Origin of the sequence: Moorella glycerini (genome assembly GCF_009735625.1) — a bacterium.
GTDB classification, from domain to species: Bacteria; Bacillota; DSM-521; order Neomoorellales; family Neomoorellaceae; genus Neomoorella; species Neomoorella glycerini.
The window spans coordinates 2,706,515-2,762,337 of the sequence record NZ_CP046244.1; the positions used below are offsets into that span (position 1 = coordinate 2,706,515).

General features: G+C 51.9%; 61 protein-coding genes and 5 pseudogenes (2 of these 66 running past the window's edge). 43 read left to right on the forward strand and 23 right to left on the reverse strand.

Annotated elements, in window-relative coordinates:
• The 3 genes in view from MGLY_RS13430 to MGLY_RS13440 are tightly spaced (at most 23 nt apart) and all read left to right on the forward strand, a layout consistent with a single transcriptional unit that may run on beyond the window.
• A protein-coding gene (locus tag MGLY_RS13430) for a 4Fe-4S dicluster domain-containing protein (protein ID WP_156274605.1) crosses the window boundary here: on the forward strand, positions 1–604 show its 3' portion. It extends 305 nt beyond the left edge of the window; only the last 604 of its 909 coding nucleotides appear in the window; its start codon lies off the left edge, out of view; its stop codon occupies positions 602–604.
• A gap of 14 nt (positions 605–618) precedes the next feature.
• The gene (gene nrfD, locus MGLY_RS13435; protein ID WP_156274607.1) at positions 619–1,833 is read left to right on the forward strand and encodes an NrfD/PsrC family molybdoenzyme membrane anchor subunit; all 1,215 of its coding nucleotides are present in this window, start codon (positions 619–621) and stop codon (positions 1,831–1,833) included.
• A 23-nt stretch (positions 1,834–1,856) separates the two neighbouring features.
• On the forward strand, positions 1,857–5,015 hold the full coding sequence (locus tag MGLY_RS13440) for a molybdopterin-dependent oxidoreductase (protein ID WP_156274609.1): 3,159 nt from the start codon (positions 1,857–1,859) through the stop codon (positions 5,013–5,015).
• Between the two features lie 279 nt (positions 5,016–5,294).
• Here the strand turns inward: MGLY_RS13440 and MGLY_RS13445 are convergent, their stop codons facing one another.
• The 4 genes from MGLY_RS13445 to MGLY_RS13460 form a co-directional block, all read right to left on the reverse strand.
• A complete protein-coding gene (locus MGLY_RS13445; protein WP_422880108.1) occupies positions 5,295–6,977 on the reverse strand; it encodes an IS1634 family transposase in 1,683 nt (560 codons plus the stop codon).
• A 108-nt stretch (positions 6,978–7,085) separates the two neighbouring features.
• Positions 7,086–7,865, reverse strand: coding sequence for a DUF169 domain-containing protein (locus MGLY_RS13450; RefSeq protein ID WP_156276469.1), 780 nt, complete (start codon positions 7,863–7,865; stop codon positions 7,086–7,088).
• 14 nt (positions 7,866–7,879) lie between these two features.
• A complete protein-coding gene (locus MGLY_RS18865; RefSeq protein ID WP_156274611.1) occupies positions 7,880–8,230 on the reverse strand; it encodes an ArsR/SmtB family transcription factor in 351 nt (116 codons plus the stop codon).
• An 11-nt stretch (positions 8,231–8,241) separates the two neighbouring features.
• Positions 8,242–8,610 (reverse strand): putative zinc-binding protein, encoded by a 369-nt coding sequence (locus MGLY_RS13460; RefSeq protein WP_156274613.1) that lies wholly within the window; start codon positions 8,608–8,610, stop codon positions 8,242–8,244.
• A gap of 179 nt (positions 8,611–8,789) precedes the next feature.
• Here MGLY_RS13460 and MGLY_RS13465 point away from each other — a divergent pair, with 179 nt between their 5' ends.
• From MGLY_RS13465 to MGLY_RS13485, 5 genes are all read left to right on the forward strand, one after another.
• A complete protein-coding gene (locus MGLY_RS13465; protein WP_156274615.1) occupies positions 8,790–8,960 on the forward strand; it encodes a hypothetical protein in 171 nt (56 codons plus the stop codon).
• Between the two features lie 151 nt (positions 8,961–9,111).
• Positions 9,112–10,419, forward strand: coding sequence for a radical SAM protein (locus MGLY_RS13470; RefSeq protein ID WP_211661900.1), 1,308 nt, complete (start codon positions 9,112–9,114; stop codon positions 10,417–10,419).
• A gap of 60 nt (positions 10,420–10,479) precedes the next feature.
• Positions 10,480–11,877 carry a B12-binding domain-containing radical SAM protein gene (locus MGLY_RS13475; RefSeq protein ID WP_170291089.1) on the forward strand — a complete coding sequence of 466 codons (1,398 nt, stop codon included), beginning with the start codon at positions 10,480–10,482 and terminating at the stop codon, positions 11,875–11,877.
• A 138-nt stretch (positions 11,878–12,015) separates the two neighbouring features.
• Entirely contained in the window at positions 12,016–12,471 is a 456-nt protein-coding gene (gene arsC / locus MGLY_RS13480; protein ID WP_156274621.1) for an arsenate reductase (thioredoxin), read from the forward strand.
• A gap of 54 nt (positions 12,472–12,525) precedes the next feature.
• On the forward strand, positions 12,526–13,497 hold the full coding sequence (locus MGLY_RS13485) for a cation diffusion facilitator family transporter (protein ID WP_246187333.1): 972 nt from the start codon (positions 12,526–12,528) through the stop codon (positions 13,495–13,497).
• Positions 13,498–13,686: 189 nt separating this feature from the next.
• Here the strand turns inward: MGLY_RS13485 and MGLY_RS13490 are convergent, their stop codons facing one another.
• Positions 13,687–14,061 (reverse strand): carboxymuconolactone decarboxylase family protein, encoded by a 375-nt coding sequence (locus MGLY_RS13490; RefSeq protein ID WP_156274623.1) that lies wholly within the window; start codon positions 14,059–14,061, stop codon positions 13,687–13,689.
• Positions 14,062–14,478: 417 nt separating this feature from the next.
• Positions 14,479–15,756 (reverse strand): IS110 family RNA-guided transposase, encoded by a 1,278-nt coding sequence (locus MGLY_RS13495; protein WP_156273129.1) that lies wholly within the window; start codon positions 15,754–15,756, stop codon positions 14,479–14,481.
• Between the two features lie 446 nt (positions 15,757–16,202).
• On the opposite strand from MGLY_RS13495, the gene MGLY_RS13500 reads away from it, so the two are divergent.
• Positions 16,203–17,432: an IS110 family RNA-guided transposase gene (locus tag MGLY_RS13500; protein ID WP_156274625.1), complete on the forward strand. Its 1,230-nt coding sequence runs from the start codon at positions 16,203–16,205 to the stop codon at positions 17,430–17,432.
• 125 nt (positions 17,433–17,557) lie between these two features.
• Here the strand turns inward: MGLY_RS13500 and MGLY_RS13505 are convergent, their stop codons facing one another.
• Together MGLY_RS13505 and MGLY_RS13510 are read right to left on the reverse strand one after the other, a co-directional pair.
• A complete protein-coding gene (locus MGLY_RS13505; protein WP_156274627.1) occupies positions 17,558–18,031 on the reverse strand; it encodes a putative zinc-binding protein in 474 nt (157 codons plus the stop codon).
• Positions 18,032–18,058: 27 nt separating this feature from the next.
• Complete coding sequence (locus MGLY_RS13510) at positions 18,059–19,456, reverse strand: MFS transporter (RefSeq protein WP_246187334.1); 1,398 nt, start codon at positions 19,454–19,456, stop codon at positions 18,059–18,061.
• A 347-nt stretch (positions 19,457–19,803) separates the two neighbouring features.
• Between MGLY_RS13510 and MGLY_RS13515 the strand changes: the two genes are divergently transcribed.
• The 14 genes and pseudogenes from MGLY_RS13515 (at position 19,804) to MGLY_RS13580 (ending at position 30,020) form a co-directional block, all read left to right on the forward strand.
• The gene (locus tag MGLY_RS13515; protein WP_156272643.1) at positions 19,804–21,618 is read left to right on the forward strand and encodes an IS1634 family transposase; all 1,815 of its coding nucleotides are present in this window, start codon (positions 19,804–19,806) and stop codon (positions 21,616–21,618) included.
• Positions 21,619–21,849: 231 nt separating this feature from the next.
• Positions 21,850–22,808, forward strand: a pseudogene (locus tag MGLY_RS18870) (permease).
• A 222-nt stretch (positions 22,809–23,030) separates the two neighbouring features.
• Complete coding sequence (locus MGLY_RS13525) at positions 23,031–23,408, forward strand: hypothetical protein (protein ID WP_156274629.1); 378 nt, start codon at positions 23,031–23,033, stop codon at positions 23,406–23,408.
• On the forward strand, positions 23,401–23,688 hold the full coding sequence (locus tag MGLY_RS13530) for a 4Fe-4S dicluster domain-containing protein (RefSeq protein ID WP_156274631.1): 288 nt from the start codon (positions 23,401–23,403) through the stop codon (positions 23,686–23,688). Before MGLY_RS13525 ends, MGLY_RS13530 begins: the two co-directional genes overlap by 8 nt.
• 2 nt (positions 23,689–23,690) lie before the next feature.
• Positions 23,691–24,563 carry a putative zinc-binding protein gene (locus MGLY_RS13535; RefSeq protein ID WP_156274633.1) on the forward strand — a complete coding sequence of 291 codons (873 nt, stop codon included), beginning with the start codon at positions 23,691–23,693 and terminating at the stop codon, positions 24,561–24,563.
• The gene (locus tag MGLY_RS13540) at positions 24,550–24,969 is read left to right on the forward strand and encodes a putative zinc-binding protein (RefSeq protein ID WP_156274635.1); all 420 of its coding nucleotides are present in this window, start codon (positions 24,550–24,552) and stop codon (positions 24,967–24,969) included. The genes MGLY_RS13535 and MGLY_RS13540 overlap by 14 nt, the downstream gene beginning before the upstream one ends.
• A 26-nt stretch (positions 24,970–24,995) precedes the next feature.
• Positions 24,996–25,415, forward strand: coding sequence for a putative zinc-binding protein (locus MGLY_RS13545; protein WP_156274637.1), 420 nt, complete (start codon positions 24,996–24,998; stop codon positions 25,413–25,415).
• A 3-nt stretch (positions 25,416–25,418) separates the two neighbouring features.
• Positions 25,419–25,751 carry a hypothetical protein gene (locus MGLY_RS13550; RefSeq protein WP_156274639.1) on the forward strand — a complete coding sequence of 111 codons (333 nt, stop codon included), beginning with the start codon at positions 25,419–25,421 and terminating at the stop codon, positions 25,749–25,751.
• Positions 25,752–25,853: 102 nt separating this feature from the next.
• Positions 25,854–27,011 carry an aminotransferase class V-fold PLP-dependent enzyme gene (locus tag MGLY_RS13555; protein WP_156274641.1) on the forward strand — a complete coding sequence of 386 codons (1,158 nt, stop codon included), beginning with the start codon at positions 25,854–25,856 and terminating at the stop codon, positions 27,009–27,011.
• 131 nt (positions 27,012–27,142) lie between these two features.
• Positions 27,143–27,931, forward strand: a complete 789-nt coding sequence (locus MGLY_RS13560; RefSeq protein ID WP_156276475.1) for a sulfite exporter TauE/SafE family protein — start codon at positions 27,143–27,145, stop codon at positions 27,929–27,931.
• A gap of 94 nt (positions 27,932–28,025) precedes the next feature.
• A pseudogene (locus tag MGLY_RS18875) lies at positions 28,026–28,230 on the forward strand (hypothetical protein); the annotation flags it as partial.
• A 41-nt stretch (positions 28,231–28,271) separates the two neighbouring features.
• Positions 28,272–28,808: a flavodoxin family protein gene (locus tag MGLY_RS13570; protein ID WP_156274643.1), complete on the forward strand. Its 537-nt coding sequence runs from the start codon at positions 28,272–28,274 to the stop codon at positions 28,806–28,808.
• A 161-nt stretch (positions 28,809–28,969) separates the two neighbouring features.
• Positions 28,970–29,293, forward strand: coding sequence for an ArsR/SmtB family transcription factor (locus MGLY_RS13575; RefSeq protein ID WP_246187335.1), 324 nt, complete (start codon positions 28,970–28,972; stop codon positions 29,291–29,293).
• Between the two features lie 208 nt (positions 29,294–29,501).
• Positions 29,502–30,020: a (Fe-S)-binding protein gene (locus tag MGLY_RS13580; RefSeq protein WP_156274645.1), complete on the forward strand. Its 519-nt coding sequence runs from the start codon at positions 29,502–29,504 to the stop codon at positions 30,018–30,020.
• Here the strand turns inward: MGLY_RS13580 and MGLY_RS18880 are convergent.
• Genes MGLY_RS18880 through MGLY_RS13595 form a run of 3 tightly spaced genes read right to left on the reverse strand, consistent with a single transcriptional unit; the run spans position 30,017 to position 31,319 of the window.
• Entirely contained in the window at positions 30,017–30,238 is a 222-nt protein-coding gene (locus MGLY_RS18880) for a cupin domain-containing protein (protein WP_422880116.1), read from the reverse strand. The two genes, MGLY_RS13580 and MGLY_RS18880, sit on opposite strands and share 4 nt — an antisense overlap.
• Positions 30,239–30,297: 59 nt before the next feature.
• Positions 30,298–30,840 carry a permease gene (locus tag MGLY_RS13590; RefSeq protein WP_156271898.1) on the reverse strand — a complete coding sequence of 181 codons (543 nt, stop codon included), beginning with the start codon at positions 30,838–30,840 and terminating at the stop codon, positions 30,298–30,300.
• On the reverse strand, positions 30,837–31,319 hold the full coding sequence (locus MGLY_RS13595) for a permease (protein ID WP_156271896.1): 483 nt from the start codon (positions 31,317–31,319) through the stop codon (positions 30,837–30,839). Before MGLY_RS13595 ends, MGLY_RS13590 begins: the two co-directional genes overlap by 4 nt.
• A gap of 111 nt (positions 31,320–31,430) precedes the next feature.
• Here MGLY_RS13595 and MGLY_RS13600 point away from each other — a divergent pair, with 111 nt between their 5' ends.
• The gene (locus MGLY_RS13600; protein WP_156274649.1) at positions 31,431–31,838 is read left to right on the forward strand and encodes a PadR family transcriptional regulator; all 408 of its coding nucleotides are present in this window, start codon (positions 31,431–31,433) and stop codon (positions 31,836–31,838) included.
• On the opposite strand, the gene MGLY_RS13605 is transcribed toward MGLY_RS13600, so the two are convergent.
• Both MGLY_RS13605 and MGLY_RS13610 read right to left on the reverse strand, forming a co-directional pair.
• Positions 31,835–32,047 (reverse strand): DUF5320 domain-containing protein, encoded by a 213-nt coding sequence (locus MGLY_RS13605; RefSeq protein WP_156274651.1) that lies wholly within the window; start codon positions 32,045–32,047, stop codon positions 31,835–31,837. The two genes, MGLY_RS13600 and MGLY_RS13605, sit on opposite strands and share 4 nt — an antisense overlap.
• Before the next feature lie 106 nt (positions 32,048–32,153).
• Complete coding sequence (locus MGLY_RS13610) at positions 32,154–33,347, reverse strand: MFS transporter (RefSeq protein ID WP_156274653.1); 1,194 nt, start codon at positions 33,345–33,347, stop codon at positions 32,154–32,156.
• 231 nt (positions 33,348–33,578) lie between these two features.
• On the opposite strand from MGLY_RS13610, the gene MGLY_RS13615 reads away from it, so the two are divergent.
• Both MGLY_RS13615 and arsB read left to right on the forward strand, forming a co-directional pair.
• Positions 33,579–33,953, forward strand: a complete 375-nt coding sequence (locus tag MGLY_RS13615; RefSeq protein ID WP_156274655.1) for an ArsR/SmtB family transcription factor — start codon at positions 33,579–33,581, stop codon at positions 33,951–33,953.
• 200 nt (positions 33,954–34,153) lie between these two features.
• A complete protein-coding gene (gene arsB, locus MGLY_RS13620) occupies positions 34,154–35,227 on the forward strand; it encodes an ACR3 family arsenite efflux transporter (protein WP_156274657.1) in 1,074 nt (357 codons plus the stop codon).
• A gap of 793 nt (positions 35,228–36,020) precedes the next feature.
• Here the strand turns inward: arsB and MGLY_RS13625 are convergent.
• The gene (locus MGLY_RS13625; RefSeq protein ID WP_156271486.1) at positions 36,021–37,367 is read right to left on the reverse strand and encodes an IS1380 family transposase; all 1,347 of its coding nucleotides are present in this window, start codon (positions 37,365–37,367) and stop codon (positions 36,021–36,023) included.
• 119 nt (positions 37,368–37,486) lie between these two features.
• Positions 37,487–37,936, reverse strand: a pseudogene (locus MGLY_RS13630) (IS4 family transposase); the annotation flags it as partial.
• A gap of 50 nt (positions 37,937–37,986) precedes the next feature.
• Here MGLY_RS13630 and MGLY_RS13635 point away from each other — a divergent pair.
• Entirely contained in the window at positions 37,987–38,259 is a 273-nt protein-coding gene (locus MGLY_RS13635; protein WP_156274659.1) for a hypothetical protein, read from the forward strand.
• Between the two features lie 55 nt (positions 38,260–38,314).
• Here the strand turns inward: MGLY_RS13635 and MGLY_RS13640 are convergent, their stop codons facing one another.
• Both MGLY_RS13640 and MGLY_RS13645 read right to left on the reverse strand, forming a co-directional pair.
• The gene (locus MGLY_RS13640) at positions 38,315–38,551 is read right to left on the reverse strand and encodes a YlzJ-like family protein (protein ID WP_156274661.1); all 237 of its coding nucleotides are present in this window, start codon (positions 38,549–38,551) and stop codon (positions 38,315–38,317) included.
• 13 nt (positions 38,552–38,564) lie between these two features.
• Positions 38,565–38,930: pseudogene (locus tag MGLY_RS13645) on the reverse strand (ClpP family protease); the annotation flags it as partial.
• Between the two features lie 182 nt (positions 38,931–39,112).
• On the opposite strand from MGLY_RS13645, the gene MGLY_RS18885 reads away from it, so the two are divergent.
• Both MGLY_RS18885 and MGLY_RS13660 read left to right on the forward strand, forming a co-directional pair.
• On the forward strand, positions 39,113–39,481 hold the full coding sequence (locus MGLY_RS18885; protein ID WP_422880117.1) for a phage integrase N-terminal SAM-like domain-containing protein: 369 nt from the start codon (positions 39,113–39,115) through the stop codon (positions 39,479–39,481).
• Positions 39,445–39,954: pseudogene (locus MGLY_RS13660) on the forward strand (tyrosine-type recombinase/integrase). The gene MGLY_RS18885 and the pseudogene MGLY_RS13660 overlap by 37 nt, the downstream one beginning before the upstream one ends.
• 28 nt (positions 39,955–39,982) lie before the next feature.
• Here MGLY_RS13660 and MGLY_RS13665 read toward each other — a convergent pair.
• Entirely contained in the window at positions 39,983–40,297 is a 315-nt protein-coding gene (locus MGLY_RS13665) for a helix-turn-helix domain-containing protein (protein ID WP_246187336.1), read from the reverse strand.
• Positions 40,298–40,415: 118 nt separating this feature from the next.
• On the opposite strand from MGLY_RS13665, the gene MGLY_RS13670 reads away from it, so the two are divergent.
• The 3 genes from MGLY_RS13670 (at position 40,416) to MGLY_RS13680 (ending at position 41,870) form a co-directional block, all read left to right on the forward strand.
• Positions 40,416–40,619: a helix-turn-helix transcriptional regulator gene (locus MGLY_RS13670; RefSeq protein ID WP_156274671.1), complete on the forward strand. Its 204-nt coding sequence runs from the start codon at positions 40,416–40,418 to the stop codon at positions 40,617–40,619.
• A gap of 222 nt (positions 40,620–40,841) precedes the next feature.
• Entirely contained in the window at positions 40,842–41,042 is a 201-nt protein-coding gene (locus tag MGLY_RS13675; RefSeq protein WP_156274673.1) for a hypothetical protein, read from the forward strand.
• 84 nt (positions 41,043–41,126) lie between these two features.
• The gene (locus tag MGLY_RS13680; protein WP_156274675.1) at positions 41,127–41,870 is read left to right on the forward strand and encodes a hypothetical protein; all 744 of its coding nucleotides are present in this window, start codon (positions 41,127–41,129) and stop codon (positions 41,868–41,870) included.
• 379 nt (positions 41,871–42,249) lie between these two features.
• Here MGLY_RS13680 and MGLY_RS13685 read toward each other — a convergent pair whose 3' ends face one another.
• Positions 42,250–42,843, reverse strand: a complete 594-nt coding sequence (locus MGLY_RS13685; RefSeq protein ID WP_156274677.1) for a hypothetical protein — start codon at positions 42,841–42,843, stop codon at positions 42,250–42,252.
• Between the two features lie 137 nt (positions 42,844–42,980).
• Between MGLY_RS13685 and MGLY_RS13690 the strand changes: the two genes are divergently transcribed.
• The 9 genes from MGLY_RS13690 (at position 42,981) to MGLY_RS13730 (ending at position 52,695) form a co-directional block, all read left to right on the forward strand.
• Complete coding sequence (locus MGLY_RS13690) at positions 42,981–44,162, forward strand: hypothetical protein (protein WP_156274679.1); 1,182 nt, start codon at positions 42,981–42,983, stop codon at positions 44,160–44,162.
• Positions 44,163–44,347: 185 nt separating this feature from the next.
• Entirely contained in the window at positions 44,348–45,085 is a 738-nt protein-coding gene (locus tag MGLY_RS13695; protein WP_156274681.1) for a conjugal transfer protein, read from the forward strand.
• Between the two features lie 43 nt (positions 45,086–45,128).
• Positions 45,129–45,464: a hypothetical protein gene (locus MGLY_RS13700; RefSeq protein WP_156274683.1), complete on the forward strand. Its 336-nt coding sequence runs from the start codon at positions 45,129–45,131 to the stop codon at positions 45,462–45,464.
• 65 nt (positions 45,465–45,529) lie between these two features.
• Positions 45,530–45,916 (forward strand): TcpE family conjugal transfer membrane protein, encoded by a 387-nt coding sequence (locus tag MGLY_RS13705; protein ID WP_156274685.1) that lies wholly within the window; start codon positions 45,530–45,532, stop codon positions 45,914–45,916.
• Entirely contained in the window at positions 45,913–48,336 is a 2,424-nt protein-coding gene (locus MGLY_RS13710; RefSeq protein WP_156274687.1) for an ATP-binding protein, read from the forward strand. Before MGLY_RS13705 ends, MGLY_RS13710 begins: the two co-directional genes overlap by 4 nt.
• Complete coding sequence (locus tag MGLY_RS13715) at positions 48,329–49,576, forward strand: ATP-binding protein (RefSeq protein WP_156274689.1); 1,248 nt, start codon at positions 48,329–48,331, stop codon at positions 49,574–49,576. The genes MGLY_RS13710 and MGLY_RS13715 overlap by 8 nt, the downstream gene beginning before the upstream one ends.
• Position 49,577: 1 nt before the next feature.
• Positions 49,578–50,126, forward strand: a complete 549-nt coding sequence (locus MGLY_RS13720; RefSeq protein WP_156274691.1) for a metal-dependent hydrolase — start codon at positions 49,578–49,580, stop codon at positions 50,124–50,126.
• A 32-nt stretch (positions 50,127–50,158) separates the two neighbouring features.
• Positions 50,159–51,616: a hypothetical protein gene (locus MGLY_RS13725; RefSeq protein WP_156274693.1), complete on the forward strand. Its 1,458-nt coding sequence runs from the start codon at positions 50,159–50,161 to the stop codon at positions 51,614–51,616.
• A 14-nt stretch (positions 51,617–51,630) separates the two neighbouring features.
• Positions 51,631–52,695, forward strand: coding sequence for a hypothetical protein (locus MGLY_RS13730; protein WP_170291091.1), 1,065 nt, complete (start codon positions 51,631–51,633; stop codon positions 52,693–52,695).
• Between the two features lie 28 nt (positions 52,696–52,723).
• Here the strand turns inward: MGLY_RS13730 and MGLY_RS13735 are convergent, their stop codons facing one another.
• The 4 genes from MGLY_RS13735 to MGLY_RS13750 form a co-directional block, all read right to left on the reverse strand.
• Positions 52,724–53,149, reverse strand: a complete 426-nt coding sequence (locus tag MGLY_RS13735; protein ID WP_156274695.1) for a type II toxin-antitoxin system VapC family toxin — start codon at positions 53,147–53,149, stop codon at positions 52,724–52,726.
• Positions 53,149–53,409 carry a type II toxin-antitoxin system Phd/YefM family antitoxin gene (locus tag MGLY_RS13740; RefSeq protein ID WP_156274697.1) on the reverse strand — a complete coding sequence of 87 codons (261 nt, stop codon included), beginning with the start codon at positions 53,407–53,409 and terminating at the stop codon, positions 53,149–53,151. The genes MGLY_RS13735 and MGLY_RS13740 overlap by 1 nt, the downstream gene beginning before the upstream one ends.
• Positions 53,410–53,581: 172 nt before the next feature.
• Positions 53,582–53,851 carry a helix-turn-helix transcriptional regulator gene (locus MGLY_RS13745; protein WP_156274699.1) on the reverse strand — a complete coding sequence of 90 codons (270 nt, stop codon included), beginning with the start codon at positions 53,849–53,851 and terminating at the stop codon, positions 53,582–53,584.
• Positions 53,848–54,201, reverse strand: coding sequence for a type II toxin-antitoxin system RelE/ParE family toxin (locus MGLY_RS13750; RefSeq protein WP_246187337.1), 354 nt, complete (start codon positions 54,199–54,201; stop codon positions 53,848–53,850). Before MGLY_RS13750 ends, MGLY_RS13745 begins: the two co-directional genes overlap by 4 nt.
• Before the next feature lie 153 nt (positions 54,202–54,354).
• On the opposite strand from MGLY_RS13750, the gene MGLY_RS13755 reads away from it, so the two are divergent.
• Together MGLY_RS13755 and MGLY_RS13760 are read left to right on the forward strand one after the other, a co-directional pair.
• Positions 54,355–55,380: a peptidoglycan DD-metalloendopeptidase family protein gene (locus tag MGLY_RS13755; RefSeq protein WP_246187338.1), complete on the forward strand. Its 1,026-nt coding sequence runs from the start codon at positions 54,355–54,357 to the stop codon at positions 55,378–55,380.
• 14 nt (positions 55,381–55,394) lie between these two features.
• On the forward strand, positions 55,395–55,823 hold the 5' end (the start) of the coding sequence (locus MGLY_RS13760; protein WP_156274703.1) for a CpaE/TadZ family protein. It continues 1,308 nt past the right edge of the window; the window shows 429 of its 1,737 coding nt (coding positions 1–429); it begins with the start codon at positions 55,395–55,397; the stop codon falls past the right edge of the window.

Consider the following 55,823-nt stretch of genomic DNA (forward strand, 5'->3'; position numbering starts at 1 on the left):
CTGTGTCGGCTGCAGGGCCTGTACGGTAGCTTGCAAGGCCGAAAACCACTTGCCACCGGGGGTCGTCTACCGGCCGGTCATGGAGGAAGAAAGGGGTACCTACCCTGAAGTACAGCGCCAGTTCCTGCCCCGGCCCTGCATGCACTGCGAAAAACCACCCTGTGTTGCCGTCTGTCCGGTGAAAGCCACCTATAAACGGCCCGACGGTATTGTGGCCATCGATTATAACCGTTGCATAGGTTGCCGTTACTGCCTGGCGGCCTGCCCGTACGGCGCCCGTTCTTTTGACTCTGGGCGGTTCTATACCCAGGATACGCCGCTGCTAGAACCTTACGAAAGCGAACCGGCGCTGGAATATGGCAAGCAGTGGCCGCGCCAGAAGGGTCGTTCACCCATAGGTAACGCCCGTAAGTGCACCTTTTGCCTGCACCGGTTACAAACCGGCCAGCTACCGGCCTGTGTCACCACCTGCCTGGGCGGCGCGACCTGCTTTGGCGACCTCAACGACCCCCGGAGCATGGTCCGAGAGTGGCTGGCCAGGGAAGGCTTAATGCGTTTGAAAGAGGAACTTGGTACGGAACCCCAGGTTTATTACCTGACCTGACGGGAGGTGAAGTTATGAAAAAAATAAGTTGGATAATTACCATAGCAGCTTTGCTGGTCGGCGCCATCGGGGTCTACCACTATCTGGTTTTTGGTGAACAAGCGGCAGGTTATTCCAGCGCCGTCCCCTGGGGACTGGGAGTGGCTACCTATATGCTAGCTAGTGGTTTATCCGCTGGGGTCTACCTCATCACTAGCCTGGTTTACATTTGCAGCGTAAAAGAGCTGGAGCCGTTCAGGCGGGTGGGTCTTGTGGCGGCCCTGTCGGCTTTGCTCGCCGCCCTGGTCGCCATTGGCCTGGACCTGGGACACCTGGGACGGGCCTGGCGGGTCTTTATTAGCCCCAATCCCCACTCACCCATGGCCTGGATGGTCTGGTTGTATACTATTTATTTACTCCTCCTCATACTCCAGCTTTATTTCGACAGTCGCGGCGATTCATCACCAGCACCAGACGCAGGGACGACAGAGATACCTGGAGATAAGCGGCCGGGGCGTTACCTGGCTATCATCGGCGTGCTGGTAGCGCTGGCCTTCAGCGGCGGCCTGGGCGCTTTGCTGGGTGTGGTCCAGGCCAGGCCCTACTGGAGCAATCCTCTCTTACCGGTTATGTTTTTAGTTGCTGCCCTGGCTTCCGGTTCCGCCCTGCTTACCTTTATAGTTGGGGTGGTAAATCCCGGCCAGCATGCTGAGGAAACCGGCCGGGCCATCAACCTTCTGGCCCGGATTGTTGTCGGGCTCCTGGTTTTTTACCTCCTCTTTGAACTGGTGGAAATGCTGCTGGGCAGCTACTACCTTTCCCCCTCCCATGCTCTACCGTACCAGCTAATCCTGACCGGTCCTAACTGGTGGATCTTCTGGATCGTCCATCTGGTGGTGGGCGCCTTAATCCCGGTGCTTTTACTGGTGCGGAGCAATATCACTGCTAAGACCGCAGGTTGGGCTGGCTTCTTGATCACCTTGGGTTTCCTCGGGGTACGCTACAACATCGTCGTGCCAGGCTTACTGGCGCCGCCTTTCCCGGCCCTGCCGGCCGCCTACAGCGAACCTGGGCTGGTTTACACCTATGTACCCACCCAGAGCGAATGGCTGGTAGTACTTTTTGTCCTGGCCCTGGGTGCATTTATCTTTAAGCTGGGAATAGAGTACCTGCCGTTCAACCGTCGCCCGGACCGGGTGGTAACCCCGCCGGCCCGTCACGTGAAAACAGGTGCCGATCTGTCCCGTTAATACTCGTAGAGGAGGTGTATCCCATGAGCATTAAAATCGGACGGAGGGAGTTTTTAAAAACCTCAGCCTTGTTGGGTGGTGCAGCCTTGTTAGCGGCTGAGGCCCCTTCTATGGCAGGTCAGAAAGGGAGTGTAGCGGCCAGCCCGAAAGGAAACCAGGATGGCCAGTACGACCTAGCCCGGGCCGAGAATATGGTTTATGGTGTCTGCCTGCAGTGCAACACCCAATGCACGTTAAAGGGCAAACTGAGTAATGGTGTCCTGGTCAAGCTGGATGGTAACCCCTACAGCCCGGTCAATTATTACCCCCAGATACCTTACAATACCTCCCCCGAGGTAGCGGCCAAAATTGATGGCCGGCTTTGTCCCAAGGGCCAGGCCGGCGTCCAGACCCTGTATGACCCTTACCGGATTGTCAAAGTGCTCAAACGCAACGGCCCCCGGGGTTCCAATAGATGGAGAACCATTCCCTTTGATCAGGCCATTAAAGAGATTGTTAATGGCGGCAAGCTTTTTGCCGAAATCGGCGAGGACAGGATAGTACCAGGTTTTAAAGACGTTTTTGCCCTCAAAGATCCTGCAGTCTTCAAGGCGATGGCTGAAGATGCTGCCAGGGTGGCCAAGAAAGAGATGTCCCTGGCGGATTTCAAAACTAAACATGCCGCCAACCTGGATCTGTTACTTGATCCCGACCACCCGGATTTAGGCCCGAAAAATAACCAGTTTGTATTTATGGCCGGGCGTATTGAGCCGGGCCGCAGCGACTGGACCAAGCGCTTTGTCCTTAACAGCTTCGGTTCGGTTAACTGGTTCGAGCATACCACCATCTGCGAGCAGAGCCATCACGTGGCTTACAAGTGGGCTGCGGCCCAGTACAGCGACGGCAAGTGGACACCGGGCCCAACCCACATGAAGCCCGATTTTCGCTGGTCGCGATTTGTCATTTTCTGGGGTACCGGCGCCTTTGAGGCTAATTTCGGCCCCACGCCTATGGCCGAGCAGATTACCCGTTCCCTGGTAGAAAAGGGCCTGAAGATAGCCGTAGTGGACCCGCGTTTCTCCAAGACTGCCGCCCATGCCCACTGGTGGATACCTGTCAAGCCAGGCGGGGACCTGGCCCTGGCCCTGGCCATGATCCAGTGGATTATTGACAACAAGCGCTATGACAGCAAGGCCCTGGAAAACGCCAACCTGGCGGCTGCCGCTAAGGACGGGGAAAAGTCCTGGACCAATGCCACCTGGCTGGTCAAAATCGATCCGGACGGCCAGCCGGGAGCTTTTTTAAGAGCCAGTGAGGCCGGCCTGGCTGACGCCGAAAAGGGCAAGGATCTCTTTGTTGTATCTCGCAACGGCCAACTGGTAGCCGTTAATCCCGAGGACAAGGATAAACCCGTTGAAGGCGATCTCTTTGTTACCACCGAGGTTAATGGCATCAAAGTTAAATCGGCCCTAACAATCCTCAAGGAACAGGCCAGTTCCAGAAACCTGGAGGATCTGGCTGCCGAGGCCGGTATACCGGCCGACGCGATCGTTAATCTCGCCAGGGAATTTACCAGCTACGGCAAACAGGCCGCCATTGACTTCTACCGCGGGGCCGTCCAGCACACCAATGGCTATTACACCGCCCAGGCGATTATCATCCTTAACCTCCTCATCGGCAATATGGACTGGCGTGGCGGGCTGACTGCGGGCGGCGGTTCCTGGGCCGCCGGCGGGGGCAAACCGGGCCAGCCCTTTGATCTCGGCAAGATGCATACCGGGAAAATAACACCCTGGGGGATCAAGCTTACCCGTGAAGGCGCCTACTACGATCGCAGCACTTTGTTTAACGGCTTCCCGGCGGAAAGACCCTGGTTTCCCTTGACTTCCGATGTGTACCAGGAGATTATCCCGGCGGCCGGGGCAGGCTATCCTTATCCTATAAAAATCCTCTGGCTCCATATGGGTACCCCAGTCCTGGCGGCGCCGGCCGGAGCTGAACAGATTAAGATTTTATGCGATACTGAGCGCATACCGTTATTTATTGCCGACGATATTGTCATCGGCGAGACTTCTATGTATGCCGATTATATTTTCCCCGACCTCACTTATCTGGAACGCTGGGCCTTTCTGGGCGCCCCGCCTTCCACGACTACCAAAGTTACCAAGTTCCGCCAGCCCATCGCCGCTCCTATTCCCGAAACAGTCAAGGTTTTCGGGGAGGAGATGCCTGTTTCCGTCGAGGCGGTGATGCTGGCCATAGCGGAAGCTTTAGGGTTGCCGGGTTATGGAAAAGATGGTTTTGCACCCGGCTGGGACTTTAAAAGGCCGGAAGATTATTATCTCAAGGCGGCGGCCAACCTGGCCTACGGCGATAAGCCCGGCGAAGAAGTCCCCGACGCCGACGACCGTGAACTGGCAGTTTTTAAAGCGGCACGCCGCCATTTGCCGCCGGCCGTATTTAATGAAGCCGCCTGGCGGCGGGCGGTGGGCGAAGACCGCTGGCGCAAAACCGTTTATGTCCTCAACCGCGGCGGCCGCTTTGAAGATGCTGCTAATACCTCTGCAAGCAAATACGTCGAGCATCCCTTCGGCAAGCTGATGAATATTTATGTTGAACCCGTGGCGACAACGCGGGACAGCATTACAGGCAAGTTGTTTGCTGGTGTGCCGCAGCTAGAGCCTATCCGCAACAGCGACGGGACGCCGGTACAGGATGAAGATTATCCCCTCCATCTCATAACCTTTAAGGAGATTTTTGGCGGCCAGTCGCGTACGGCGGGCAACTACTGGGGACAAGTGGCCCTTTTACCGCAAAACTTTGTCTTAATGCACCGCTCTGACGGTGCCCGCCTGGGCCTGCGCGACGGCGACCGGGTAAAGCTTATCTCTCGAACCAACCCTGATGGTAAGCTGGACCTGGGCCCCGCCAGCGTTGAGGCGGTGCAGGGTAAAGTTAAACTTATCGAGGGGATCAGGCCCGGTGTCATTGCCGCTTCCTGGCACTATGGCCACTGGGCCTACGGCGCCCGGGACGTCGTTATCGACGGCCGAGTTGTCAAAGGCGACGCGCGGCGAAGAGGAGGTCTGTGTCCCAATCCTGTGATGCTCCTCGATACGCGGATGAAAACCACCTGCCTGACCGATCCCATCGGCGGCAGCGCTTCCTTCTATGATACGAAGGTTAAAGTGCAAAAAGTATAAAGACCTGGTACAGCAACTCTTGTTTATAGGCGGTAGGTTCGTCCACAAGTGGATCTTTCTCTAGGTAAACAAACGCCAGGGCCGGGAGAATAAAAATAACGGAGACGGGTGATGAGCCCTTCTCCGTTATTTTTATTCCTTGGGGAGATGTTACCGCAGGTCGATGCTTTTTAATTCCCGCAACCGCTGAAGCCCGAGTTCGACAGTTGCTAGGTGAATAATAAGCGCAACAGCTTGTTGCGCAAGGGTTTCAGGGATCGGCTTTTTGGGCGCGTGTTACTAGGGACCCTTTCTGGCCTTTGTTTCGACCGCGATTATTTGCGGCGGTTCCTTTATCCCAAGGGTCTTGAAGATATGCTGCTGTGGCGGGGTTGTTTCCGTCCTTTGGAGTACCCTGCCCTCAGGACCAACAAATTCGCCCAGGTGCATGCGTTCCAGGGTCTGGCGGATGTTCCGCCAGCTATCCTGCACTTTCGTTTCAGCTACCCGGATTAGGAGCAGTCCCAGCCAGCACAGGAGGACGTGAGCATGGATGCGGTCGCTCAGGCGATGATAGACCGGCCGCAGCTCTAAGGACTGCTTCATGGTGCGGAAGGCATCCTCTACCTCAAGCAGTTGCTTGTAGCCGAGGGCCACGTCTTCAGCACTTATGGTATCGTCCGAGGTTCTTAAAAGGTATTTGCCGTCCAGCTTCTCTTCAGCTTTCACCCTGGCCGCATCGATATAGGGTTGTCCCTTCTTGTCGGTCTTGAGATAGCGGCCATAAGTGGGATGGGCAATGAGCTGGCAGCAGGCTTTAGTATGGGGTTCGCCTTTGAGGTCCCCAATGGCCGCTAATTCTTCCTTGAGGCGGGCCAGGATTTTCTCCCGCTCCAGTCTGTCTTTTTCTGCTTCTTTAGGGTTACGTACCAGGATATATCGTACCCTTTTTTCGCCGTCGCCGACGATAACTTCTTTAACTTCAAGGTTATCCTTGACAGTTTTGTAACGGCCCGGCCGGGCAAGGGCCTCTGCCACCGTATCCTTGCCGCTGCGCATCTTTTCGCCGGCAATGTAGTGGCCGCCGGCGCGCTGGAGGTAACGAAGGTTGTCTTCCGAAGCAAAACCGCGGTCGACAACAGTAATGACCCGGCCCAGTTGCCAGCCCACCAGGTCCTTTTTGACTTGCTCGATTACCGCCATGTCGGCGGTGTTACCCGGCCAGACCCAGCAGCGTACCGGCAGGCCCTCCCTGGTGACAGCCAGGCCGATTACCACCTGGGGTAAATCCGGCCGGTGGTCCTTGGAGTTGCCTTTACGCCGAAGGTGCTGCTTATGGTCCTCCGGATTATCCTCCTCTTCCACTTCAAAGTAGGTGGAGGTGGTATCGAAGTACAGGAGATCGACTTCCAGGTTGAAGAGGTGGGCCACGGAGAAGAAGATATCCTTTTGCAGTTCTTCAGCAGCCTCCAGTAAGAAGTCCATGGCTCGGTAAAGGTTTTGCACCGGCACGTCCGGGAGGCCGGGAATGAAAACATCGTGGCTGACCCAATCCTCGGTCTTAAGTTTACTGGCCGGGTTCAAAGCCCGGTTGGCTACCATAGCGAAGATGGCTCGTTCTACCGGCGCCTGGAACTTACGTTTGGCCAGCAGCCCGGCTAAAACGCGGTTGATACCCAGCTGGTTCCAGAGCTCGTTTAACACCCAGGCGCCACCTATAGGCCGGCTGGAGACAAAAGTTAGGGGAGCGCTGCCGTTTAACTCTGCCTGGGTGCGTAAAGCCTCTTCCGGTCCCAAAAAACGCGTAATACTCTTTACCAGGCGGACCAGGGCTTCCCGGTCTACATCCTCTTCGCGGCCGAAGTTGAAGAGTACTTTGGCTTTCGGGTAGCCGGCCTTGGGGTCCCAGACGTTGTGGGCAAGCTGGATATAACGGACAACAGAGCCGTCCTTGTTTTTGCGGGAAATAGTTCTTATGTACATGTCTATATTATAGCGCATGTACTACATTACCATCAAGTTTTAATCCCGAAATCGTGTGCCTATGTGATTTTTGATTTTTGAGCTCTCCCAAGATCGGGAAACGTTGATTTATAAGGGTTCTTCATCTGAAAAGCAGTCATTTTTGCCTAGCAACTGTCGAACTCGGGTGAAGGAATGAAAGGCTTGCTTGGATCTGGCCCTAATCATCGGTTTGCAAGATAATTTCTCGAGATTTTCAACAATACCATTCAGTTGGCCAAAGGGTATTCCTAATAAATTTTCGCTGTCTTCAATGTTGGTCGCCTCCCGGCAACCGAAACAACCCAGGCTGCAATTTATTTTTCCTGTCACAAAGGGGATTACCGTTGCATCAACGCATGTTGCCTGGAATATTGCCGAGTTAAATTCTAGCCGTTCGCCGGTTTCATAGATAGAAGCCAGTGCCAGCCACATGAGATGCTCTGGCAAGGATTCCACTACCACGACATCCGGCTGGATTTCAATACTTGCCAGCGGGCTTAAAACAACGCCCCGGTATTCTCCCGGGTTCAGCCTGGTCATGCCGCCCATGGCATTCTTGCCTGCTTCTGGAGTCGCAAAAAGGCCCATGTTGTAAAGCATCTGGCCTGTTGCTAGTACTTCCGGCAAGGGCTTTAAGCCAAAGGCGGCTGCCGAGGCCGGGCAGGAGATATTTTCGGCCGTTATCAGTATCTTTTCACCGTTTCCCGCTCGCATCAATGCTTGGCAGTATCTGGTTTTGGTTTCCCCGTCATATTGATCTTTAAGGACCTGCTTATCCGCATCCTTGATAAATTTAACGCCTACCGGTTCCCTTTTGAGGTTTAAGATTTCTTTCATTTTCGAAGCCAATTCGGCAGGACCGGCCATCATGTTCCCTCCCTTTACAAATTTTTCCTCTCGCACAATCTTTTATTTTTTTCCATTTCCGAGAGCCTTTCCAGGTCCTTAAGGGCGGCGGGATACTCTTGAATATGGGAAATGATTTTTTCTAAAATCTCTTTGGATAACTGGTTGTCAATCCTTAGATGATAAAAAATCCACTGCCCTTGCCGCTCGTCCCTTACATATCCTAAATCCCGCAATTTGGCGAGGTGCCTAGAAACTTTGGGTTGAGAAACCTGTAATATATTGGATATTTCACAGACGCACAGCTCTTTGCGGTAAAGCAGCAGCAAAATTCTCAGCCTTGTTTCATCAGCCAAGATCTTGAATAACTCCTGTAAACGGTCCATAGCTCACTCTCTTAGCTTGCAAAATACTTTTCTATGCTATTTTTTACCTTTGCTTCCACTTCGTCCATACCTGTTTCATCGGCGAAGTTTTTGTTTTTAGCAATGCCGAAATCGCCGGTCAGGACAATTTCTTCATAATCAGTAATGCCTACTTTATCAAGGGCTTTAGAGGAACACTTCATGGGACAACCGTTTAAAGCAATAAAATGGTCATTGGCCTTGGCCATATCAATGATTGAAGGAATTGCCAGAGGAAGACCCAGGGAACATACCATGCTGATTTTTTCGTTGTCTACAAATTTGAGGGCTACTTTATGAGTCATATTTCCCACATTACAGGCGCCCTGACAGGGTAGAATACCTAATTTACGCGTAGCCATTTTTAATTCCCCCTAAAAAATATATATACGTATATCAGTATATAAGTATAATAAACTTTAGCTTAGGAATTGTCAAGTAGAAAGTGTAAATGAATTGATGTTGTTTATAATGTGCCTTTATAGGAAAATAATAATAAGCTACTTTATTATAGCGGAATTATAGCAAAGGAGCTGGTACCATGGGTAAAGTTTTGATTGCCCTCAACGAGGAAGAGCAGCTAATGCTGCAACGCATCTGCCTGGATAAAGATGCCGAAGAGGCCCTGGAATTCGTATTGCAGAAAATCGCCCCCAAGATACCCAAAAAAATTCCCTGCCTGGCGGGAGTGCTGATGCAACCCGAAAGGTAGGAGGGCGAGTTAGAAGGTTTTAATAAGAAGATGGCAGCAAAATCCCCTTGACTTTTAAAATCACCATAATATAATATAACCAAAAAATTAATTAGTTATCAACTTATGGAGGGAGGACAATGAAAACGGCTATTTCTTTTTTGGCGAGGCTTTGGTTAAGCAAGGGCTCAGTTACATTGAACGGGAACCGGAGAAAAACCTTGCCAAGCTGTTAAATTGGGCCGAGCACCTGGCGCCGCATCCGGTACATAAAGATCAGATTCGTAGGGCCAAAGATGTCTTAAGCGACCCGGAGAGCAACTGGCATCAATTAGTAATGCGGGTTTTTAAGGAGTTAAATCCCAGGGCGCGCCAGAAAGTGATCACCAATTTTTTATTAAATTCCTGGCTAATTGGTATTCCCAGGCAACGGGCTATATCGGAAAAAGAAGATTTTAATGTTCCTTATGCGATTCTTGTGGATCTTACTGCGCGGTGTAATCTGCGCTGCCGCGGCTGCTGGGCCGGGGATTATGAACAGGGTTATCAATTAGAACTGGATTTGGTTGAACGCTTGTTAAAAGAAGCCCAGGAGCTGGGGATCTACTTTTTGGTATTGTCTGGTGGCGAGCCGCTGGTGAGGACGAGCGATGTCCTGTATCTGGCCTCTACTTTCCCGGAAATGGTCTTTCATGTTTATACCAACGGGACTTTGATAAGTGAACAAATGGCTGATAATGTAGCGACCCTTGGCAACCTGACTTTTGCCATCAGTTTGGAGGGTTTTGAAGAACAGACAGATGAACGCCGCGGAAAAGGGGTATATAAAAAAGTAATGCGGGCTATGGACATCTTGCGGGAGCGGGGTATTCCCTTCGGCTTTTCCGCAACGTATACCCGCGAAAATACCGAAGCTATTGCCAGCGATGCCTTTGTTGATTTAATGATAGATAAGGGATGCTTATTTGGCTGGCTTTTTACGTATGTGCCGGTAGGACGCGATGCCGATCTGGAGTTGATGGCCACACCGTGGCAAAGGGCCTTAATGTTCTCCAGGGTCCAAACCTGGCGGCAAACAAAGCCGATAGCAGTTTTTGATTTCTGGAACGATGGCGCGCTTACCGGTGGTTGCATAGCCGGCGGGCGGCGCTATTTCCATATCAATGCTGCCGGTGAGGTTGAACCTTGCGCCTTTATTCACTACAGTACGGTTAATATTCGCGACGTATCCCTGCGCGAAGCCCTGCGCTCGCCGCTAATGCGGGCTTATCAGAAACGCCAGCCTTTTAATTCCAATATGTTGCGACCGTGCCCGTTAATTGATAACCCCCAGTCTCTGGCAGATATTATCGCGGAAACAGGGGCTATTAACACCCAGAGTCATGCTGTGAACGCAAAAGTTATGGCCGATTCCCTGATGGACTATGCTTCCGCCTGGGGAAAGCTTGCTGATGAATTGTGGGAAAAATATTCCGGGTAACAGTAAGCGGGCAAGCGACAATAGTTAAACCTGAAAACCGGGAAGGGCAGGATGGGAGCTATGAAGAAGTATAATATCTTGCTCATTCAACCGCGCCCGGGTAAAGGGCTGGGGTTTAAGGACCTGGCGGTTATTGAGCCTCTGGGCCTGGAGATGGTGGCTGCAGCTCTGGAAGGAGAAGGCCATCAGGTAGCCATTGTCGATTTATTTAATCCTGCCGATTTGCCTAAGGCGCTCCAGACTTATCAACCGCAGTTGTGCGGTATTAACTGCTCTTTTACCATCGACGTTTATCGTACCCTGGCCATTGCCCGGGCAATTAAAGATACAAATCCTGCAATTAAAATTTTTGTTGGCGGGCATCACGCCTCATTAAACCCTGCGGATTTCAAGGACCCGGCCATAGACTGCCTGGTAATCGGCGAGGGCGAAATAACTGCCGTGGAACTCGTTAATTGCTGGGCCAAAGAAGGCGATCTGACCCAGGTGGCCGGGCTGATTATCAACCATCATAATCGTCAGTTTGCCACTTGCGCCCGGCCCCTAATTGATGATCTGGATATCTTACCCCTTCCAGCGCGGCATTTAATAAAGCCTTATATAAATAAATATTTTTTAGGTTTGGCTAAACCGGTTAGCGCCGTTGAGACGGCGCGTGGCTGCCCTTTTCACTGCAATTTTTGCAGTGTGTGGCGTTTCTATCAAGGCAAATGCCGGCGTAAAAGCGTGGAACGTGCGGTTGAGGAAATAGCTGTTCTGCCCGCCCGCCGGGTTTTAATAACCGATGATAATTTTTTGGCTGACGTAAGACGAGCCATGGCTATTGGCACAAAATTAAAGGAACAGGGCGTGAAGAAAAATTATATCTTCCAGGCCCGGAGTGATACCATTGTCAACCACCCGGAAGTCATCGATTTATGGCAGGAAATTGGCTTGACTTCCGTCTTTATCGGTTTTGAAAAGATTACTGAAGAAGCCCTGCAGCAGGTAGAAAAGCATAATTCAGTACGTAATAACGAAAAGGCCCTGGCGATGCTCAAAAGCCGCGGGATTAATGTTATTGCCTCATTTATCGTTGACCCCGATTTTTCTGAACAAGATTTTGAGCAGTTACGGCAGTATATTATAGAAAAGCGCATTCAAACGCCCTCGTTTTCTATTTTGACCCCCCTGCCCGGTACCGAACTGTATGACCAGGTAAGCAATAAACTGGGCTTTACCAACTGGGAACAATTTGATCTCTTACATGCCGTTCTGCCCACCGGGTTGCCGCCGTCGATATTTTACCAGCAATTTGCCTCTCTTTATGCTACAGCCTACCACCGGTTTGATTTAGTAAGAAATAATGCCTGGGGGGCAATAAAGGCTATTTTAAGGCGAGACATTTCCATCAGTCACCTTATAAAAATATGGCGGTCTTTTCGCCGTTTCGCCAGGGCAGCATCTTACTGGCCATAGGGTTACGGGAGGATAAACTGGTCTAACCATGAGTAAATAGTAGTGGTATTAAAAGAGAAATATTATGGCTACCCAAAAACATGAGCGTAGACGGTGTCTTTTAGACATTGCCGGGTAGTTAGAGGAGGCATCATATTCATGCAAAAGAAGCCCGTTATTCTTTTTCTCTGTACCGGCAATTCTTGCCGCAGTCAGATGGCTGAAGGTTTCGCCCGGGCCCTGGGCGGGGACAAAGTGGAAGTTTATAGTGCAGGCATCGAGCCGGCCGGTCTGAACCCTCGCGCCGTGGCGGTTATGGCGGAAGCCGGCATCGATATTTCCCGGCAAGCCTCCGACCCCATCGATCCGGAAATCTTAAGCAAGGCTGACCTGATTGTCACCCTCTGCGGTGATGCCCGTGACAAATGTCCCGTGACCCCGTCGACCATTCGTCGCGAGCACTGGCCCCTCCGCGACCCTGCCAAGGCCGAAGGAGATGAGGAGGAAATAATGGCGGTTTTCCGTACCGTTCGGGACGAGATCCGGGAAAGGGTGACCCAGCTCCTGAAAGATATTTTTCGGTTGACAAGAAGTGATCTTAAAGATAGTATATAAGTAATAAAGAATAAAGTAATATAATCTTACGAAACAGGACGAGGTGGGTAAAAAGTGGAGAATCATGAGCATAACAATGATAGGCGTCTGCATCACCATGATCACCATCATCACCACAGCCATCTGGAAACAGGAACGGTAAACGGCCGGAACCTGGTGCTAACGATGCTGTTAAACCTGCTTATTACCGTTGTGGAAATAGTCGGAGGCTTACTGGCGGGAAGCCTTTCCCTGGTTTCCGATGCCCTGCACAACTTAAGTGATGCGGCGGCCGTGGCCATCAGCCTGGCGGCGTTACGTTTTTCCCGGCGGGGGGCAACGCTGGAAAAAACCTTCGGCTTTCAGCGTCTGGAGATTCTGGCCGCCCTGTTCAATTCCGCCGTGTTAATAGCGATTTCCCTTTTGCTTTTTAAGGAATCGGCAACCCGCTTACTACATCCCCAGGCTATCAATAGCTCATTGATGGTAGGTGTTGGGGTCGTCGGGTTATTAGCTAACACCCTGGCGGTCTTTCTCCTGCGGCGCGATGCCGGCCGGAGCCTGAATGTGCGGTCTTCTTACCTCCATTTATTCTCCGACGCTTTATCTTCAGTGGCTGTAGCAGCTGGCGGTATGGCGATCTATTTCTGGCATATCACCTGGATAGACCCCCTCTTGACAATATTAATCGGTCTGTATGTTTTGAAGGAAAGTTACGAAATTGTTTCTGATACAGTTCAAATTCTAATGGAAGGCACGCCAAAGGGCGTGAAGCTGGAGGAAATTTATAAGTCTGTCAAGAGCCTGCCGGGTATCCGCGACCTGCATCATGTCCATGTCTGGCAGCTCGGGGAGCGACAGATTAATTTCGAAGGCCACATCGACCTGGATAAGGATATATCTATCAGTGAATCGGAAAAGCTGCGCCGGGAAGTGGAAGCCACATTGCGTGACAAATTCGGCATCCAACACGTCATGCTCCAGATGGAATATGAAGGCTGTCCTGGGACGGGGCTTGTTCGTGATACCCGCAGTCAACTCATTTGAACTTGTAACCCTTGGAAAGCAAAATGTCCCGGGGTATACTTGCGACTGTCATGAGAAGTCTCCTCTAGCGGGTTGTACGATAATGTCTTCTAACGAGGATAGCAGGAAGAAGGGGTATTACGCCCCTTTTCCTTGTGTTTTTTATTGCTTGTAACCCTTTTTGGCAAAGTGTTAGGGCTTGTGTCAAGGTTATTTCTCCTGGGCAAGCATTTCCAGAGCGTTTACTGCGGTTGAAAAGATAGTAGAGGATGTAGTAAAGCGGGCGGTAATCAGGGCCTCGATTATTTCTTCTGCGGTTGCCCCCCGGGGGCGGGCAATTTTAGCCTGGGTTAAGGTACAGCTTTCAGATCCCATGGCTGCTGCTACAGCGACACTGATCAGGGCTTTATACTTTTCCAGGATAGCCTGTCCTGAGGCGGCAAACTGTTTGCTGCGGGCATGTTCAAAAACCATGTCCGGTCGCAGTTGCGCCAAAAATTTCATCGGCTTGGGCTCGCCGCCTATTTCCCGGGCCATGTTAGCCAGCAATTCCTCAATATTGAGATTATCCACGCCTTTGCTCATTTGTTTTCAGCCTCCATCTTTAGATTTTCTTTATTTAACTGTTTGCCTTGCCATCGTTAGCTATTTTCAGTATCCCCACCTCCTATCTCAATAATTTGCTTCTAGCTCGTTAAATCTCCTGCTCTCTTAGATTTTCATTTTTTATGATGAAGTCCAAAAGGGCAGACTAAGCCTCCATCATCGTCCACAACAACAAGACGATGGTTTAATCTTTAAGTCTTGGGCAGTTACCCTCACCACTTCTTGCCCTCGGCTACCCTATCATGTCTCCCGGGGTCTATGCCCTGTTTCATTCCTTCGTTCGGCCTTTTGAGGGCGGGTGGGTTGTGCCAGTACTTACAAGCAGGGTCTATGCCCTTATGGAGATGATATGGCTTCCCCCACCCAAGACTTTTTACCTTGTGTTTGGGTTTTTACTTAAGCTGCTTGCTGTAATTGGGCGCGGCGATAGTCGCCTAACACTTTGTCAGAGTCGTAGTTTTCTTTCTTCCTGGCCAGGCCGTACATCACCCGTAGCAATTTTACGGCTATGGCTATTAAGGCCTGCTTTTTCTTTAAGGGGTTTTCCCGCCTGGTCAGGAAGTAGTGGTACAACGCTTTAAATTCACGGTTCTTGGCTACTAGAGTTAGACTGGCTTGGTATAACAGGTTCCTTAATTCGGCTCGCCCGCGTTTGGATATTTTGCTTTGCCCGTTCTTCTGCCCGGAACTTTGTTCGCTTAAGTTCAGTCCGGCGAGTTTTTGGATTTGCTTCCAGTGCTCGTAATTTTGGGGATCGCCTATTTCGCCTAAAAAGCCGGCTACTGTTACCAGGCCTATACCGGGGATGCTTAATAAATTGCCTGCGATATCTATTCCTGCCAAAATATCGGCCATGGCTGCTTCTGTTTGCTCGATTTGCTTCTGGTAAAAGGCTATTTCGTCCAGGCAGGCGTTTAGCTTGTGTTGGGCTCCGGTTAATCCTTCGGTTACTCCTATGGACCCCTGGGCCGTCTGGTAGAGGGCCTGGGCTCTTTTCATCCCTACCCGGTGGTTACTGGCTTCTTTTAATGCAGTGGCTAATTCTTCGAGTTTATAGGCTAATATTAACCTGGGGAAGGGACAGTTCCTTAAGACCCATTGGGCTGCTTTGCCTAACAGGTTTTTGAATACTTGCCCCAGCTCGGGGAAGTATTCGTCCAGGATGGCCTGGAGTTGGTTTAAGGCGCTGTTTAGTTTCCGGCGTTGCTGCCGCCGGGTTACGGTCAGGTTCCTTAGTTCGGCATATTTTCCTTTGGGCAAAAGGCAGTGGAGGAAATTCCCGTCCTTGACTACTTTGGCTATTATCCCGGCGTCTTTTCGGTCGTTCTTGGTGGGGGAGTTATCTACTTCCTCTTTCCGCCTTTTGACGTGATAGGGATTGACTATCACTACTGTATAACCCTGCTCCTGGAGAAACCATGCTAAGGGTTTCCAGTAGTGGCCGGTGGGCTCCATGCCGATTACTACTTTTGTTGCCCTGGCTTTTTCTTTGGCTTCTTCCATTTTTGCCACTAGACGATAATAGCCTTCTTTGCTATTATGAAACTTGAAGGGTTTGACCACATCCAGTTCGATTTGGTTATAGATCCGTGCCCAGTGATTGTGCTTGGCTACGTCGATACCGACAATTATCACTTCTCCATGGACCAGTAATTTCTTTTGCACTTCATTCATTCGGTTTCTCGCCTCCTGGTGGGTTTGTTTGTTTTGGTCTATTATTTTTTTACCAGGAGGCTTTTTTATTGGCAACACCTACCTTAATTCATTACAGGAATGCTTGTATGATATGACCAACGGTTAAATTTCCAGTTGGTCATTTATTAGTGTTTGACCTTTGAGGTATATTTGAGGTATCCTCTGGGACAATCACGGTAGAACCGATGGCGGGGCAGTTCAGTTCCTCCTGCACTTCCTAAAGTGCTTGGTAAGACTGCTCCCCGGGCCTGGCGGCAACCGCTTACGCGCGGGTCGCACGCCCTTTAGAGGTTCTCCCTTCAGCAAGGAGCTGCGCACCAGTCTCTTAAGGGTCGGTGCTCATCAGCAAGGTTGCTGTTACGTCAGGTTCCTAGGGATACCCCAATTTTGGTTTGCTAAATCCCCGGGAAAGGAGGTGTTTTGCTATGGGAAAAACCCTTTTTGTCGGTATCGATATAGGGTCCGACACCAATGTGGTGCGCATCCTTGATGATACCGGCGAAGATGTCTGCGGTTTTAGCGTTTCTAACGACCTCCCCGGGGCTGAAAGGCTTGTGGAAAGGATTGTTGCTGAAGCTGAGTTACTTGATGCTGATAAGATTGAGATTGGCATGGAGGCCACTAACCTCTATTGGTGGCACCTTTCCCAGGCCCTGCATGAGGCTCCTGAACTCTCGGCATTTGCTGCGGAAATAGCGGTGATTAACCCCAAGGTGATTGACGGCTTTAAGCTTATCTACCCGGATATGGCTAAGACCGGCGCCTTGGATGCCCGGGTTATTGCTGATTGCTTGCGGTTTGGACGGGTACGTCCAACACCCCCTCCTGATATGACCTATGCTCCTTTGCAACGGCTTACCCGGTTTCGCTATCACCTGGTCAGTAACCTCACTCGTGAGAAGAATAGGGCCCTCAATCTGATATTCCTTAAGTTTTCTACCTACCAGAAGGAGTGTCCCTTCTCCAATTTGTTCGGGCAGGCCTCCCGGGCTGTCGTTGGCAACCTCACCCCTGATGAAATTGCTAATATGCCGGTGGAAGAACTGGTCGACATGATCCTTGAGCACGGTAATAACCGCTTGAAGGATGTCCCGGAGATGGCCAGAGTTATTAAACAGGCGGCCCGCAATTCCTACCGTTTAAACCCTAAAATGCGGGATGCTGTTGATGTTACCCTGGCCATGTCCCTGGAAACCATCCGCTTCTTTGAAACCCAGCAGAAGAAAATCGACCAAGTCAATGCTAAAGAAATAAAAGCCATTCCCCAAACATTAGATACTGTTCCTGGTATCGGGCCGGTTTACTCCGCCGGCATTGTAGCCGAAATTGGTGACATCTCCAGGTTTAAGAACCACAATGCCCTTGCTAAATTCGCGGGCCTGACCTGGCGGCAGCATCAGTCCAGCAAGTTTTCTGCCGAGGATATCCCCCTCGCCAGGTCCGGTAATTATTACTTACGGTACCACCTCATTGAGACGGCTAATTCCGTCCGGGTGCGGGAGCCGGAATATGCCGCGTTCTACCGTAAGAAATTTACCGAAGCCAGGCATCATCACCATAAACGTGCCCTGGTCTTGACTGCCCGCAAGCTTGTGCGCATGGTCTTCACGCTGCTGAGTGAGGGCCAAATCTACCGGCAAAGGAGGTTGGGTTAAACATTTCTTTTGCAACTGTCTTTTACTGTTCGTGCTGGTAATTATTGTTTTGCTTTGCCGGCTTGGTTCTTATTGCCTTTTTACATTTTGAGACATTAAAATTTCCAGTTCAAGGTCTTGACATTTTACCGCGGGTCATAATCACTAACTGCTGCCCGGCCAGTTTCGATTTTTTCCACCCGGGCAACAATGGTGTCGGCGACGTTGGTAATAGCGGCAGCGTCCTCCAGGATAAATGATTTGGGTACATTGCAGTCCCGGGTAACCACCAGGCTCTCCTCGACGTTAAACCCGGCCTTCTCCAGGGTACGCCGGGCACACTGCATGGGGCAACCGTCTACGGCCACGATACCTTTGGCTTCAGCCGCGGCGCGGCTGATATTCTTCAAACCGGCCGAGATACTGGCCAGGCACAGGAGGGCGGCCCGGTCATATCCCAGGCGCCGGGCAGCCTCGTTACTGCCCAGCACCGTACTCTGGCCCACATTTGAGGCACCGGCACAGTAAAAAACAGCTACCGGTGCTGGGCGTTCCACCACTTCAATGCCCTTTACCTTTTTATCCATATAGGGCAGGTACCAATTTTCATGTTGTGTCATGACTATCCCACCTTGCGTTAGTTTAGTTTATTTACCACGCCGGGAGGAAATAACGGCCCCGGCAAAACTTAAAACGGCTGCCAAGTAATAGACAAAGCCCATACTCTTGACAAACGCCAGGTTGTATTCAACGGACATGCTGGCCATTCGCGAGCTAAAGATGGCAACGGAAAAAGTAATACCGATAACCATACCTAAATTCTTGATTAACTGGCTGATACCCGTGGCGGCACCAAGCTTGTTCTTGGGTACACTACCCATAACGCAGCTATTGTTCGGGGATTGGAACATCCCCAGGGAGGCGCCCATAGCGGCGATATAAATGATTATCAAAGCTAAGGGCGTTTGCAGGCTGATGTTGGCCAGGGCAACCAGGGCCAGGCCGTTCAATACCAGCCCGGTGGTGGTCAAGAGGACATAACCGATTTTATCGGAAAGCCAGCCGCTGAAAGAGGCGGTAATGGCCATGGCCGCCGGGAAAGCCATCATTAAGAAACCGGCTTTCTGGGGAGTAAAGCCCAACACTTTCTGATAGAAAAAGGGTATCAAAACAGTCGGAGAGTACATGGTAATAAAAGATACCAGGGCGGTTATGATCGACGAGGTAAAGGTCCAGTTGTTAAAGAGCTGGAAATCGAGTATGGCATTGGCGCGGCGGCGTTCGTAAAAAATCAAAAACAGGCTGCTGGCTACAAAGAGGATAATGCTACAAAGAATTATGGGACTGGTCCATCCGTAAACATTGGCATTGGAAAAACCGTAAATGAAGGTTACAATGGCGATAATGACGGCCAGGGCCCCGATATAATCGAAGTTCAATCTTTCTTTTAAGCGCCTATCCCGGGGTATTGTTACCGCCGAGGCCAGGAAGCCGGCCAGGGCTACCAGGAAAGTTAAAAAGAAGACGGCCCGCCAGCCCATCCAGCCGATCACTAAACCTCCCAGGGGCGGCCCGGCTAGGCTGCCGATGGCCACTACAGTACCTAATAACCCCAGGTTTTTACCGCGCTCTTCTGGTGGGTAATTTTCTGTCGCTATCGCCATGCCGTTGGCCATGACCATCGACCCGCCCACAGCCTGTAAGACTCGGAAAAAAATGAGCATCCCGATACTGGCGGCAAAAGCGCAAAAGAGGGTGAAAATGGTGATGACAAAGTAACCGGCGTTATAAATACGGCGGCGGCCGTAAGCGTCGGCCATGGTGCCGAAGATCAAGAGCAGGGCAGACATAGTCAACAGGTAGACGGAGGTAACCCATTGGACGGTATTGATATTACTCTGAAAATAGCTGGCGATGGTCGGCAGCCCGACATTAATCACGCCGCCGTCAAAAGTGGAAATAAAGGCGCCGATGGCCACCGTGGCCAGGATCCATTTATTTTTAGCATAAGTCCTGGTTTCACCGCCCATAGCTCCGATGGACATTTGGCTCACCCCATTAGATATTAATTATATAAGTAGATTAGCATAAAAATATTAAAATGTAAAAGGTTAAATCCAGGTATGGTTGCTTGATTAAATCAATAACCAAAGTTTTTATGGCTATTTAAAGGCTCGGCTTTATATCTCTATTATTATCTCTGTATTTAATACCCAACTTTGACACTAAAACTTCTATTTCAAGGGCTTAAAGACCACCAAGACTAGTAATATCAACGATCTTTCTCTACCGAAGTCGGCAAAACGTAGTGAAAACAAATCTGCCTTAGAGTATTTTCACGCCGGGCATCTCTTGGTATAATAGTAATGACGATAACCGAGGTGATGCCCCTTTGTTCCCCCGTATTATCACTACCAGGCGCGGCGGCCATACCTACCATTATCTGGTCCTGGTAGAATCCTACCGGGAAAAAGGCAAGGTAAAACAGCGCCAGGTTGGGCATTTAGGCAACATCGACCAGTATTCCCAGGAAGAGATACAGCGGCTTATTAATAAACTGCGGGAATTCCTTAAGGAAGATGAGCTGGGCACTGTTAAGGACCTCCAGACCTTCGGCACCAAGCATTATGGTATCCCCTATGTGGTGAATTTTTTCTGGGAGCGACTGGACCTGGACGCCTTCTTTAAAAACTATCTCCAAAATCGTCAAGTAGAGATGGATGTGGCCTTATGCACCAAGATTATGATTTTAAACCGCCTCATCGCTCCTAAAAGCAAGCTTGGAGTATCCCAATGGTTAAGGCAAATTTACCTGCCGGAACTGGAAGAGAAACAGCCTGAGTTGCATCATTTTTACCGTACTCTTGACGTCCTGGAAGAAATGAAGGATTATCTGGAACGCCACTTGTACAACCGGCTTACGGATCTCTTGAGTTATCAGCTTAACCTGGTGTTTTACGACTTGACCAGCAGCTACTTTGAAGGTACCCATTGCCCCCTGGCCAGGTTCGGTTATTCCCGCGACCACCGGCCGGACTGCCGGCAAATTAATATTGGCCTCCTGGTGACTCCGGAAGGCATGCCTATTGCCCACCAGGTATTTGAAGGTAATATACCTGATAAAGTAACCGTGGCTGGCGCCATCGAACAACTTAAGCAAAAGTTTGCCATCAAGAGCTGTATTTTCGTGGGCGACCGGGGTATGCTGACCAGTCATAATTTAGAAGAACTCAAGGAGGCTAACTTCCGTTATATCCTGGGCTTTCATAAACGCGGCCGGGAAGTGAGCGATGAACTACTGGCCAGGTACCAAAACCTCGAAGAATACCAGCTAATAGACGGCGATAACCCCCTCTTTTATGTGGAAGTACCACCAGAGCAGGTACAGGCTCCCCCTAAAGAAAACTTGGTAGAGGGAGAAGAGGAAGAAAAGGAAAACTTCGAGCCTCCGGTTCGCTATATCCTTTGCCACAATCCTCTCAAAGCCCAAGAGGATTATGAATTTCGGGTCAAAGCGATAGAAGAAGCCAGGATAAAATTGCAAGAGCTGAAAGACAGGCTGGCCCGGGAAACCCCGCGGCGGGGGCGCAAGCCTACCACAAAAGGAGTCATGCTTAAAGCAGCTGCTATCCTTAACAAGAAGGGCCTTGCTCCAATTTTTGATATTACTTATGACGGCAAGTCTTTCAACTTTGAAATTAATGAGCCGGCTCTGGCTAAAGAGGCTTTGCGGGACGGCAAATTTTTAATCCAGACTAATGCTGACCTGCCAGCTGAGGAGGTAATTGCCGCCTATAAAAACCTGCTCCAGGTAGAAACCGCCTTTCGCCATATCAAGGACTTCATTCGCTTGAGGCCTATCTACCACTACAACGAAAGTCGGGTTAAGGGACACATCTTTATATGTGTGCTGGCTTATCTCTTTGAAAAATGGCTGGAGGTGATACATCGCCGATATATTGAAGATGAGATTTTTAAGGCGAAACAAATCCCTGATCCTGAAAGTCAAGAAAGAGAGTTACGCCGCTGGAAGGTTGCCCATAAAAGCGGCCGCCGTATCCTGGAATTATTAGAAGAGATAAAGGCTGTTGACCAGCAGTTTCTTGATAAGCGGATTTATAGTATCACCCAGCCCGGACAAAGCCAGAGTGAATTGTTAAAAATTTTGGGCCTTCCACTTCCACCTAAAATTTTAACCTTCAGGTAGCCACTAAGAGCCCCAGAAAGGGGTTGTAGTGACAATTGTCCCTATGGACCCCTTGATTTTTAAGGGGCGGTGTCAAAGTTGGGTTAATAATATTCTTTGACTTGTATACCGTGTTTTATTTTTCCTTGACAAAAAAGAGCTCAAGCCCTAAACTATATATGCTGATATACGAATATAAATTTAGAATGGCGCTCATGCAGGGATTAAATAAAGCGAAAGGGAGTAAGGAAGATGTTTAAACGGCTGGTAGATTTTCTAGTATACGATGGTTTGCACCTGGCACCAGGAACGCGCCTGGCAGAAGCCCTTAACTTTTTTATTTATGATACCGTTAAAAATTCTCTTTATGCTTGCGGTCATTATTTTTCTGGTATCCTTGTTACGCAGCTTTTTCCCGCCGGAAAAGACCAGGGCGATTTTAAACCGCAAGCATAAATTCTGGGGCAATATTCTGGCCGCCATACTGGGAATTGTAACACCTTTTTGTTCCTGCTCGGCAGTCCCGGTATTTATCGGCTTTGTAGAATCCGGGGTACCACTGGGGGGTTACTTTTTCCTTTTTGATTTCATCGCCGATGGTTAATGAGGTAGCCCTGGTAATGCTCTGGGGGATGTTCGGCTGGCGAATCGCCGCTCTTTACATTGGCAGCGGCCTCCTGGTGGCAATTGCCGGCGGGATTGTTATTGGCAAACTACACCTAGAAAATGAAGTGGAAAGCTATGTTTATCAGATCAAGTTCGGCGGTCTGGTAGCAACCCAGGAAAGGGAGTTGACGTGGGTTGATCGTTACCAGTATGCCCTAAATTATATGAAGGACATCTTATGCCGGGTATGGTTATATGTGGTCATTGGCATTGCCATTGGCGGCTTCATCCATGGTTATGCGCCGGAGGACCTGCTGGTACGCTATGCCGGACCTTCCAACCTGCTCGCCGTACCCATAGCGGTAGCTATTGGGGTACCCTTATAGTCCAACGCCGCCGGTACCATTCCCATTGTACAGGCATTAATGGAAAAGGGTATGGCCATGGGCACGGTCCTGGCCTTTATGATGTCAGTTACGGCCCTCTCCTTGCCGGAAATGATTATCCTGCGCAAGGTGCTGAAGCCTAAACTGATTGCCATCTTTGTCGGTATTATTGCCGTAGCCATCATGATGGTGGGTTACCTGTTTAATGCCATAATTTAGGTGCCATCCCGGTTGGCGGCCTGGAGATTTACCGTCTGCTTTATTGGTATTGTGCGCAAGTCCCCCTAATCCAAAGCATGAAGTAAAAGGGAAAGAGCGCCCAATATATTAGTATAATGGTATATAATAACCTTGACAAATAAGTAGAAAGTTATATAATAAACCTGTCAAAAGATAAACGGAACAAACTGCCAGAGAAACTAAAGGAAAGGAGAAACAAATATGCCTGAAAAAAAGCCAGGTTTAATCATGTGCGTCTGCACCGGCAAGTGCCCGGGGTTTGCCAAGATGGACATCTGGGACTTCATCAACCGGGTGCGGGTGGAGTTACCGGTGGAGTATGGTTTTATCCACCCCCAGTTATGCGAGGAGGATGGCGACCGCTTCCTGGCCGACTTCCTCAAGGCCCACCGCAAGGTCATGATTGCCGCTTGTGCCCCTAACATGCAGAATAAAATGTTCCGGGACGCCCTGGCGGCAGCCGGGATGGACTTAAAGACCGATTTTTACCCCCTGGACATCCGCGACCTGACCACCGAGGAAGCCTTCCAGAAAGTGGCCGGCGCCCTGGCGGATTGGGAGGCGCGGGCCAATGGCTGAAAACACCTTTATGGGCGTGCCGCGGGAAAAGATTACCTGGGCGCCGGTGATTGATTATACCAGGTGCAACTACTGCCTGGAGTGCGCTAAATTCTGTCCCCATAAGGTATATGAAATGCGGGAGGAAGAGCCCCGGCTTATCGTGGCTAATCCCACAAACTGCGTCGTCTTTTGCCGCGCCTGCGCCAAGACCTGCGGGCCGGATGCCATTTCCTTTCCCGAGAAATCCCAGGTCCTGGAAGCAATCAAGGCCCTGCGCCAGGACGAAGGGGGTAAATAGTTATGGCTGCAAAGTATGTTATCTTGCCCTGTAACGGCCTGGATAAAGAAGCCGGCTGCCTGGCCCGGGAACTGGCCCTGAAAATGGCGGCGGCCACCGGGAGCGAGATTATCTGCCCGGTGCTTTACCAGACGGCGCCGTCCCGTTATGCTCCTCTTCTCCGGGAAGGCAGCCTGGTGGTCATCGACGGCTGCGCCACCCGTTGCGCCAGCCGGATCGCCGCCAACAACGACCTGAAGATATATCGCAAGATAACCATGGCCGAAGAAGCTAAAAAGAGGGATTATAACCCCGGCCCGGACTGGCGGGTGGGGGCAGGGGCGGCGGCCTTCGTGGAGGATGTCTGGCGGTCCTGGCAGCCTGTACTCAGGGAACAGGAAGCCGGCCGGGCGCCGGGAGAAAACGCCGGCCTTTTTGCCGGCCCGCTGGAATACGCCATCCATCGCCACGATAAGTTTATCTTCCGGGTACCCCTGGAAGGCTTTTACTTCAACGAGAACGACTGCTGGGTCCAGGTCCAGGGGAACAGGGGCCGCGTAGGCATCAGCGACTACCTGCAGCAAAACCTTTCCGATATTACCTTTGTCACGCCCCCTGATCCGGGTACGGAAGTGGAGCAATTCGGCGAGATGGGTACCATCGAGTCGGCCAAAGCGGTTTATGAACTGGTTTCCCCGGTTACCGGCAGGGTGGTAGCCATTAATGAAGCCATCCTGGAGGCGCCGGAACTCATCAATGAAAACCCTTATGAAAAGGGCTGGATTGCCGAACTGGAACTGACCAACTTTGAGGCTGACCGCGAATTTTTATTGGACGGGCGGCGCTATCTGGAAGTTTTAAAGGAAAAGGTGGCTGATTTTAATGCCGGAAAATAACTCCCGCAAAGTTTACGTGATCCCCTGCAGCGGTATCGGCAAGATGTACGGCCTCCTGGGCCGGGAAGCAGTACTGAAGACTGTAAAAGAGCTGCGGCCCGATAAAGCGGCGACCATGTGCCTGGCCCTTCTGGTTTATGGCGACAATGAGGCCAGGAAGGAGATCGCCGGCGCCAGGTGCATTACCGTGGACGGCTGCCCGAAACTCTGCGCGGCCAAGAATGTCGAGCACGCCGGCGGCCGGGTGGTGGAAATGGTCCGCGCCGTGGACGCTTTCCGCAACCACCGGGGCGTTGATGCCGGGACGGCCGCCCACCTGACGGCGGCAGGGTGGCAGATCGCCGAGGAGCTGGCCGCCGACCTGGCCGCTAAAGTCGACCGCTGGTATGACGCCGGAGAAGAGTAATAAACGCGTGGTGGGGAGGAGAAAGCATGAGCGAAGAAGGAAAAATATCCATCGGCCTGATCTCCTGCAGCGGTGAGGCCTGCCCCGGGGGAACCATTTCCCGCCTGGCCACCCAGAAGGTGCTGCGGTCCATCAGGCCGGGCTATAATTTCGTAACCATTTGCCTGCCCCTGTTTATGGCCGGCGGCGAGGAAGAGCGCCATTTTGCCCGCCATTATCCCACTATTACTATTGACGGTTGTGAAAAGTGTTGCGCCCTCAAAGCTACGGAGGTCTTAAGCGGGCCGGTTAGCGGCAAGGTGGTGGTTACGGACCTCATTGCCGGCGAAAAGCTCGGTGAGGGGACGTTAGCCACCCGGGAGCTTACAGCAGAGCAAAAAGCCATGGTCGACCAGGTAGCGGCAGCTATCCTGGAGCAGGTCGATAAAATTAACCGGGAGGGGTAAACAATGGCTAAAGTTAAGGTGGAGATTTATGATTACCCGAGTAGCGGGGGCGGCTGCGGTTGCGGTTGTGGCGGCGGTGCGGCCATGACCCCGGCGGCGATTAAAAAGCAGGTCGGCGCGTTGCAGCAGCAGCTTGAGGAAAAGTTTGCCGGCCAGGCGGAGGCTGTTTACATCGACCTCCGGGCAGTACCCAAAGATCAGGTGCCGTCAGAGCTGCGGGCCCTCACCAACGGCCCTTACCCGGCGCCCCTGGTGGTGGTCGACGGCACGCCCCGCTATGCCGGTGATATCCCCTTTGAGGAGATAATAAAAGAAGTAGGAAATATTCTTGCTTAGTTGTCCGGGGCCGGACAGGGAGGATAGTAGGTTATCCTCCCTTTTTCAGATTGCGGAAAAAGTTAAGGCCGAATAAAAAGGCCCTGACAGGGGGTGTAAATAGTGGCCATTTACCTGGATAACGCGGCTACCACCTTTCCCAAGCCGCCGGCGGTCTGGCAGGCCATGGAGCAATTTATGAAAAATATAGGGGCCAGCGCCGGCCGGGGCGGCTACCGCCGCGCCCTGGCGGCGGAAGAGATAGTCTTCCAGTGCCGGCGGCTACTGGGGAAGTTATTTAACATTAATGACGCCACCCGCATCATTTTTACCGCTAATGCCACCGAGGCCATCAACCTGGTCCTCAAGGGCTGGTTGAACCCCGGTGATCATGTCATTACTACGGCTATGGAGCATAATGCCGTCTGGCGGTGTTTGAAAACCCTGGAGAAGGAGCGCGGGATAAGCATTACGGCAGTGCCCTGCCGGGAAGACGGTGAACTGTTAATGCCAGAGTTGGATGCGGCCTTCCGGGAGGAAACGCGCCTGCTGGCCTGCACCCACGCCTCCAATGTTACGGGAACGGTGATGCCGGTGGAGGCAATTACGGCCGCAGCTCACCGGCACGGGGTGCCTGTTCTGCTGGACGCCGCCCAGACAGCCGGGGTCTATCCCCTCGATGTCCGGGAACTGGATATCGATTTCCTGGCCTTTACCGGTCACAAAGGCCTGCTCGGCCCCATGGGTACCGGCGGCCTCTATATACGTCCCGGTTTCGACCTGCGTCCCCTGAAGGAAGGGGGTACCGGGTCGGTGTCCCGTTTGGAGTACATGCCGGAGAATTTGCCGGATCGCTTTGAGGCCGGGACGCTGAACGTTGTCGGCATCGCCGGCCTCAAAGCCGCTGTGGAATACATCCTCAACCAGGGGATCAGCCGTATCCGTTCCCACGAGGAGGTCCTGACGGCCAGGATGCTAACCGGGTTGGAAGAGATACCCGCCGTCACCGTCTATGGCCCCCGGGAAACGGCACATAAGGTGGGCGTGGTTTCCTTTAACCTTAAAGAACTGGCCCCGGAAGAGGTGGCCTACGCCCTGGACGAGGGCCACGAAATTATGGTCCGGGTGGGACTGCACTGCGCGCCCCTGGCCCATAAAACTATCGGCACCCTGGAGCGGGGAACGGTGCGGGCCAGCGTAAGTTATTTTAATACCGCGGAAGAGATAGATGCCTTTTTAACGGCGGTCAAGGAAATTGTAGAATTAACAGGCTGGCTTTAATGGCGGTTTCTAAAATGTAAGCCTTTTTATTAAGAGGATTAAGAGGCTAACTTGACATATGTTCATTAGTTGAATATAATATTCTTGAATAAGGAAATATAAAATATAAAACCATGAAAGGAAGGGTTAAAATGGTATATTTAATTTATCTAATTACTGGTATCCTGTCTGGAATAATGGGTGGTCTCCTGGGAACGGGAGGTTGCGCTCTGATGATGCCGGTTATTCGCTTCGGGTTTAATTTTGATCCGGCGATTGCAGTGGGAACCACTTTAACGGCTGTTGTTTTTACGGCGGCTTCTGGAGCGATTCAGCATATTAAGATGGGTAATGTAGAAGGAGAGACTGCCAAGATTACGGGTTATAGTGGCGTGCTGGGCGTAATAATAGGTTCGGTAGTCTTTAATTACGTAAAAAACTACGGCGATCTGATCGATCTGATTATAGGTATTGCTTTTATCATAGTTTCGTTAAGGATGCTTTATGAAGGTTTGCAGCGTCGACCGTCAAATAGTACCCAAAATTTACCATCGGCCCGGGAAATACCCGGTAGCCCCACCCAAAAAAGCATTTTGGGGTCAATCATCGGATTTTTAACAGGGATCATTGGCCTTGGCGGCGGTTATGCTTTAGTGCCGTCATACTTGTATCTATTTAAGGCGCCGATGAAATTAGCTATTGGTACTTCCATGGCTTCGTTTATCTGGATGGCCCTGGTAGGCGCTATTTTTAAACTGGCGGCGCATACAGTAAATATTCCGGTCGCCGTCGCGCTGGGTATCGGCGCTGTCATAGGGGCTATCTACGGAGCCAAACTGGTAGCCAGATTTAGCTCAAACACCTTAAAATTTCTTTTCGGCTTGTTGTTTTTATATGTGTCCCTTAAATATATTTTTATCTACTTTGGTATTCATATATAAACGGCACTAAATACGCCTCTGTAAATTAGTCGTTTTTTAGATAAAAACTTTTGCAGCATGATAACCCAGACAGCGTAGAAACCTCCGGCCCAGGCAAGTGGGCGACGGCCGATTGGTGGAGTCGATCCGTGCCCACTTTGATCTGCGGCCGGGGGCGATTATCTGCGACCTGGACTTGCATCTACGGCCACTTCGGCCGGCCCGACCCGGATTTCCCGTGGGAGCGCTTGGACAAGGTCGAGCCCTGCGGGCTGAAGCCGGGTTGTAGTAGCGAAACGGTATGTTTTGGGCCTCCATGACAGCTTAAATTCCATGATCTGAAGTGAGAGGTTGATATAAAATGCAATTGCTATATATATCTGGTAGCCCACGATCAAATAGTAATACAGAATATCTTTTACACATTATGCGTGAGATTACGGGCGGGAAAATAATAAAACTTGTAGATTATAAAATAAAACCTTGCCGAGCTTGCCAGGATTGCCGGGGGAAAGGTGAGTGTACAATTTCCGATGAAATGCAGGACTTAATTATTCCTGAACTTTTACAATGTGAAGGAATTGTCTTAGGAACTCCTGTTTATTTTAACAATGTCTCAGCGCAATTAAAAATGTTTATGGATCGAACCCATTGTCTCATCGGGTTGCTGAAAAATAAGATAGGTGGAGCCGTTGCAGTTGGGCGAAGATATGGGATAGAAGGCGCTATATCCGCGCTTAACGGCTTTTTTCTAAAACACGAAATGATTCCCGCAAATCGAGGGATATATGGTTTTGCTTTTCGGCAGGGTGAAATTGACAGCGATAAACAGGCGATTAAATCTGCGGAAGAACTTGCTCAACGTTTTATAGAATTACATCATTTGCTTCATAGATAAAGCATATGATTTTTGCCGGGGCCATAAAGGCAAAGCTGTTTAATCTTAAGATGCTGGTGAAATGTTTTACTAAAAATAATAGATTTGATATTTCCTGATAAATAGAGGCTAGGGCTTGAGATACTATTATAAGAATTTATAACTGGGAAGGGGGCATGTTTATGAAAGGCATTGATTTTATGAAGGCTGAGTTTTTTAAAGCCCTGGCCCATCCAACGAGAGTAAGAATAATAAATCTTTTGTTCTATGATGAGCGTTGCGTATGTGAATTAATGAATGAACTTGATTTGGAACAACCTAATGTTTCACAGCACCTGGCCATTTTACGCAAGCAAGATATCGTTGATACAACCAAAAAGGGCTTGCAGGTGTTTTATCGTATTGCTGATCCCCATATAATTACTTTAATGAAATTGGTCGAAGAAATTATTAGTGATAAACTCATTATTAATACTAGTCTAACGCAGAAGTCTAATAAAACATAGTAAATAACAATCACTTCCTAATCATGTCGGAGTGAACAACAAAAACATAACAAAACATAAGGAGACGTTTGTTAAAGGCTTTTTAAGCGATGCCTATAGATCGCATCGTTAAAAAACTTTGGAGACCGGATGGCTCTTAATTTTGCCAATAAACTATCTCTGTTGTACTAGGATTCAGGCAGCAATAGAGATATGGGAGGCAGCACCTGTGTTTCTGGAAAAGATAGACGTCACCAAAGTGGAGACCTGCCTGGCCGATGCGGAAAAGATCCGCCTGCAGGCGGTTTTGAGCCAGGACATTGAGGAGTTATTACCCTACCTCAATACCGTGATTAAGAATGCCGTATATAACCATTACGCTAAAAACCTGACCTTTATGAAAGAGTTTCGGCTCATAACCCTTTACCCCCGCAAGCTTACCATGGCCAAAGCGGTCAATATGACGGACGCCCTCCAGGTGCTGGACTGGCTCAAGGATTTAATCAACAATACCCACCGGCGGCAAAAGGAAATCCCTCCTTTATTCACCAAAAAGGAGAGGCCCACAGCGCTGCAAATATACAAATGGCTGCCCGGGACCAATTGCCGCCGGTGCGGCCAGTTGACCTGCCTGGCTTTTGCCGCCAGGTTGCTGGCCGGTGAAAACGCCCTGGCGGATTGCCCGCCCCTGGCAGAGCCGGAAAATAGTGAACGCTTCAACGCCCTGCAGGGGTTGCTGGAAGGTTAGTTGGCCTGATTTTTAGTTATTTGGATGCCCATAATTTTAACCCCTTGTTCCGTCTGCATTGATATAGTAGCGGGCACAGTTATCAGGCCCTGTCCTTCTTTCAGGATTGTTCTTTCCCCATTAACTTCTATTATGACTGTGCCCTTAATCACATAAAAGATTACATAATTATCCATCTGGCATGCCGGCATTGCTCCTCCGGGTTCGAGTTCGATTATCCTGGCTTTAAATTCAGTACCGCATGGTTTTCACTGTGTATTGGTAAAACCGGCTTTGTTTAAGGATTTGCCATCTGGCGCCGGTAGAATTCCGCTTTGTCTTCCGCTCCTATGAGGCGGTCGATAATATAAGCAATCGCCAGTATCCCGGGGATGTTGACCAGCCAGCGGGTCAGGGCAAACTTTATGCCCAGGGCAGACATTTCAAAGAGAAACATAGGGATTTTTAAAGTCGACCAGGAACAGAGGAAAATGATAATGTTGCTGTATTTGGTGCCTTTCTTCGCCATGACGGCGGCCACCGGGAAGGCGCCGTAAAGGGGCCCGGCGGCGGCTGCCCCCAGTACTATGCTTAGGACAATGCCCTTTAGCCCGGAACCCTCACCTAGATAGCGGATAATTGTTTCCCGCGGTACCCAGACATCTAGGAGGCCCAGGAGGAGAAAGATCGGCGGGATAATGGCGAGCATCTCGGCAAAGTTACCGGCGGTGTATTTAAAAATTGTCAAGCCGGTGCCGGGATGGAAGACGGTTATTACCACATCAAAGAGGATGATTAATAAAAAGTAGCGGTAAGTCTTGATTAAGTTAAGCAAGTTCACGCTCCCACCACCATCCCGATGATCATAGCCACGATAAAGGAAAAGACATAGCTCAAAGAATTACGGAGGATAGTTTCTTTTTTACCGAAATACCTGCTTTCCAGGGGAGCGGTGACGACGCCCACCATCATCAGGGTCGAAACAAAGACGGCCATCTGCATGATACCGGCGCCCCGGTCGAGCAAAGATTTGGCCAGGGGAAAGGCGACAAACCCGGGAATAAGGGTAACGGAGCCCACTATGGAGCTGGCCAGCATGCCCGGGAAGCCGCTGTTTTTGCCCACCAGGGCGGCAATGGTATGAGGTGACAGGTAAGTCAGCATGATCCCTATCAGGGCTAGGACGACAGCAAAGTCGGGTAAGATGTTGGTAAAGGCCTTCCAGCCTTTCATTAAAGCCAGCCTGGTTTTATGGCGGTCTTTCCCAAAAGAAATTAACAGCCCGCCCAGGGCCAGCAGGTAAAGAAGCAGGGTAAACATGGCCTCTCTCCTTTATGGGTTATAGCGTCTTGTTGACGAGATGGAATTATTGGTTTATTCTATTATTGTATATTAACACACATATGTAAATAGCAGATAGGGAGTGAATCCATGTGCGGTTATGAACCCGGCGGGCATCACAGTCGCTGCGATTGTCGCGGCGCCCGCATGGAAGGCTTTTTGCAGCCCTGCTTATTGTTGCTGCTCTATGAGAAATCCACCCACGGTTACGAGCTGATGGAAAGCATGAACCGCCTGGGGTTATGGGAGGGCGTTCCCGATGCCGGGGCCGTTTACCGCAACTTAAGGCGCCTGGAGGAAGAAGGCCTGGTACGGTCCCACTGGTCCACCGGCGGCCCGGGACCGGCCCGCCGCCGGTATGAGATAACCCCGGAAGGGATAGATTACCTCCATGACTGGGCGGTGACCATCCGGCGCAATAAAGCCGCCCTGGAAACCTTCTTGCGGCGTTACGAAGACATTTTTGGGCAGGACAAAGAGATGGAGAAGGGGAATTAAGCCCCTTCGCCCAGTTCCTTCAGCCTTTCCTCCACGGCTTTTACTTCGGCCTGCAGCTCCTTGAGGTACTCCTCCAGGCGGGCTTTTTTCTCCGCAGCAGTTAAAAAGTGGCGGTGGAAGCCTCCGTGGTGATGGCCATGGCAGCAACATCCCCACCGCGGGCCGCAATCATGTCCACGGTTATGACCGTAACCGGCATAGTTACACATTATTTCTTCCCCTCCTTTTTGATCTGCTTATATATGTTATCAACATATATAAGCTAACCACATCATACTGCTGATTAATGCTCATGTCAAGGGGTATCCCCGCCTTTTATGGCGTATCACCGGTTGGTTCCAGCCTGGCCGGGGCGGCTATGTTGAACCTCACCACCAGGGCCGCCAGGATAATTAACAGGAACAGGCACAGGGCATAAAGGGCAAAGAAACGGCTGAAATTAAAAGCATGGATGAGGCGGCCGCCGATGGCTGTACCAACACCGCCGCCGCCCATAAAAGCGAAGGCTACCAGGGACATGGCCGTACCCCTGGCCCGGGCGGCAAATTCCGTAGCGATGGTTAGCAGGGTAGAGTGGGCCAGCATGAAACCCAACCCCAGCAGGGCCACGCCCAGTATTAACATAAAAAGTTGCCAGCCATAGGTCCAGAAGAGGACGTCTGCTACAGCGGCCGCCAGCAGGCCCGCCAGCAATACCGGGCGCCGGCCCCACCGGGCAGCCAGCGGGCCACTGGCCCGTCCGGACAGGACGGCGGCAATACCAAAGGCCGTCATGATCAGGCCGATGACAAAGTTATTATAATGATAGGTCTGGGCAATATAGGCTCCCAGGTAAGAGAAAGATCCGACGATTAGAATACCCTCCAGCAGCACTACCAGGTAGACAGGCGCGCTGGTAGAGTTGCTCAAAAGGCGCAGGTAAGGGGCGAAGAACTGGCTTCTGGGGTTGCGTACCGAGGGTATCCGGCTACCGAGGGTATAAAGCAACAGGGTGGATACCAGGGCCAGGATGGCGTAGGCGGCAAAAACTCCCCGCCAGCTTAGGAAATAGGCGATGGTCCCGCCGATAGCCATGCTCAGCCCCTGGCCAAGGAAGGAAATTCCCATAAAGGTGCCAATGGCCGCTTGCCGTTCCTGAAGGGGGACCACGTCGCCGATGAGGGCCAGGGAGATGGGCATTACCGAGGCGGCGAAGATGCCGGTCAGGGCGCGGTACGCGGCCAAGCCGGTGAGGCTAAAGCCCAGGGCACTGAGGCCTGTTCCTACAGTGAACAGAGCCATGGCCAGGTTGACAACTTGACGCTTGCCGTAACGGTCGGCCAGGGGGCCAAAGATTAGCTGGAACAGGCCAAAGGGGATCATGTAGGCGGTAATCAGCAGGCCGGCCCGGACAGGTTCAATATTTAAAGAACGGGCGATAGCCGGCAGGATGGGTGAAACCACCCAGTTGTCGGCCATAACGGTAAATCCTGCCAGGCCGAGGATGAGGATAAGGGTGTTGCGCTTCATTTGCAAATAACCTCCTAAAAAACAATATAGGAATAAACGCATATATAACATAGCAAGCCCCAAGCAATTTGTCAAGAAAAAAGTTCGCTAAAAGTTAGTTTAAGCGAAAAAGGAAAAAAATATAGACCAACCGGCAAAACTTAAGGTGAGCTTTAAATATTAAATAGTATTGACAAAGCCCCTGAATTCCAATATTATATAATTAATGACTTATATAAGGAGGTGAAGGGGGTGACTTTAAAGGAGTGGGAAAAGTCCTTTAAAGCCCTGGGCCAGCATTTGCGACTGCGGATTATTGCCCTGCTGGCCGAACAGGAACTGTGCGTTTGCGAGCTGGAAGAGATCCTGGGCATCACCCAGCCGGCCATCTCCCAGCACCTGCGGGTCCTGAAAGAAGCTGACCTGGTCTGGGAAGAAAAAGTGAGCCAGTGGGTATTTTACCACCTTAATAAAGAAAAACTGGCCGCAGTCCTCCAGGGCTGGCTGGCCTATCTGGATGTACCCCTGGCGGATAAGAAGGAGTTTAGGGTTGATTACGAGAAGCTGCAGCAGCTCCTGGAAAACCCTAAAGTTGCCTGCCGCCCGCCCCGGAAGAGGGATAAGTAAAGACGGCAACGGTTAAGGTTGTGTATTACGAGGTGGTGACGCTGTTACTTGCTTTTACTAACCGGCTATACCCTGAGGCCAACTGCCTGGAAGGCACAACCAATCATGATAATAGGGTATTTTCCTACGAAGGGGCTATGCCATGACGGTACAACCAGTTATGCATAACAAAGAAAGGGTAAGAAGGAGGAATTCAATTAATGGCGCCAGCAAATAACTATCAGTCCGTGGCCAGGTTATCCCTGCTGGATCGCTTTTTGACCCTGTGGATCTTCCTGGCCATGGCCTTTGGCGTAGCTCTGGGTTATATCGTACCCGGGGTGGCGGAGGCCTTGAATAAAATGTCTGTGGGCACAACCTCCATCCCCATCGCCATCGGCCTGATCGTCATGATGTATCCGCCGCTGGCCAAGGTGAAGTATGAAGAACTGAGCAAGGTGTTCCACAATGGAAAAGTTATGGCCCTGTCCCTCGTCCAGAACTGGATTATCGGCCCCATCCTGATGTTTGTCCTGGCCATCATCTTTTTACACAATTACCCCGAATACATGGCCGGCCTCATTTTAATCGGCCTGGCGCGGTGCATTGCTATGGTCATTGTCTGGAACAGCCTGGCCCGGGGCGATGCCGAGTACGCCGCTGCCCTGGTAGCCCTGAACTCCATCTTCCAGGTTATCTTTTATTCAATTTACGCCTATATTTTCATCACCCTGCTGCCGGCGTGGCTGGGCTTTCAAGGAATGAAAGTCCACGTCTCCATCGGCGAGGTGGCCACCAGCGTAGCCATTTACCTGGGTATCCCCTTCCTGGCCGGCGTTATCACCCGCTTTACCCTCATGCCAGCTAGGGGCAAAGAATGGTACGAGAAAACCTTTGTCCCGAAAATCAGCCCCCTGGCTTTAATCGCCCTGTTGTTTACCATTGTTGTCATGTTTTCCCTGAAAGGGCAGTATATCGTCTCGTTACCCATGGATGTGGTCAGGGTAGCCGTTCCCCTGATCTGTTACTTTGTCCTCATGTTCTTGATTTCCTTTTTCCTCAGCATGCGCCTGGGGGTCAACTACGAGCAGACCACGACCCTTTCCTTTACGGCCGCCAGCAACAACTTTGAACTGGCCATCGCCGTAGCCGTTGCCGTCTTCGGCATCAACTCCGGCCAGGCATTCGCGGCGGTTATCGGGCCCTTGATTGAAGTGCCGGTGATGATCGGCCTGGTGAACGTGGCCTTAAGCTTCCAGCGGCGGTATTATGGAGCGGTACCGAGCAGGAAGTAAGCAGGAAAAAAGACGGGAAATGAACGGGAAGAGGGAGGCGGTAAGCATTCGCCTCCATTTTTACATATTGATTTGCAAGGGACCCGGGAGGTTTTTAAGCTAATTTCTGAAAAAGCAAGGATAGAATTTATAATATGTAAGAAAAAAGTGCAGGAATTTTAATGAATGGTGTTGAAGCTTTTTGCAGAAGTTTCAATACCATTCTTATTTATTGCAGGGTATGAGCATGAAAAGATTAATTGCTGGTGTGCTGTTAATATCTCTGTTAATTTCAGGTTGCCAGCAGAAAAAAGTTACCAGGATAAGCTTGACAGCTACTTCTGCTAATAATGACTAAGGGGTCATAGGTTACGTCATTAAGATAATCAGCTTCGCCAGCCAGAACTTGCCTTACTATTTCCCGATAGACACCTTCATGGTCCATCCGGCGCCGCCCCCGGGAACTGCGTTTAGGCTTTAGGTGCAGGGTTTGAACGAAGAAGGTAAAGGGTTCATACAGGTAGATACGGATTAAACGTTTAATGGTGAGCAGCGGTCCCCGGTAACCGGCTTTTAACTGGAGCCTGAATCCGTGATAATAACAACTGGGTAGAACTCGCACTAACAGTAAATGGTATTAACAGTTATATTTAACATCTGCTGATACATTGAATTGGGTCTAAAGTTGATTATGTGGACGAAGGCTATTTACTCTTACCTTGGGTCCCCTGGATAAGGGAATAACAAAGTAGACCTCTCGTCCTAAGAGGCTTGGAGCCTGCTTATACAGCTAACTGGAGCTAGAAGTTCTGTATTAAGCCAACGCTTTATATAGGTACCGGAAAGCTGGATACCACGGGCTGTGCTGCCCAAATCGTAATTTGACCTGCCGGGCGTGGTGAACCAGCCGGGACGCTATGGTAATCAGGTTTTGTATAACGGTACGCAGCCGCCGGCGTTGAGCTTTCTTATTGCGCAGCGGTACCTCCTTTAGCGGGAGGCTAAACTGCCCCAGAAGCCTTAGAATGTTGTAGGCGAAAACACCCAGGTGTAGCACCAGGTCATTGGTGGCAAACTTGCCGCTGGGCAGCCGTTCCAGGTCTAAATCGTTTTTGATTTCACTGTGGAATTGCTCACTGGTGCCGTGGTCGTGGTAGAGGGTAATGATATCCTCCACCGGGTCGGGTAAAGTGGTCCAGTAGGTTTCGACCTCAATTTCCGGGACCAGGAGAAGCTGGCCGTTTCGTAATATCGTCCGCTCGGTGACCTTATACACCAGACGGACAGGGGTGTCAGCACCCTCGATTTTCACCATCTGGTGCCCCCGATAGACGGTTTTTCCCTCCCGTTCTAGGGTGGCGGTACCATTTTCCTTGGCAATGGCCAGCCAGGCCTCCGGCGTTTCCTTGCGCAGGTTACGCTTAATGATAAAATCGGCTTTGATTTCCGGGTCCAAACAGACCTGGAGATTATCCTGGCTGTCATTACCGCCATCCATCCGTACTAAAAGTGGCAGCGAAGTGATAGCGCGAGCAAAGGTTAGAGCTTGTCGCAGGAACTCCGGCGTCCCTTTTTGGCAATGCTGTTTCCCGGCCCGCAGTTCGGTATGGACGCAGTAGCCTTCCCTACCGAGGTAGGCGAAGATAGGCGCATAACCGTCGTAGCCCTTATAGGTCCTGGAAACACCCTCTTTCTTGGAATTTGAATTATCAAAGGGAGTAACATCAATATCCAAAGGGACATATTGGCGCTTTAGTTCCCTGGAACCCAGGGTAACAGGAGTTACCGGTGCCTTAAGTTTCTTAAGGAACCTGGCCGTTTCCTCGAGGATAATCTCCTGGTAGGGTACACTATGAGCTATCATATCCAGGCGCTGGCGCAGGGTAGGGCTTGAAGGCACATCCTGAATACCCAGCGCCGCAGCGAAGAAGGGGTCATCCCGAAAAAGCTCAATATGGTCAAAATCACTGCGACCCTGGCAAAGCAGGCCCACGTAAGAGGTGATAACATCCCCGTGAGAAATATCCGGAGAAGAAACACCAGGTATCCGGGTCTTATTTAGCCTGAGTTTCAGAGCAGTATGATCAATGATTTCCCCCACCAGAGCCAGTCCGGCAACGGGGGTAAGGTGTTCATCAGACTGTTCAATGATGAATTTCATGGCCGCACCTCGCAGGTGAACATGGATTCGTTTGCCATCCAGCCTATTATACCTTATTTTTCGCGAGGTTTTGAGCCATATCCAGATATTTTGTTATTGGGTTGTCACGGATTCAGGTGGAGAATAACCATCAAACAGTAGGTTATTAGGGCTATAAAGAGCTGGTTTTCTACAGCTTCTTCGCTTTTGCCGTAAAAGTGTTTTACCTGGAGGTGTTGTTTGATCCACTTGAAGAAGAGTTCTATCTACCGGCGGTTACGGTAAATCTCGCTTAATTCTTCCGCCTTTAGCTCGAAATCATTGGTGACAATTACTACTGGTTGTCCCTGGGTATCTTCGGTTGTTATCAGCCTTAAGGGATGCTTCATTTTAGTAACGCCGTCCTTGCCCAGGTAAACCATCTGATCTTTTTTAACCTTGCTCTTAGAGTTTACCGCCAAGTCGGCAATCACTTCCACTATGGCATTACCCTTTAAGCGGCTGGCAAAGCGGATGCCTTCTTCACAGTACCTGTCAAACTTCTTATAGTCAACGTAGCCACGGTCAAAGACGTTTAAGGCATCTTTTTCCTCGTAAGCGTAAAATAGCCCCCACCTATCACCTAAGGTGGGGCTATTTTATGCTTACCTTTTTACGGCTTTTTTGTCCGAACTGCAAAGCCGTATCGAAGAATTACAAAACGGAAGAAAGGCCTGAGACTTACGGCTGGATAGTTGGCAGCCGCCGTCGTCTAGGCGGGGCTGGTGCACGGGTATTGAGGATAAACCATGACGGCCGGGATTATATCAGCGGCCGTACCGGCGGCCTGGTGCCCCTGGAGCACGCTACCGGGGCCGAGTCCATAGTGATGCTGGAAAGGCTGAGGGAAAAAGGCTTTACGCCGGGATTGTAGGCTATAGTTCCTTCCGGGTGGTACCTGGTCAGCTAAGGCAAGGGTTCCATAAAACCTATGCAAAGTTAATGACACGCCGGGGAGCAAATTCCAGGATTGCGCCCGGCTGGTAGGGACCGGCCAGGTAGTCGGCCGGGTTGGTGCTGATCAGGCGCACCACCCGGGCCTGGTTGAAACTTAAGGGTTCGATTTCCAGGGTCAGGTGACCGACCTTGATTTCCTGGCGGCGGGGGCAGAAATTCTCTGCCCCCTCCCAGATGAGCTCCCATGGCATGGGGCTGTAGATGTACATAATTATCGCCCTCTCAATGTAGTTTCCCCGGCCCGGGGATGCCTTCGGCAATGAGCTTCTTTAAATTCTGGACGGCCTGGGAAAGCCCGCCGACTTCATCAATCAAGCCCACCTTCACGGCATCCTTCCCCACCAGTATGGTACCGATATCCCGGGCCAGCTCACCTGTCTGTAACATCAGGCGGCGCAGTTCTTGCTCCGAAATATTAGCGTGCTCCACAATAAAACGGATGACCCGGTCCTGCATTTTGTCCAGGTATTCATAGGTCTGAGGGACGCCAATGACCAGGCCGGTGAGACGAATGGGGTGGATGGTCATGGTGGCCGTTTCGGCAATGAAAGAATGATTGGCTGCTACGGCAATGGGCACGCCGATGCTGTCAAAGTAGCGGCCAACAAAAAGAGAACAAAAGGTAAAATGAAAGACGCAAAACAACTACGCAAAATACCCCAAATGCGAACTAAAAGCCCCTTTCCATGCCAGGGAAGGGGCCTTTTTATGGGTGATAACGCATGAAAAACAGTTCGCAAAACGATTTTGCCGCATTTCATCTATGGCTGATGGAACAGGGTTGCACTCCCGGTACCGGGAAGGGTTACCTGCAAAACCTGCAGGATTTTGCCTCCTGGTTTGAGGGGACGAACGGCTTATTCTCCCCGGAAGCCGTTACCGGCCTTGACCTGCGCGATTACCAGCAACATTTGCTCGCTGTCAGGGGGTTGAAACCCGGGACCATCAACAGGCGCATGGCGGCGATCAGGAAGTGGATGGCCTGGGCGGTAGAAACCGGGGAGGTGAAGGAGCCGCTGAAATTTCCAAAGCCTGTTGTAGAGAGCAGGAAAAGGCGCCGAAGGCCCTCAGCCGGCGGGAACAGAACCGCCTGTTGCGGGCCGTGGAAAGGGGCGGGAAGCCGAGGGATGTGGCCCTGATAAGGTTGATGCTTAATTCAGGCTTGCGGGTCGGGGAGGTGGTGGCTCTCAAACTGGAGGATATCGAGATCGGGGAAAGGCACGGCAAGGTGGTGGTCCGGAGCGGCAAATGAATGAAACGCCGGGAGGTGCCCCTGGGGCCGGAAACCCGTGCTGCTGTTAAAGAATGGTTGGCGGTCCACCCTGGCGTCGAATGGCTGTTTCCTAGTAAAAATGGGGCCGTCATGACCAGCCGGGCCGTCCAAAAGATGCTAAAGAAATACGCCTACCAGGCCGGCCTGCCGCTGGAGTCCGTGCATCCCCACGTCCAGCGCCATAGTTGCGCCACCAATCTCCTTAACGCTGGCGTGGACCTGGTGAAGGTGGCCAGCATTCTTGGCCATGAAAGCCTGGATACGACGGCGGTCTACACCCGTCCTAAAGCGGCTGAACTGGAGGAGGCGATTGAGAAGGGGGAAACATTTATGCCCTGAATTTCCGGGGACAATTTAAATTCAACGGCTATTCACCTTTCATGCTCTTAATGAACTCTACCAGTTTTTTACGCTGAGATGGTGTGAGACTTTCAGCTTCCCTGAGTAGCTGACGAAGGTCAGGGGGAAGGGAAGGGGTTTCTTCTGCGAAGAATTCGGCCAAAGTGAGGCCAAGCCCCTTTACGATACGCTCCAAGACTTCAAAAGTAGGTTGACGTTTACCATTTTCTATTTCACTTATAGCAGATTGGGAAGCCCCGGATCTTTTAGCAAGCGCATTCATGCTTAAGTTTTGACGCTCTCTAAAAAACTTAATTCTTAACCCTATATCCAATATGTACACCTCAGTCTAGGCTATCTTAATTCAGATTGTACCATAGAAAATTTAATGATGATTATCCGATTACGTATTGACAATATATCCAAAATCAGATATATTTGAGAACGGTGAGGGAAGATCAATGAGTACATTATCTCAACGTTTAATTGAATTAAGGGGTAATCTTAGTCAAGCTGAGCTGGCAAGAAAAGCTGGAGTTCCGCAGTCTGCAATAAGTAATATAGAAAACGGTAAACGAATTCCCCGCATTGATACACTCCAAAAAATAGCCCTGGCCCTAGGTGTTAGAACTTCCGATCTTCTCGACGAAGATAACGCGAGCTAGCGGTACATAAGGGGGGTTCAAAATGGCCAAACGGCAACCGCAAGAATGGCCGCGAGATATAGAGTATATCCCAATATTTGACCCGGATATGACCCGCATGGTCAAGGCCCTACAAATTCTTCTGGATTACAATCCAGAGGAAAAAACCAAGACCATCAATCAGGAGAACACGATTAAGGATATATGTTTTTTAAGTGCAGAAGATAGGGGGGTAACTTCTAAATGCCAATGTACCTTCTCAAGGTTACAGCAAAACGGGAAAAAGAAAAGCCGGTTACCATAAACAGGGAAATTATTGGAGAACTACCCCCCGATCCGAACTACTGGGATGCGGCAGTCAATTTCCTGCTAAAACGCATGGAAGCCGATGGATGGCTACCCCAGCCGGACCACAAATCCTTAAAAAGAACTGTCGCCAGTTAATTCAGAGGTATTGTGTTTATATTCGTCATTTGTGTTCCATATCCTTCCAAGATAAAAACAGAAGCATCAGGGAGAGGATAAAAAGTGCCGGAGCAACCTTATATAGCCGTAGTATGCCCATCAGAAGATAAAACCGACAGAAAAAACCGGACACCAGACGCGGAACGGAAGTGGCGCAAGCGTCATGGGTTGCCTCCAGTAAAAGGGCAGGGTAAACGTGGCCCCGGCAAGGCTCCCAGGGTAGATCGGCAGGAGGTTGCCCGGGCGGTTGCCAGGGTGATAGTAGGTAACCCAATAGCCCCGGCGACTATCCTAGCTCAATTAGCAGGCCTGATCAGGGAAGATGCAGATGAAAAGGAACGTGAAGCTGTAGTTGCAAGAGTAAGGCGAGCCCTGCAAGACCTGCAGCAAATGCCGGGCCTGGCCGGGGATGAAAAACTGGCTGAAGCTGTCCGGCAGGCATTTATGAAGCGTGAAGAAGAAAAGGAAAGGCGGCGACAGGAACTGGAGCAAAAGACATCTATGGCTCGTGCTTCTAAATACGACCTCGATATCAAATGGCTAATGGAGCAGCAGGCGATACATGCCGCCGAGATGTCTAAAAAGATGAGGGTAGCGGGTATGGACCTGCTGAAATGGGCAGGGAGTGCGTATGAATTAAACTTAAATCGCAATAAGTACATATGTACCCTAGAGCCCACCAGCTGGCCGGCAGACTTGCCGTTAATGATATCAACACTGGGTAATATACCCGTTGCCAGCGGGTTCAAGAAAGGCAAAGGCGGCGGCAAAAAAGCTGTAGGATTTCCCACTCAAACTGAACTCTAGCATTTGCTAGAGTTATTCTTTTAGGGGTGACATGAATGGATCCAGCTTTATTAGTTATAAGATGGGCGGGAGGCTTATGAGGTTTAAAGCTGTGATAAATTTATTAAAACACATTTGGGATTTTCCACCACCTGGGATGTATTATAAAAATGATTCTAAGAGGGATTTGGGGCTGCGATATGCTTCCAGGTTTATTCTTACTTCGATTACAGGTACGATGCTTGGCGCGTTTGTGGCTTGGCTTCCCGGGTTGGGTACAACCAATCGTTTTTTAGTCGGCTGTATAGTCCTTCTAACTTGGGTTTCTATATATTTCATTTATTGGTTATGGGAAAATGACCAACGCGATGGAGATTAATATACTTTGGAAGAAGGGGAGCTATAAGTTTTCAGTTTTTTTAATGGTTACTGGATCTACAATTTTAATCTCCATAGGTTTAGGAATAGGGCTTGGTGTTATTAGCTCATCCAAGATCACCTGGATTAGAAGTACTGCGCTCACAATGGCAGGAAGGATAACAAATAGCATAAGGAAAACAAAAGGGAGGCGGCTGGAAAAGACCTTAAATAGCAGCGCAACCTGTATTTCTCCGCCGAGAAAATAGATTAGAGATACCGATACCCACATCCAAGAAAAACCATATAGGATGATATCGTTAATTGTCCGATAATGCCATCCAGGGGGGAGAGTCACGTTAATCTGGTACCGGTCCAGGAAAATTCCCACTAATTCTAGCATCCAGCAGCAGAGGGTGAGAATACCTCCTATCATACCGTATATGGCTGTAGCGAGAGTAATAACTTTTAGTATATTAAGGGCAACGGGAATTGAACCCTGAATGGGGGCCAAAGCTGCTGTGAACGAATCTGGATCGAAGTGCCTGGTAATTATAAGAACCATTATAACCAATAAAATTCTGGGGGGATATTTAAGGAGATTAAAGATCTCCTTTAAAATCGAGCCTATATCCATCTGTCAGGTCTCCTTTCCATGTAACCTGCAACCGGCTTTTATTGAGGAGGTTTGTAGCAGGGGTTTTCTTTTGTATATTCGTTTTTTATATCTATTTTCCCTTTCTCGTTACCCTAATGTCCAAGGAGGTTTTCCTTATGCGTAAACCCATGCTACTCGTTCCGTTATTACTTGCGCTCCTTATCACCGGAGTTCCCATATTTCCGGCCGCCGCCCAACCCTATCAAGACCCAAACGGCGTCTACTACAAGCAGGCCCGCGTTTTTGGCAAGGTAGTAACTTTCGACCCCCAGCGCAACCTGGCCGTCATCTTCGGCTCCATCTACGTCTACGAGCCCAACAGCGGCTGGCAGCTGGTGGACTCCCGCAAGTTTCACCTGGTGGCGCCGGTCAACTATCAGATCGGCGACGGCCTGGCCGGAGCCATCAATAAAACGGTAGCCGTAGAAGGGCCGTACCAGGCCTGGCCGGGGCAAAAAGAGGAGGTGATCGAGGCCCACAAAGTCGAGATTACCGATTACCCGATAGAAACGCCCCCCTGGTACGCCTTCGGCAAGACCGTCACCACCGATCACATCGTCAAATTCAACCTCAGCCAGGCAACCGACCTAGTGGATGTCCTGGCCGGCCTGCGGGAGGCAGCTGGCATCCCCCAGGATAGGAGGTTGGCCCCCGGAGAAGTAGCCAAGATAGCTGGCGCGATCACCAGCCCAACCGACGACGCCGGCCGCAGCCTGGCAACTAGAATGCAGGCTGAACTGGCCAAAGCCTGGAACGACAAATGGGTGGTCACTAAAGACAACGCCGCCGCTAACGACCTGCGGGCCGGGGTAGGGGGGTGGCAGTTCTATGAGGGGCTTCTCGGTTATAACAACTCCTATATCGAAAAAGCCCCCCTTGTCCGCAATAACCTGGACTCCTTTATGGAGGTTATCCATCCCGGCAGCGGCACTCCTGAAGAAGAGGGACCGGCCGCCATGTACGCCCTGGTGCAGGCCGAAAGAGATAAATACGGCAAGATAATAAAAGTTACGGTTTCCGGTGCTCTTATGGACACCGTGCCGGGTTTGCTGCAGGCAATAGCCGATCCATCCAGCGCACATATAGAAACCTGGCGCCTGGAAGGCTGGACCGAAAAAGAAGCGGCAGAAATGGACGGCCGCTACTGCTGGCTTTCCGGTAGCCGGGTCCTGGTCCGGGATGAAAAGGGCAACCTGAAAGACCAATATTTCAGCTTGCGTAACTATCTAACCCGTGAAGGGTTTAACAACACCCTGGACATCACCAGGGATGTGATCGGGGAAGGGGGTGTTTTCTAACGGAAAGGAAGCTGTTATACCGCTGGCTGGCCGGAGGCCTCTTCTGGCTGCTGCTGTTCGGCGGCGCCTTTTTATCGATCCGTAGCGCCAACATCGTCCGCCTGGCCGCCGGCAAGATTGCTGCTAACGCCATTACCCGCAATCAAGAACAGGCCATCAATAGCGCCCGGGAAGTCGCCCGGGCGCTGGCCGTAGAATGGGCCACTTGGAACGGCAGTCCTGACGATTACAACCGCCGCCTGGGAGCCTTCTTTAAAAACGCCGGCAGTTTTACCCTCCCGGACGGCATCCAGGAGGTGGTTTCCGCCTCAGTCGTATCGGTAACCGGCCGAGAGCCGCAGTACCGGGTGCAGGTCCTGCTGCACCTGCGCCGGCTGGTGCCGGTCACCCCGGCCGAAGCCCAGGCCGATGCCCCGGTCAACGTCCCTGTAACCCAGGAAGACCTCTTGCGGTGGAAGCAGGGCGGGACGTGGGACCAGCAGAAAGCGATCCCGGTCTGGAGGGATTACCTGCTCAAGGTAGAAGTGCCGGTGCAGGTAAAAGAAAACCAAGCCCAAGCCGCCGGCCTCCCGGTGATTATCGCCAACAATCAGGGGGAAGGGGTGATTAAAGAACCTGGGTATAACGAAAGCGCCTCCCAACCATTTATAACCTTCATCAACCAGTTCCTAAACCTCTATTATACCGGAGGGTCCCTGGTAAACTTCCTGGCGCCGGGCGCCTCGGTAACCGCCGTTGGCGGCTGGAAGCTGGAGAGTGTCGAAGAAGTGCTTGTAGACAACAGCGCCAATCCCGCCAGGGCCTGCGTCCGGGCAACGATATCCGCGCCCGGAGCCGGGCGCCTAGTGCAAAGAATTTTTCTTAAAATCAAGATAGAAAGGGGGAGCTATCTGGTAGAGGACCTGAGCGCCCAGCCGCAGTGACGCGGCCTTAATAATTTTACTTCCCAAAAGGAGTTGATGGACCTTGCGTTTCAACCGCTATTTTCCCTTTCTAGTGCGCTTGGGACCCGCGCTTCTAGCTACTTTGGTTTTCGCCGGCGTCGTCCTGGCCCCGTCTATCGCTTACGCCTACGACCTCAAGGCCGGTGCCCAGAGTATTCTGGATTTGGCCAAGATATTGGTCATGATCGGTGTCCTTGTAGGTGCTATGTGGGCTTTCTTTAAAAATCAAGTAGCGGCTATGATAGTCATAATTGTTATCGGCGCAGTTTTAATCGCAATAACTACGCCGGGGGTTATGGATAGTATTGGCAAAGCAGTTGTCGCGTTATTTGGCGGCAGTACCAGCTCATCACCCTGAACTAACTTATTGAGGATAAGGCAGCCTTTACGCGGGCTGCCTCTTTTTTTGAGGTGGCTGCTATTATGGAGAAACAAGAAACACGCCTTTTCAAAAGTTATAAGTCGCTATTCCACATCAGGTTCAAGATCCATAACATCGGCGACCGCACCCTGCCGCGGGGGCTATCCCTGGAAACCCTGGCCATGTTCGCGGTACTCTACTTGCCTCTCTGGCCTTTGGGCCGCCTGCTGTACCCGGCCCACCCCTGGATCGGGGCGATAATCGCCGCCGGGGCGGCGGCCGGGTTGCTATCCCAGTCCGATCCCCAGGGCAAGTTCTTGCCCCTGTTTATCCTGGGCCTGGTTGAATACGTGGCCAGGCCCAAAACCACCGACTACTCCGGCCGGGCCATCGCCCGCCGCCGGCGCCAACGCCTGGAGTGGGAAGTAATGGAGGTAGACGACAAGTGAAATTCCCTCTCATCGCCTTTAAGAACAACATCGTCTTCAACAACCAGGGCGAAGCATACGCCGTCTACCGCCTCAAAGGCGAGGCCTACAACCACCTGCCCTTGGCGGAAAGGCAAATAGTTATCAAACGCCTGGAAGAGGTCTTTTACGGCTATGAGGGTAAGGGCCAGATCCTCCTGCTCTGCGAGGAATTGCGTCTGGACGAAGGCGGTTATTTGGCAGCTGCCGGCGTTTCTTACGATCTTCCCCGGGAAGTGGCCCTGGAGGCCTCCCGCCACGCCCGGTCCGTGCGCCAGGCTTTAAGCTACGGCGCCCGCCGCCGGCGCCGTTACCTGGTCTTGCAGCTGCGCCTGGAACCCCAGCTGGATGATATCAAAACCCTGCTGGCTGAAGCCCGCGACCTGGCCGTGGGGACTTTCCTGCGGTCGGAAAAGTGGTTGCTCTCGCCCCGGCGCCTGCAGGAGGCCCTGGAAGCGGAAAAAGAATTATACCACCGCATCCGGAACATCACCGCCGGCCGCGCCGATTTCGGCGATCTGGATTTCATCATCCGCCGCAACACACGGCGGGTAGGGATTCTCTCGCCGCCCCTGCCGTCCCGCAACGCCGGCCGCTTCACCCCGGCCCTGATCAGCGCCTTCAGCGACGGCTGCCTTTTGGAAGAACACCCAAGTTACATCGCCATCACCGAAGGCAGTGACGAAACCCATTACCAGGTTTTCATCACCTTTCCCGATCTGCCCAAAAGCATACCGGAGATAGGAGCCGAATGGCTGGCCAGCCTAGATATCAACGAAGCGGCCATTGATGCCGTGGTCCATTTCCGGATTACCCGGCCCTTCAAGGCTAAAAAGGCAACAGAAAGCCGGAGGCGCTTTCTGAGAGGCCAGATTGAAGAAGCTTTACGGGGCCGGGATGAACCAAGCTTAGACGAAGAATACGGCCTGACCGAGGGACGCTTCCTGGAAAGCAAAATCCAGGCCGGCCAGCCCTTAGCGGCCATAGCCGTCACCCTGGCCGTGGCCGGTAAAGACCTGAAAGAAGTCCGGGCCACTGCGGCAAAGACGATAGAAAGGCACACCTCTTCCGGCTACCGCGCCGTCCGGCCGGTAGGCGACCAGATCAAGTGCCTGTACTCCTTCCTGCCCGGCGCCCCGCCGGCCGCGTCGTTAATCGAGTGCGACCCCGGCTTCATCGCCGCCGCCGGTCCCCATATCTCTTTGGAAACGGGCGACGGTAAGGGTTTTTTCCTGGGTTGGTCAGGAGCCGCCCCGGTCTGGTGGCGGCCTGGCTACGCCGCCCGGGAATTGGGCCGTTCCAACGCCGTCTTTATCACCGGCGGACTGGGCGGGGGTAAGAGTATGACCATCAAGACCATGGGCTATTTCATCCGCCTAGCCGGCGGCGTGTTGTTCGTCATCGACCCCAAAAAGAACGAATATCGAGCATACGAGCGCCTGTTTCCTATCAAGCGTATAGACCTTTCTCCTGGCGGCGACCGGGAATTGAACCCCTTCATGCTGGCTGCCGACGAGCGCCGCGCCAAGGGGATTGCCCTGGACTTTTTAAGCATTGCTTTAAACCTTCGTGACGACAACGACGTGCGCCGGGTGGCCGTATCCCAGGCGGTGGAGAGAGTAGCTACCAGGCCGCCGGCCGAGCGCAACCTCCAGGCCTGCCTGGAAGAATTGAACCGGATGGCCAGGGAGAAGGCCCATCCCCAGGTTGCCCGGGAGGCCGGCCAGTGCGCCCTGCTTTTAGAATCCCTCCGGGACGGTTCCCTGGGCCACCTGGTATTCGGCAAGGAAAAGGAAAACGAGATCGCCCCGGTCACGGTGGTCAGCCTTCAGGGCCTGCCTCTGCCACGCACCGCCCAGAACCTCCTGGCCGGCCGGATTACCGAAAGCGAGCGCCAGGGCTTAGGTATGCTCTACCTGGCGGCGGCCATGGCCAGGGAGGTGGCCTTCTCCCTACCGGCACATATCATAAAAGGTCAGATTTTTGATGAGGTTTGGATGCTGGCCGGCATCTCTGAAGGCGCCCGCCTGCTGGACGAACTGATCCGCATGGGGGCCAGAAGCTATAACGCCATCCCCATCCTGGCCACCCAGAACGCCAGCGACGTGGCCGGCATTCAGACGATTAAAAACAACGTCAGCTACGTACTATGCTTCCGGGCGCAGGATAAAAGCGAGATACGTAGTAATATAGAGCTGTTGGGCGCCGATGTAGAAGAAGAGGAAGGGAAGAAAGGGGCCGGCCTGGCCAATCTCTTCCGTTCCCTGGAGAGCGGCTGGTGCCTCATGAAGGACGCCCTGGGCCGTATCGGCCAGGTATACATCGACCCCCGGCCGGAATACCTCTTGCAGGTGTTCGATACCACGCCAGGCAAGGAAGGGGAGGTAACAAAAAGTGGTTGAGCTTAAGGGTATTATCCTCGATTTCCGCCAGGCGGTGGCGGCCCAGAACTTAAGCAGGGTCGCCTTTGACGCCGCCCTGACGGTGGGCGTCCTCGTCCTCCTGGCCGAGGTGGCGGCCAATTACAAAAAGCGCCAGTACATAAAAAACGCCCTGGTCAGCCTCATCGCCTTTATCATTACCTACGCCTTTATCCGCTATTTCCCAGCCAGGGGCTCCGAATTCGAGCTGTTGACCATGCTCCTGGGGCTCTGGTACGCAGCCCAGGTTATCTACCGTTTCGCCAGCCGCGCCTTAAAGATATACAGCGAAGCCTTTAGCGGCGGCTGGCACGCCTTCAGGCAGGCGATAAATGGTAAGAGAGCCTACCAGCATAGTTACCGGCAGACTTACCAGGCTTACCAGGAAGCCAGCCAGGGCAACAACCAGGAAAAAGAAGCTTCCACCGCAGGACCACCACCTGGGGTGGAATACCTGCCGCCCCGGCGCCCGGACCCCAGGGCCTTCGACGGCCTCATCGGTCTGGATAAAGCAGTTGACGCCATTAAAACGGCCCTGGAACTACCATTAAAACAGCCGGAAAAGATCCGGGAGTACAACCTGGAATTGCCGCGGGGAATCCTGCTCTACGGCCCTCCCGGCACCGGCAAAACGAGTTTCGCCCGGGCGGCGGCCAGGTACTTCGGCTGCTCCTTCTACGCCGTTAACGCCTCTTCTCTTATCGGGCGTTACGTCGGCACCAGCGAGGCCAATTTGCGCAACCTCTTCGCCCACGCCCGCCGTCACCGGCCTGCCGTGATCTTTTTCGACGAGATCGACGCCATCGGCCGCCGCCGCGACGACAGCAACTTGAACCGCGCCTCGGACATCCTTCTGCAGCTTCTCCTGGGTGAACTAGACGGTTTTGCCAGCCGGGAAGGGATCTTCATCATTGCCGCCACCAACCGCACCGACGTGCTGGATGAGGCCCTGATGCGGCCGGGACGCCTGGACCAGAAAATCGAGCTGCCCCTGCCTGGCGCCCGCGCCCGGCGGCAGCTCTTTGAGGTTTACCTCCGGAACAGGCCCACCGAATTAAACGAAGCCGACTACCAGACTGTGGTGGCCAGGACGGAAGGAGCTTCCGCCGCTGATATCAAGGCCATCTGCGACATGGCCGCCCTGGCGGCCTCCCGCGTCCGGGCCAGGATCGACTGCGCTTACCTGATGGAAGCCATCGACGAATTAAGGGGGAAGGGTTAAAATGCGGGGCAGCACGCACCTCTTCAGCGGCTTGGCGGCGTTTTCCCTGCTCGGCATGAATTTGCCAGGGCTGGGACTGGCCGCCCTGGGAGCCTTGCTTCCGGATATAGACCAGCCGGGTAGTATGATAAGCCGCAAGGTTACCGGAGTTCCCTTTGGCCGGATAGGTCGGGGGTTAGTAGGGATTACGATACTGGGAGTCTGGCATCAGACCAGGCTTTCTTTGTTGCTACCGGTAGGGATCACCTTTGTGGCGCTGGCGTTTCTTCCCCACCGGGGGATAACGCATTCACTGTTGGGCCTGGTGTTGGCCTGGCTAGCGGTAAAGGGGCTGGGCTGGCCGGAGGCGCCTTTTCTTACTGGCTACGGCATCCACCTGGCGGAAGACTTGTTGACACCTTCTGGTATACCTCTGCTTTACCCCTGGCAGGAGCGTATGCGCGTACCGTTAGTGGAAACGGGAGGAATATTGGATAGGGTTCTCGGCCTGGCAGCCATGGCAATCTTCTTGATAGCTGCATGGAAATATGTACCGGTTTTATTACATTGACTTCCTTTCGAAAGGAGGCGCAGAACCTCTAAATGGCTAAACATCTTGAAAAATTGTGCATGGTACTTTTAACCCTTTTACTTGCCTTCAATGTTTTGATGCCCGCCGCTCTGGCGGGCATCGGCGATCAACCGGCCAAAGATTGGAACCTCCAGGGCGACATCGAAGCCGAAAAGGCAATTGAAGGACAGATGTTCAATATCGCCAGCATCACCTTTCTGAACCCGGCTACGACGGCTACGGCCGTCACCGCAGTCGGACCTTTCGGGCTCCTGACCGTAGGCGCCGGGGCGGCCGCTGCCGGCCTGGCAGAAATCGCCAGGCCCGAAAACGCCATCTGGGAGAACTGGCCCCTGGGCAGATACGTTTTTTACCACTACGCACCGGATAAATACCTGGGCATGGTGCCGACCGCCCAGTATGCCACCAGCGCCATCGGCGACATGATCGCCAATTTAATATTTTCTCTGAGTAAATCTATAACTCGAACTTCCATCAACGTCATGGTGCTGGCTTTTCACACCGATATCGTCAGCGGCATGATCCCGTGGGTGTCCCGGGGTGTGGCCGATATCTTCACTAACCCCCAGAACCAGCTGGCGCCGGTTTTGCTCATATTAGGCATGAGCCTGCTACTGATTTACAGCGTCTTTAAGCTCTTACGCGGCCAGGCCGTTTCCGTTCTGGGGGCGCTCTTAATTGCCCTTTTAGGCGTAGGGGGCGTTTTCTTTTTTACCGCCAACGCCGAAAAACTGATCGGCGACTTCACCCGGTTCACCGATAGCACCGCCGGCCTGTTCCTGGGCACCATCAGCAGCTATACCGTTAAGGGCCAGAATGTAAACATCAGCAATCCAATCGACCGGGGCCTGGTGGTCGCCGGGCAAACGGCCTGGAATACAATCATCACCCGGCCCTGGGCTGTAACCATGTTCGGCACGGCCGACGAAAGCAAGCTCAAGCTCACCCAGGATGAATACGACAAAATGGATAAAAGTTCCTTCCCGGCCGAAAGCCTGGCCAAGATCCAGCCGGGTATGCGCATCGACACCTTGTTCCTGGGCTGTGGCGGCGACGCCCGGGACGCCGTGGCCGATATACTGGGTCGGCCGAATAAACGTTACCTGTTGGTAGTTAGGGAAGACATCGACCACGGCCTTCATCCCGGTACCATGATCGGTTTCAACCCCGCCAATACCCAAAACCATATTGAAACGGCCCTGCTGACCCTCCTGCCGACCATCGGGTTTGCCATATTGATCGGCCTGGTAGGCCTCAGCATCATCGTCTGCCAGGCCGTCCTGGCGGCCCTGCTGCTGATGCTGCCCCTGGCGTTATTCGCTCTAATGATCCCGGAAACCGGTTGGACCCTGGCCGGCCGCTACTTCCGCACCTTGATCGGCTTCTTCTCTGTTAAGCTCATTTATGGCGTCTACCTGTCCCTGGTCCTGGTAGTGGCCACCAGCTTTACGAAGGCGGTGATTGGCTGATGTTGGGATTAGCCATGATCCTGCAAGCTGCCATATTCCTGGCGGCCGCTTTCTTCCGCAAAAAGTTTTTAAACCTCATCATGGAAAGCGTCCAGGAAGGCGCCTCGACGTATCATGAAAAGGCAACCGAACGCATTATCCAGGCTAACGCCGCCCTGGCCCGCCGCCTGGGCCTGGCCGACATGATCAGCGACTGGTGGATCGCCAGGCATAACAGGGGGACGGGGGGAGGCCCCCCTGATGATGATCACAAAGACGCTGCTTTAGGCGGCGTATGGGAGCAGATGCCGCCCCCACCGCCCCGGCCTTCCAACGCCAAGCAGCTGCCACCCGGAGGCCCGGTCACCATAGATATCGAACCGGAGCCAGAAGCCTGGGAAGGACGGCCGCCCCAGGGTTATCCCTTCAAAGAACTGGGCGACGGACATGAGGAAACCGGCTTCATCATGGTAAACAAAGACAATGCCCCTGGAACCGGCCTGGATACGGCGGCGGCGGTGCCCAGGGGGGTCAACGCAGCCAGGAAAGCAGCCGCTAGTGGCAATGCACCCGCCGTTGCTACCAGCGGAACGGCAGGAGTAGCTGCCGCGGGGCCGCCGGCCGCTTTGGCGGCAAAGAAAGAGGTGCAGGCTATGGCCGGCCCGGCAGCCGGCAGGCCTGCAGGGGGAGTGCGCCTGGAAGGGGGTAGGGAAACCGGCAATTTGCCGCCGGCGGCAAGAGATGGGGCCATAGCCCCCGAACAGGTACAAACCTTGGATACAGTTAAACAGGCACCGGTGCCAGCCAGGCTTGATCCCCGACCCGTTGTAACCAACCGGAAGGCGCCGCCTGCGTCCGGGGAAGCACAGCGGCCTGTTGCGGTTGCCGGTATGGCAGGTACCACTGTTACTCCGGCTAAACCAGCAATACAGGTACAGCCAGTTCCCCCTAGCGGGCAAGAAGCCCCTGCTTCTCAAGCTATCCACCGGTCCCAGGAAACCTTTGCCGCCGAACCAGCTGCCGCCTCCCATAAAACGGACGGCGGGTCGCTCCGCCATTCCGGTATGCCGGTAGCAAACAAAAAGCAGCAGGAGCGCTAAAACGCGCCTGCTGTTTTAAACTACTTAATCAGGGGTACTCACTTAATAAACGGACAAACTTTAGGTCTTTTTTTACGGCGTTATGCAACCTTTGGTCCGCGGTGAAAAGTTCACATCCCTTTATTTGCGCCGCCGCGATATAGGCTGTATCGTAAGCGCTTATCTGGTACTTGCGGCTTAAAGAAAAAATCCTCTCAGCCTCTTGTTCGACATCTATCCAGGCGATCTGTAGGGCGGTAATTTCCTTAGCCGTTTTAATGAAAACTTCATCGTTGATCCTGCGGCGTCTGGAGGCTACCAGGCACGCATTAATAAGTTCAAGAGCCAGCAGTCTTGGACCAAAAAGATTGGTTCGGCCCAAAGCATAGTCCAGCATTAATTTTTTAGCCTTGGAGGAAAGCTCGTCGGGGAAATAAGCGCAAAGGATGGCGCTTGCATCAACTACAGCGTCCATTATTTTTCCCTCGCTTCGAGTTCCTGCCGCGAAGCCTGGAAAATTTCCTCTGCGGTTATCCCCGAATCCTTCATGGCCTCAGAAATCTCCTGCATAGCAAGGTAATTTTTGATGCGGCTTAGGTTGGCGTATTCTTCATAAGGAAGGAGAGCGGCCACCGGTTTCCCTCTTTTCTCCAGAATTACGCTTTCCCAACCCTCTACCCTTCTAATTAAATCAAGAAAAGACTCTTTTGCCTGGGTTACGTTTAGAGACATCATAACTAGTCACCTCTACTAACCATATTATATGACCATTTTATAGAAAAAGCAAGTGCAGCAAGGAGAATAAAAATGGCTAAATGTCATTCCAAAGAAAACGCGCAACTTAGGGGGGAAATCCTACGGAAGCCCCTCCCTAACCACGGAGGGGTTAGGGAGGGGTAGTTCAGAACTACTTGAGCTTGATTTCGATCTTGGCGTCTAGCGCCCTGGCGACCTTTTTTAAGAAACGAAGGGAGGGATTATAGGTTCCGCTTTCCAATCTGGCAATGGCTGATTGGCGCGTTCCTACTTTACGCGCCAGTTCAGCCTGGCTGATGCCTTTGAGTTTTCGTTGTTCAATGATAGACTTGACGAGTTGGTATTCCGGTTCCAGGTCATCATAGGCGTGGCGAAAGGCTGGTTCCTTCATCAGTTTGTTTTTGAATTCCTCCCACTTCATTTAACTCCACCCGTCCTTTGCTTGTAATCCTTCATCCTGGCAAGAGCAGTTTTAAGTTCCTTTTGTGGTGCTTTTGAGGTTTTCTTGGAAAAAGCATGGACTACGACCAAAGTGTTACCCGAGATGAAAAATAATAACCTGAACGCTTGGCCTCCGAAGGGAACCCGTAATTCCCAGAGGTCGTCGGCCATATGCCGGACATAGGGCATCCCGATTGAAGGGCCATACTCTTTAAGAAGGTCAATGGCCCGGGCTATTTTCGCTTGCTCGCCGGGTTTTAGCGTCGCGATAAAGTCAACCACCGGCTGGTTGCCCGAAGCGCTTTCGTATAACTCGATTTCCCACAGCATAAAACAATCCTCAATTGATATAACATATGTGTTATATATTGTAGTCCAAAATCTTTTTGTCGTCAACTTGAAACCTAGCAGGCCGGTAGTAATTACAACCTCGGAGAAAGGAGCCCGAAATAGGTCTCCTTTTTTGATGGGAGGGGGATGCTTATGGGTCCCGTGACCGCAACAGCAGCAATCAAAACAGCTCAGAAAGCCGGCAAATTGGTCACGTCGGCCCGGGCCAGGGAAGGTCTGGCCGTAAAGATTGAATACCTGGCGATAGGCATCTTTTTTCTTATTCCAGCTCTGCTTATATCTCTGGTCCTAATATTTTTCCTGGCCCTTGGAATGGGTGATCAGGGCAAAACCACCGGCTTCCGGTCTGGCGCCCCGACGGCATTTGCCGTAGCCGATATACCGGCCCAGTACCTGCCCATTTTCTTAAAGGCCCAAGAGCGGTACGGAGTATCCTGGGCGATACTCGCGGCCATCGCCAAAATAGAATCGGGGTTTGGAAGCGACATGAAAACTTCCAGCGCTGGGGCTATCGGTTTCATGCAGTTCATGCCGGCCACCTGGGAGCAGTACAAGCAGGATGGCGACGGGGACGGCAGGATGGACCCCTATAACCCCTACGACGCCATCTTCGCCGCCGCCAATATGCTTAAAGCCAACGGCTTCGCCACCGACCCCCGTAGAGCCATCTTCGCCTATAACCACGCCAATTGGTACGTAGATATGGTGATGAGCCAGGCGGCAGCCTACGCCTCCACCATGTTGCCGGTAGGCCAAGGCGTTTGGCCCCTCCTGGGCCAATATAAAACAATCACCGACGGCTACGGCATGCGCTGGCACCCGATTCTAAAAAAATACAGCTTTCACGACGGCATAGATCTACCGGCGCCGGAAGGCACGCCAGTATTTGCAATGCAAGATGGAAGGGTGCTCTGGGATAGGGAGAACGGCGCTTATGGCCTTTGCGTAATCCTGGACCACGGCGGCCTTAAGACCATGTACGGCCACCTGGCGGATGTAGCTGTAAGAAAAGGGGAAAAGGTGAAGGCCGGCCAGGTCATCGGCTACATAGGCAATACCGGCCTCTCCACCGGCCCCCACCTGCATTTCAGCGTTTACATCAACGGCCAGCCGGCCAACCCGGAAGAGTGGCTGAAGATACCTTCAGGAAATAACTGAGGAGGCCAGAAAAAATGGCCAAAATAGTAACATCCCTTGCCCTGGTACCAGGCGCCGGAGCCACGTTTATTGCCACAAATATCGGCGCCTGGACGGCCAATAAAGGCATAAAAACTTTGCTCATAGATCTAAGCGCAAGGGGCGTTTTAGGCCCATTATTCCTAGTGGAAAAAGCAAAAGAAAAGGTTTACCCAACAACGGCAACCTGGCAGGAATTCAGCGACCCCGCTTCCTCACTCATCAAAACCCAGTATGGTCTGGCTGTTCTCCCGAGTGCGGAACGCGACAAAAGTACGGATTATGATTTAAACGCCGAAGCCATCCTTAATTATTTTGACCCGTTATTTGAAGTAATAGTTATCGACCTGGGCGGGGATATATATTTACCCCACGTATTCTCCCTCATGAAGAAGGCCTCCAAAAACATATTAGTAGCTGAACCG

Coding starts and splice junctions, on each gene's coding strand:
- MGLY_RS13530 (WP_156274631.1), top strand. CDS start 23,401: ATGGCTGAAAACACCTTTATGGGCGTGCCGCGGGAAAAGATTACCTGG.
- MGLY_RS13550 (WP_156274639.1), top strand. CDS start 25,419: ATGGCTAAAGTTAAGGTGGAGATTTATGATTACCCGAGTAGCGGGGGC.
- MGLY_RS13445 (WP_422880108.1), bottom strand. CDS start 6,977: ATGTACATAAGAACTATTTCCCGCAAAAACAAGGACGGCTCTGTTGTC.
- MGLY_RS13545 (WP_156274637.1), top strand. CDS start 24,996: ATGAGCGAAGAAGGAAAAATATCCATCGGCCTGATCTCCTGCAGCGGT.
- MGLY_RS13685 (WP_156274677.1), bottom strand. CDS start 42,843: ATGGATATAGGCTCGATTTTAAAGGAGATCTTTAATCTCCTTAAATAT.
- MGLY_RS13730 (WP_170291091.1), top strand. CDS start 51,631: ATGATCCTGCAAGCTGCCATATTCCTGGCGGCCGCTTTCTTCCGCAAA.
- MGLY_RS13570 (WP_156274643.1), top strand. CDS start 28,272: ATGCAATTGCTATATATATCTGGTAGCCCACGATCAAATAGTAATACA.
- MGLY_RS13500 (WP_156274625.1), top strand. CDS start 16,203: ATGGGAAAAACCCTTTTTGTCGGTATCGATATAGGGTCCGACACCAAT.
- MGLY_RS13725 (WP_156274693.1), top strand. CDS start 50,159: ATGGCTAAACATCTTGAAAAATTGTGCATGGTACTTTTAACCCTTTTA.
- MGLY_RS13755 (WP_246187338.1), top strand. CDS start 54,355: ATGGGTCCCGTGACCGCAACAGCAGCAATCAAAACAGCTCAGAAAGCC.
- MGLY_RS13735 (WP_156274695.1), bottom strand. CDS start 53,149: ATGGACGCTGTAGTTGATGCAAGCGCCATCCTTTGCGCTTATTTCCCC.
- MGLY_RS13635 (WP_156274659.1), top strand. CDS start 37,987: ATGCTTACCTTTTTACGGCTTTTTTGTCCGAACTGCAAAGCCGTATCG.
- MGLY_RS13560 (WP_156276475.1), top strand. CDS start 27,143: ATGGTATATTTAATTTATCTAATTACTGGTATCCTGTCTGGAATAATG.
- MGLY_RS13465 (WP_156274615.1), top strand. CDS start 8,790: ATGGGTAAAGTTTTGATTGCCCTCAACGAGGAAGAGCAGCTAATGCTG.
- MGLY_RS13460 (WP_156274613.1), bottom strand. CDS start 8,610: ATGGCTACGCGTAAATTAGGTATTCTACCCTGTCAGGGCGCCTGTAAT.
- MGLY_RS13600 (WP_156274649.1), top strand. CDS start 31,431: ATGTGCGGTTATGAACCCGGCGGGCATCACAGTCGCTGCGATTGTCGC.
- MGLY_RS13605 (WP_156274651.1), bottom strand. CDS start 32,047: ATGTGTAACTATGCCGGTTACGGTCATAACCGTGGACATGATTGCGGC.
- arsB (WP_156274657.1), top strand. CDS start 34,154: ATGGCGCCAGCAAATAACTATCAGTCCGTGGCCAGGTTATCCCTGCTG.
- arsC (WP_156274621.1), top strand. CDS start 12,016: ATGCAAAAGAAGCCCGTTATTCTTTTTCTCTGTACCGGCAATTCTTGC.
- MGLY_RS13750 (WP_246187337.1), bottom strand. CDS start 54,201: ATGCTGTGGGAAATCGAGTTATACGAAAGCGCTTCGGGCAACCAGCCG.
- MGLY_RS13475 (WP_170291089.1), top strand. CDS start 10,480: ATGAAGAAGTATAATATCTTGCTCATTCAACCGCGCCCGGGTAAAGGG.
- MGLY_RS13670 (WP_156274671.1), top strand. CDS start 40,416: ATGAGTACATTATCTCAACGTTTAATTGAATTAAGGGGTAATCTTAGT.
- nrfD (WP_156274607.1), top strand. CDS start 619: ATGAAAAAAATAAGTTGGATAATTACCATAGCAGCTTTGCTGGTCGGC.
- MGLY_RS13625 (WP_156271486.1), bottom strand. CDS start 37,367: ATGAAATTCATCATTGAACAGTCTGATGAACACCTTACCCCCGTTGCC.
- MGLY_RS13505 (WP_156274627.1), bottom strand. CDS start 18,031: ATGACACAACATGAAAATTGGTACCTGCCCTATATGGATAAAAAGGTA.
- MGLY_RS13510 (WP_246187334.1), bottom strand. CDS start 19,456: ATGTCCATCGGAGCTATGGGCGGTGAAACCAGGACTTATGCTAAAAAT.
- MGLY_RS13610 (WP_156274653.1), bottom strand. CDS start 33,347: ATGAAGCGCAACACCCTTATCCTCATCCTCGGCCTGGCAGGATTTACC.
- MGLY_RS13675 (WP_156274673.1), top strand. CDS start 40,842: ATGCCAATGTACCTTCTCAAGGTTACAGCAAAACGGGAAAAAGAAAAG.
- MGLY_RS13490 (WP_156274623.1), bottom strand. CDS start 14,061: ATGAGCAAAGGCGTGGATAATCTCAATATTGAGGAATTGCTGGCTAAC.
- MGLY_RS13535 (WP_156274633.1), top strand. CDS start 23,691: ATGGCTGCAAAGTATGTTATCTTGCCCTGTAACGGCCTGGATAAAGAA.
- MGLY_RS13575 (WP_246187335.1), top strand. CDS start 28,970: ATGAAAGGCATTGATTTTATGAAGGCTGAGTTTTTTAAAGCCCTGGCC.
- MGLY_RS13525 (WP_156274629.1), top strand. CDS start 23,031: ATGCCTGAAAAAAAGCCAGGTTTAATCATGTGCGTCTGCACCGGCAAG.
- MGLY_RS13690 (WP_156274679.1), top strand. CDS start 42,981: ATGCGTAAACCCATGCTACTCGTTCCGTTATTACTTGCGCTCCTTATC.
- MGLY_RS18865 (WP_156274611.1), bottom strand. CDS start 8,230: ATGGACCGTTTACAGGAGTTATTCAAGATCTTGGCTGATGAAACAAGG.
- MGLY_RS18885 (WP_422880117.1), top strand. CDS start 39,113: ATGGAACAGGGTTGCACTCCCGGTACCGGGAAGGGTTACCTGCAAAAC.
- MGLY_RS13640 (WP_156274661.1), bottom strand. CDS start 38,551: ATGTACATCTACAGCCCCATGCCATGGGAGCTCATCTGGGAGGGGGCA.
- MGLY_RS13540 (WP_156274635.1), top strand. CDS start 24,550: ATGCCGGAAAATAACTCCCGCAAAGTTTACGTGATCCCCTGCAGCGGT.
- MGLY_RS13740 (WP_156274697.1), bottom strand. CDS start 53,409: ATGATGTCTCTAAACGTAACCCAGGCAAAAGAGTCTTTTCTTGATTTA.
- MGLY_RS13450 (WP_156276469.1), bottom strand. CDS start 7,865: ATGGCCGGTCCTGCCGAATTGGCTTCGAAAATGAAAGAAATCTTAAAC.
- MGLY_RS13705 (WP_156274685.1), top strand. CDS start 45,530: ATGGAGAAACAAGAAACACGCCTTTTCAAAAGTTATAAGTCGCTATTC.
- MGLY_RS13440 (WP_156274609.1), top strand. CDS start 1,857: ATGAGCATTAAAATCGGACGGAGGGAGTTTTTAAAAACCTCAGCCTTG.
- MGLY_RS13595 (WP_156271896.1), bottom strand. CDS start 31,319: ATGTTTACCCTGCTTCTTTACCTGCTGGCCCTGGGCGGGCTGTTAATT.
- MGLY_RS13720 (WP_156274691.1), top strand. CDS start 49,578: ATGCGGGGCAGCACGCACCTCTTCAGCGGCTTGGCGGCGTTTTCCCTG.
- MGLY_RS13495 (WP_156273129.1), bottom strand. CDS start 15,756: ATGAATGAAGTGCAAAAGAAATTACTGGTCCATGGAGAAGTGATAATT.
- MGLY_RS13745 (WP_156274699.1), bottom strand. CDS start 53,851: ATGAAGTGGGAGGAATTCAAAAACAAACTGATGAAGGAACCAGCCTTT.